This is a genomic window from Dyadobacter sp., from assembly GCF_039919315.1.
Lineage (GTDB): Bacteria > Bacteroidota > Bacteroidia > Cytophagales > Spirosomataceae > Dyadobacter.
In genome coordinates this window covers 346,030-396,115 of the sequence record NZ_JBDSFX010000102.1, presented here as the reverse complement: position 1 = coordinate 396,115, position 50,086 = coordinate 346,030, and the positions used below count along the sequence as shown (strand labels likewise).

General features: G+C 44.7%; 44 protein-coding genes (1 of these 44 cut by a window edge). 20 read left to right on the top strand and 24 right to left on the bottom strand.

The window, feature by feature from the left end; translation table 11 throughout:
• Positions 1 to 2,721: DNA ligase D (ligD, locus tag ABIO93_RS31215; protein WP_348073961.1), on the top strand; the 2,721-nt coding region annotated here is incomplete at its 5' end.
• A 77-nt stretch (positions 2,722 to 2,798) separates the two neighbouring features.
• Entirely contained in the window at positions 2,799 to 4,214 is a 1,416-nt protein-coding gene (locus ABIO93_RS31210; RefSeq protein ID WP_348073960.1) for a glycoside hydrolase family 30 beta sandwich domain-containing protein, read from the top strand.
• Between the two features lie 36 nt (positions 4,215 to 4,250).
• On the opposite strand, the gene ABIO93_RS31205 is transcribed toward ABIO93_RS31210, so the two are convergent.
• From ABIO93_RS31205 to ABIO93_RS31180, 6 genes are all read right to left on the bottom strand, one after another.
• Entirely contained in the window at positions 4,251 to 7,790 is a 3,540-nt protein-coding gene (locus ABIO93_RS31205; protein ID WP_348073959.1) for a VCBS repeat-containing protein, read from the bottom strand.
• Entirely contained in the window at positions 7,787 to 8,206 is a 420-nt protein-coding gene (locus tag ABIO93_RS31200) for a hypothetical protein (protein WP_348073958.1), read from the bottom strand. Before ABIO93_RS31200 ends, ABIO93_RS31205 begins: the two co-directional genes overlap by 4 nt.
• A 10-nt stretch (positions 8,207 to 8,216) precedes the next feature.
• Complete coding sequence (locus tag ABIO93_RS31195) at positions 8,217 to 9,659, bottom strand: RagB/SusD family nutrient uptake outer membrane protein (RefSeq protein WP_348073957.1); 1,443 nt, start codon at positions 9,657 to 9,659, stop codon at positions 8,217 to 8,219.
• A gap of 36 nt (positions 9,660 to 9,695) precedes the next feature.
• Entirely contained in the window at positions 9,696 to 13,124 is a 3,429-nt protein-coding gene (locus tag ABIO93_RS31190) for a TonB-dependent receptor (RefSeq protein WP_348073956.1), read from the bottom strand.
• Between the two features lie 132 nt (positions 13,125 to 13,256).
• Positions 13,257 to 14,252 carry a FecR domain-containing protein gene (locus ABIO93_RS31185; protein WP_348073955.1) on the bottom strand — a complete coding sequence of 332 codons (996 nt, stop codon included), beginning with the start codon at positions 14,250 to 14,252 and terminating at the stop codon, positions 13,257 to 13,259.
• A gap of 15 nt (positions 14,253 to 14,267) precedes the next feature.
• Positions 14,268 to 14,822 carry a sigma-70 family RNA polymerase sigma factor gene (locus ABIO93_RS31180; RefSeq protein WP_348073954.1) on the bottom strand — a complete coding sequence of 185 codons (555 nt, stop codon included), beginning with the start codon at positions 14,820 to 14,822 and terminating at the stop codon, positions 14,268 to 14,270.
• A gap of 391 nt (positions 14,823 to 15,213) precedes the next feature.
• Between ABIO93_RS31180 and ABIO93_RS31175 the strand changes: the two genes are divergently transcribed.
• Positions 15,214 to 16,875: a hypothetical protein gene (locus ABIO93_RS31175; RefSeq protein WP_348073953.1), complete on the top strand. Its 1,662-nt coding sequence runs from the start codon at positions 15,214 to 15,216 to the stop codon at positions 16,873 to 16,875.
• Here the strand turns inward: ABIO93_RS31175 and ABIO93_RS31170 are convergent.
• Complete coding sequence (locus ABIO93_RS31170) at positions 16,872 to 17,156, bottom strand: hypothetical protein (protein WP_348073952.1); 285 nt, start codon at positions 17,154 to 17,156, stop codon at positions 16,872 to 16,874. The two genes, ABIO93_RS31175 and ABIO93_RS31170, sit on opposite strands and share 4 nt — an antisense overlap.
• Before the next feature lie 294 nt (positions 17,157 to 17,450).
• On the opposite strand from ABIO93_RS31170, the gene ABIO93_RS31165 reads away from it, so the two are divergent.
• A complete protein-coding gene (locus ABIO93_RS31165) occupies positions 17,451 to 17,843 on the top strand; it encodes a hypothetical protein (RefSeq protein ID WP_348073951.1) in 393 nt (130 codons plus the stop codon).
• A 7-nt stretch (positions 17,844 to 17,850) separates the two neighbouring features.
• The gene (locus tag ABIO93_RS31160; protein ID WP_348073950.1) at positions 17,851 to 19,473 is read left to right on the top strand and encodes an alpha-amylase family glycosyl hydrolase; all 1,623 of its coding nucleotides are present in this window, start codon (positions 17,851 to 17,853) and stop codon (positions 19,471 to 19,473) included.
• Between the two features lie 82 nt (positions 19,474 to 19,555).
• Here the strand turns inward: ABIO93_RS31160 and ABIO93_RS31155 are convergent, their stop codons facing one another.
• From ABIO93_RS31155 to ABIO93_RS31130, 6 genes are all read right to left on the bottom strand, one after another.
• On the bottom strand, positions 19,556 to 20,020 hold the full coding sequence (locus tag ABIO93_RS31155; RefSeq protein WP_348073949.1) for a PA2169 family four-helix-bundle protein: 465 nt from the start codon (positions 20,018 to 20,020) through the stop codon (positions 19,556 to 19,558).
• 143 nt (positions 20,021 to 20,163) lie between these two features.
• Positions 20,164 to 20,742, bottom strand: a complete 579-nt coding sequence (locus ABIO93_RS31150; RefSeq protein ID WP_348073948.1) for a Crp/Fnr family transcriptional regulator — start codon at positions 20,740 to 20,742, stop codon at positions 20,164 to 20,166.
• A gap of 21 nt (positions 20,743 to 20,763) precedes the next feature.
• On the bottom strand, positions 20,764 to 21,066 hold the full coding sequence (locus ABIO93_RS31145; protein ID WP_348073947.1) for a response regulator receiver protein: 303 nt from the start codon (positions 21,064 to 21,066) through the stop codon (positions 20,764 to 20,766).
• A 35-nt stretch (positions 21,067 to 21,101) separates the two neighbouring features.
• On the bottom strand, positions 21,102 to 21,818 hold the full coding sequence (locus tag ABIO93_RS31140; RefSeq protein ID WP_348073946.1) for a pirin family protein: 717 nt from the start codon (positions 21,816 to 21,818) through the stop codon (positions 21,102 to 21,104).
• Positions 21,815 to 22,444 (bottom strand): dienelactone hydrolase family protein, encoded by a 630-nt coding sequence (locus ABIO93_RS31135; RefSeq protein ID WP_348073945.1) that lies wholly within the window; start codon positions 22,442 to 22,444, stop codon positions 21,815 to 21,817. Before ABIO93_RS31135 ends, ABIO93_RS31140 begins: the two co-directional genes overlap by 4 nt.
• 93 nt (positions 22,445 to 22,537) lie before the next feature.
• On the bottom strand, positions 22,538 to 23,476 hold the full coding sequence (locus ABIO93_RS31130; protein WP_348073944.1) for a ring-cleaving dioxygenase: 939 nt from the start codon (positions 23,474 to 23,476) through the stop codon (positions 22,538 to 22,540).
• 193 nt (positions 23,477 to 23,669) lie between these two features.
• Here ABIO93_RS31130 and ABIO93_RS31125 point away from each other — a divergent pair, with 193 nt between their 5' ends.
• Positions 23,670 to 24,305 (top strand): SatD family protein, encoded by a 636-nt coding sequence (locus ABIO93_RS31125; RefSeq protein ID WP_348073943.1) that lies wholly within the window; start codon positions 23,670 to 23,672, stop codon positions 24,303 to 24,305.
• A gap of 2 nt (positions 24,306 to 24,307) precedes the next feature.
• Positions 24,308 to 24,676, top strand: a complete 369-nt coding sequence (locus ABIO93_RS31120) for a hypothetical protein (RefSeq protein WP_348073942.1) — start codon at positions 24,308 to 24,310, stop codon at positions 24,674 to 24,676.
• 21 nt (positions 24,677 to 24,697) lie between these two features.
• Here the strand turns inward: ABIO93_RS31120 and ABIO93_RS31115 are convergent, their stop codons facing one another.
• On the bottom strand, positions 24,698 to 25,072 hold the full coding sequence (locus tag ABIO93_RS31115) for a DUF2958 domain-containing protein (RefSeq protein WP_348073941.1): 375 nt from the start codon (positions 25,070 to 25,072) through the stop codon (positions 24,698 to 24,700).
• Positions 25,073 to 25,129: 57 nt separating this feature from the next.
• Positions 25,130 to 25,993: an AraC family transcriptional regulator gene (locus ABIO93_RS31110; RefSeq protein ID WP_348073940.1), complete on the bottom strand. Its 864-nt coding sequence runs from the start codon at positions 25,991 to 25,993 to the stop codon at positions 25,130 to 25,132.
• A 92-nt stretch (positions 25,994 to 26,085) separates the two neighbouring features.
• Here ABIO93_RS31110 and ABIO93_RS31105 point away from each other — a divergent pair, with 92 nt between their 5' ends.
• A complete protein-coding gene (locus tag ABIO93_RS31105) occupies positions 26,086 to 27,039 on the top strand; it encodes an NADP-dependent oxidoreductase (RefSeq protein WP_348073939.1) in 954 nt (317 codons plus the stop codon).
• Between the two features lie 50 nt (positions 27,040 to 27,089).
• Here the strand turns inward: ABIO93_RS31105 and ABIO93_RS31100 are convergent, their stop codons facing one another.
• On the bottom strand, positions 27,090 to 27,656 hold the full coding sequence (locus ABIO93_RS31100) for a cupin domain-containing protein (RefSeq protein ID WP_348073938.1): 567 nt from the start codon (positions 27,654 to 27,656) through the stop codon (positions 27,090 to 27,092).
• Positions 27,657 to 27,915: 259 nt separating this feature from the next.
• Between ABIO93_RS31100 and ABIO93_RS31095 the strand changes: the two genes are divergently transcribed.
• Positions 27,916 to 28,842, top strand: coding sequence for a trypsin-like peptidase domain-containing protein (locus tag ABIO93_RS31095; RefSeq protein WP_348073937.1), 927 nt, complete (start codon positions 27,916 to 27,918; stop codon positions 28,840 to 28,842).
• Here ABIO93_RS31095 and ABIO93_RS31090 read toward each other — a convergent pair whose 3' ends face one another.
• From ABIO93_RS31090 to ABIO93_RS31080, 3 genes are all read right to left on the bottom strand, one after another.
• Complete coding sequence (locus tag ABIO93_RS31090) at positions 28,843 to 29,160, bottom strand: helix-turn-helix transcriptional regulator (protein ID WP_348073936.1); 318 nt, start codon at positions 29,158 to 29,160, stop codon at positions 28,843 to 28,845.
• Positions 29,161 to 29,162: 2 nt separating this feature from the next.
• A complete protein-coding gene (locus ABIO93_RS31085; RefSeq protein ID WP_348073935.1) occupies positions 29,163 to 29,720 on the bottom strand; it encodes a hypothetical protein in 558 nt (185 codons plus the stop codon).
• A 144-nt stretch (positions 29,721 to 29,864) separates the two neighbouring features.
• Positions 29,865 to 31,055: a histidinol-phosphate transaminase gene (locus tag ABIO93_RS31080; RefSeq protein WP_348073934.1), complete on the bottom strand. Its 1,191-nt coding sequence runs from the start codon at positions 31,053 to 31,055 to the stop codon at positions 29,865 to 29,867.
• A gap of 379 nt (positions 31,056 to 31,434) precedes the next feature.
• Between ABIO93_RS31080 and ytxJ the strand changes: the two genes are divergently transcribed.
• Together ytxJ and ABIO93_RS31070 are read left to right on the top strand one after the other, a co-directional pair.
• Complete coding sequence (gene ytxJ / locus ABIO93_RS31075; protein WP_348073933.1) at positions 31,435 to 31,767, top strand: bacillithiol system redox-active protein YtxJ; 333 nt, start codon at positions 31,435 to 31,437, stop codon at positions 31,765 to 31,767.
• Positions 31,768 to 31,882: 115 nt separating this feature from the next.
• Entirely contained in the window at positions 31,883 to 32,029 is a 147-nt protein-coding gene (locus tag ABIO93_RS31070; protein ID WP_348073932.1) for a hypothetical protein, read from the top strand.
• A 54-nt stretch (positions 32,030 to 32,083) separates the two neighbouring features.
• On the opposite strand, the gene ABIO93_RS31065 is transcribed toward ABIO93_RS31070, so the two are convergent.
• A complete protein-coding gene (locus ABIO93_RS31065; RefSeq protein ID WP_348073931.1) occupies positions 32,084 to 33,697 on the bottom strand; it encodes an aminotransferase class V-fold PLP-dependent enzyme in 1,614 nt (537 codons plus the stop codon).
• Positions 33,698 to 33,828: 131 nt separating this feature from the next.
• On the bottom strand, positions 33,829 to 38,004 hold the full coding sequence (locus ABIO93_RS31060; RefSeq protein ID WP_348073930.1) for a two-component regulator propeller domain-containing protein: 4,176 nt from the start codon (positions 38,002 to 38,004) through the stop codon (positions 33,829 to 33,831).
• Positions 38,005 to 38,542: 538 nt separating this feature from the next.
• Here ABIO93_RS31060 and ABIO93_RS31055 point away from each other — a divergent pair.
• Together ABIO93_RS31055 and ABIO93_RS31050 are read left to right on the top strand one after the other, a co-directional pair.
• A complete protein-coding gene (locus tag ABIO93_RS31055) occupies positions 38,543 to 38,821 on the top strand; it encodes a hypothetical protein (RefSeq protein WP_348073929.1) in 279 nt (92 codons plus the stop codon).
• Between the two features lie 80 nt (positions 38,822 to 38,901).
• Complete coding sequence (locus ABIO93_RS31050; RefSeq protein ID WP_348073928.1) at positions 38,902 to 40,260, top strand: HAMP domain-containing sensor histidine kinase; 1,359 nt, start codon at positions 38,902 to 38,904, stop codon at positions 40,258 to 40,260.
• 12 nt (positions 40,261 to 40,272) lie between these two features.
• On the opposite strand, the gene ABIO93_RS31045 is transcribed toward ABIO93_RS31050, so the two are convergent.
• The gene (locus tag ABIO93_RS31045) at positions 40,273 to 40,638 is read right to left on the bottom strand and encodes a DUF4406 domain-containing protein (protein WP_348073927.1); all 366 of its coding nucleotides are present in this window, start codon (positions 40,636 to 40,638) and stop codon (positions 40,273 to 40,275) included.
• A 126-nt stretch (positions 40,639 to 40,764) separates the two neighbouring features.
• Between ABIO93_RS31045 and ABIO93_RS31040 the strand changes: the two genes are divergently transcribed.
• The 6 genes from ABIO93_RS31040 to ABIO93_RS31015 all read left to right on the top strand — a co-directional run bounded on the left by ABIO93_RS31040 (position 40,765) and on the right by ABIO93_RS31015 (position 46,184).
• Positions 40,765 to 41,526, top strand: a complete 762-nt coding sequence (locus ABIO93_RS31040; protein WP_348073926.1) for a DeoR/GlpR family DNA-binding transcription regulator — start codon at positions 40,765 to 40,767, stop codon at positions 41,524 to 41,526.
• 121 nt (positions 41,527 to 41,647) lie between these two features.
• Positions 41,648 to 42,163: a sigma-70 family RNA polymerase sigma factor gene (locus ABIO93_RS31035; RefSeq protein ID WP_348073925.1), complete on the top strand. Its 516-nt coding sequence runs from the start codon at positions 41,648 to 41,650 to the stop codon at positions 42,161 to 42,163.
• Between the two features lies 1 nt (position 42,164).
• Positions 42,165 to 42,734, top strand: a complete 570-nt coding sequence (locus tag ABIO93_RS31030; RefSeq protein ID WP_348073924.1) for a hypothetical protein — start codon at positions 42,165 to 42,167, stop codon at positions 42,732 to 42,734.
• 10 nt (positions 42,735 to 42,744) lie between these two features.
• Entirely contained in the window at positions 42,745 to 43,647 is a 903-nt protein-coding gene (locus ABIO93_RS31025; RefSeq protein ID WP_348073923.1) for a hypothetical protein, read from the top strand.
• Between the two features lie 22 nt (positions 43,648 to 43,669).
• Entirely contained in the window at positions 43,670 to 44,890 is a 1,221-nt protein-coding gene (locus tag ABIO93_RS31020) for a hypothetical protein (protein WP_348073922.1), read from the top strand.
• Positions 44,891 to 44,894: 4 nt separating this feature from the next.
• Positions 44,895 to 46,184, top strand: a complete 1,290-nt coding sequence (locus ABIO93_RS31015) for a hypothetical protein (RefSeq protein WP_348073921.1) — start codon at positions 44,895 to 44,897, stop codon at positions 46,182 to 46,184.
• A gap of 18 nt (positions 46,185 to 46,202) precedes the next feature.
• On the opposite strand, the gene ABIO93_RS31010 is transcribed toward ABIO93_RS31015, so the two are convergent.
• Positions 46,203 to 47,207, bottom strand: a complete 1,005-nt coding sequence (locus ABIO93_RS31010; RefSeq protein ID WP_348073920.1) for a DUF6268 family outer membrane beta-barrel protein — start codon at positions 47,205 to 47,207, stop codon at positions 46,203 to 46,205.
• Between the two features lie 234 nt (positions 47,208 to 47,441).
• Complete coding sequence (locus ABIO93_RS31005; RefSeq protein ID WP_348073919.1) at positions 47,442 to 48,290, bottom strand: neutral zinc metallopeptidase; 849 nt, start codon at positions 48,288 to 48,290, stop codon at positions 47,442 to 47,444.
• 133 nt (positions 48,291 to 48,423) lie between these two features.
• Between ABIO93_RS31005 and ABIO93_RS31000 the strand changes: the two genes are divergently transcribed.
• Positions 48,424 to 50,086, top strand: the 5' portion of a protein-coding gene (locus ABIO93_RS31000; RefSeq protein ID WP_348073962.1) for a DUF1553 domain-containing protein. 1,559 nt of this gene lie beyond the right edge of the window; the window shows 1,663 of its 3,222 coding nt (coding positions 1-1,663); its start codon is at positions 48,424 to 48,426; its stop codon lies beyond the right edge, outside the window.

The window sequence follows — 50,086 nt, the reverse complement described above, 5'->3', positions numbered from 1 at the left end:
AGGAATTTTAGTCAAACTCCTGAGCCGGAAGGCAGATCAAAATCATCCAAGTCAAAACTGGCATTTGTAATTCAGCGTCATAAAGCTTCTCATCTTCATTATGATTTTAGATTAGAAATGGATGGTGTTTTAAAAAGTTGGGCAGTGCCCAAAGGCCCGTCTTTAAATCCCAAAGACAAAAGACTGGCAATGAAGGTAGAGGATCATCCTTATGATTATAAAGATTTTGAAGGCATTATTCCCGAAGGAAATTATGGGGCAGGGACGGTGATGGTTTGGGACTTTGGCACTTACGAACCGCTGGAAAAGGCCGATTCCAAGGCAGATCAGGAAAAAACATTATTGAAAGAACTCAAATCGGGCTCAATAAAAATCAGGCTGCATGGTAAAAAGCTGAAAGGTGAATTTGCATTGGTGAAAACCGGAATGGCCGAAAATTCATGGCTGCTCATTAAGCACCGTGATCAATATGCCGATGAAGCGGACATTACTGAGAAGGACAGATCCGTGGTTTCTCGCAAAACATTGAAAGGAATCGAGGAGCATCCCGATAACATTTACGGCGAAGAAACCATTGAACCCGGCACAACCAAAAAGGATCATATTGAAAAGGTTAAGAAAGATACAAAAGGCAAAAAAAGTACTGCCGAGGCTAACGATGCATTAGAAGAAGCCAGCGAAAAAGATAAACCGGCTGAGGCTAAAAAAAAAACGAAAGCCCTCCTAAAAAACGCACCAAAAAGTAAGTTTCCGGAAGAACTGGCCCCCATGCTCGCAACGCTTGTGGATGCGCCATTTGACGATCCGGGGTGGGAATATGAGGTAAAATGGGACGGTTACCGGGCGGTATCTTTTCTCAATAAAGGCTCCGTGGAGATTAAGTCGAGAAACAACAAATCATTTAATGATAAGTTCTATCCCATTTACCAGGGGCTTTCTGAATGGAAGATCAACGCTGTACTCGATGGTGAGGTGGTAGTGATCAATGACAAAGGTCTCTCTGATTTTGGTGCTTTGCAGAACTGGCGCAGCGAGGCAGACGGTGATCTGGTCTATTACGTTTTTGACATTCTCTGGCTCGACGGTTTGGACATTACTAACCTGCCTTTGACGGAGCGAAAAGTTATTTTACAGAGCACTGTAACAGATGATAGTCCTGTAAAACTGGGTTACAGCATCGCGGCTGAGGGTAATGCATTTTTTGAGGCTGCACGCGATATGGGGCTCGAAGGTATTATTGCTAAAAAATCTAACAGTGTTTATTTTCCGGGTTCAAGAAGCAAAGATTGGCTAAAAATCAAGGTTAACAAGCGCCAGGAGGTCATTGTGGTGGGATATACTCAAAACGCAGGTTCGTCCAAACTTTTCAGTGCGTTGCTTCTCGGGGCTTACAGCAATGGCAGTTTGCAATATGTAGGCAAGGTAGGAACAGGATTTAAAGACAAACAGCAGAAGGAGATGCTGGCGACATTTAAGCCTTTAATCACCAAAGAAAGTCCTTTCGACGAAACGCCTGATTACAACAAACCGTCCCGTTTCCGTCCCAATCCGCCGAAAGCCAATGCGACCTGGCTAAAACCTGAATTGGTATGCGAAGTGAGTTTTACTGAAATTACCTCCGACGGCGTTTTCAGGCATCCGTCTTTTGAAGGCATGCGTGAAGACAAGGCTGCGAAAGACGTGGTGCGGGAATATGAAGAGCCGACCGAAGAAGTGCTAGCTGACGACGAAAAAGCAGTTAAAAAGAACGATGTCATCAAAAAACCTGCGAAAGCGGAGAGAAAAACTTTACTTAACCCAAAGGAAGATACGCAGGTCAAAAAGGTCAGCGGTAATGAGATCAAATTTTCAAACCTGAGTAAGATTTATTGGCCCAAAGACAAAATCACCAAACGTGAGCTGATCAATTACTACTACCAGGTTGCGCCTTACATGATGCCCTATCTCGAAGACCGGCCGATGTCTTTGAACAGGTTTCCAAACGGAATTGACGGCAAAAGTTTTTATCAAAAAGATGTTACCGGTAAAGTTCCGTCCTGGATTGACACATTCCCGTACACTGCCAATGATGAGGATCAGCAAAAGAATTTTATGCTCTGCAACGACGAATCGAGCTTGCTATATATGGCCAACCTGGGTTGCATTGATATGAATCCCTGGAATAGCCGCACGAAAACACCCGACAACCCCGACTGGTGCCTGCTGGATCTGGATCCTGACACCACTAACACTTTTGAGCAGGTGATCCTGACGGCGCAGACGATCAAAGAATTGCTGGATTCCATTCAGGTCGACAGCTACTGCAAAACTTCCGGATCCACTGGATTACACATTTATATTCCGCTTGAAGCACAATACAGCTATGATCAATGTCAGCTTTTTGCGCAATGGGTAGCCAGTCAGGTTCAACATGAACTGGCTGACTTCACCAGTATTGAACGGATGACAAAAAACAGAAAGGGAAAACTCTACATCGATTACCTACAAAATCGGCCCAAAGCAACATTGGCAGCCGCCTACTCGGTGAGGCCTAAGCCGGGCGCAACGGTTTCCATGCCACTGCATTGGGAAGAAGTCAAGAAAGGCTTACAGCTCAAAGACTTTACGATCTACAACGCATTGGAGCGGGTGCGCAGTGAAGGCGATCTGTTCAAGCCGGTACTTGGAAAGGGAATTGATCTGGAAAAGGTCATCAGCAGGATTGATCTCGTTGAACATTGAAAGGATGATTGCTTATTTGTAAATTCCGGGGAATTAGTTCGACTTGATCGATTTGCATTTGTCCTTAACCTATGACTATGAACCTTCCTGATTCTAAATCTAAAATCATTTTATTAGTCTGCCTACTGCTAACGCATTGGCTTTCCTATGGGCAAAGCGGGAAGGGCGGCATATCGTATTGGCTGACCAACAGCGATAAATCTGTATTATTTGAAAAACAAAAACCACTACCCCTTTCTCAGTCAAAGCCCGCGACCGGTACAATCATTGAAATCAATGAAAAGGAAACTTACCAAACCATGGACGGTTTTGGCTTCACCTTAACCGGGGGCAGCGCTTCGCATCTCATCCAAATGAGCAAGGCGTCTCGTGCTGCGTTGCTGAAAGAAATGTTTTCGACCGCTGGTACCAACATTGGAATGAGCTATTTAAGGGTAAGCATCGGCGCTTCCGATCTGAATGCGACGATATTTTCTTATGATGATCTGCCGCAAGGACAAACCGACCCCGAGCTGCAAAAATTCGACCTGGGTGCGGACCGAAAAGATGTGATTCCGATATTGAAAGAAATACTGGCCATTAACCCGAAGGTGAAAATACTGGGTTCGCCCTGGTCTCCACCTGTTTGGATGAAAGACAATAATGACACGCGCGGTGGCAGCCTGAAACCTGAATTTTATGATGCTTATGCCAAATATTTCGTCCGCTACATTCAGGAAATGAAGAAAGAAGGCATTCGGATCGATGCCATAACTGTTCAAAATGAGCCGCTGCATCCTGGCAACAACCCTAGTCTGCTGATGCTGGCCAAAGACCAAGCAATTTTCGTAAAAAATCATCTGGGCCCGGCCTTTAAATCAGCCAAACTGGATACCAAAATCATTATTTACGATCACAATGCCGACAAGCCTGAATATCCGATCTCGGTACTGAATGATCCGGATGCAAAAAAGTACATCGACGGGTCTGCATTTCATTTATATGGCGGCAAAATCGAAGCGCTATCAGAAGTACACAACGCCCATCCTGACAAAAACCTGTATTTCACAGAGCAATGGATGGGTGCGCCAGGTAAGTTCGAAGAGGATTTCCCTAATCATATCAGGGACCTGACCATTGGTGCTACGCGAAATTGGAGCAAAACGGTGCTGGAATGGAACCTGTCGAGTAACCCGGAAAACAAGCCCTTTACAGATCGCGGCGGCTGCGACAGATGCCTGGGTGGCGTTACGATCGATAAGGACAAAGTCACGCGCAATGCTGCGTATTATGTGGTGGCGCATGCGTCCAGCTTCGTCCGCGCCGGTTCTGTGCGGATCGCCTCGAATGTCGTTGACAAATTGCCGAATGTGGCATTTAAAACACCGGATGGAAAAAAGGTTTTAATTGTGTTGAATGATTCGGACGCCGCGCAGACATTTGCGATCCGGGATGGGAAGAACAATGCGTTAGCGACATTGAAGGCGGGTTCGGTGGCAACATTTGTTTGGTAATCCCGTAGGAATGCAACAAAAATCATACAACACGTTCTAAAACGCCACGTTCCTACTTTTACCTTGAAAATCGGTTGCGATCACTTTCACCAAACCTTTTGCGAGTAGCGACGCTTTTCGGCTGGATTGCGATAAGTAGCCCGATCCATAATGCAGTTCGAATTTCAATTTCCTACCATTTGAATAGGTAGCCTCCATCATTACATCATTCAACTTCGGTGCAATGACCTTAACATCCTTTGAAACCGGTAATGAGAATGTTTTCAACACCGAATTGTTTTGCGCTGCTAGCACTATAAAGCTGCCGTCGCCCAATCTCAAATCTGCCAAACCTTTACCATCACCCTCCACTAAGAAGCCACTTTTCGAAGCACTAACCGGCGCAAAATCGCCCTTGCCATTTCCCGTCAGCAACAGCCCATTGAATGCATCCAACCGGCCGCTGATCGATTCGGTAGCGTAGGAATTGCCTGTCAAAAGCAGATCCAGATGTCCGTCGCCGTTGTAGTCACCACTACATAGGCCGTATACCGGCCCCAGTTGTGCGCTGGCTGGCAGTGGTTTTGAAACAAATTGACCATTACCTTTATTTTCCAGCATAACCGAATGCATTGTTTCACAAACCAGCTTTTCAGCTCCTTCCAGCTCTTCCGGCTTGAATACATCGCTGATTTTGGCTTTGGAATAATCAGCATAATAGATGAACCGTTTTTTGAGAAAATTCATCTGACTGGTCATTTCGTCACGGGGATGCACGGGGTACAGGTCATTGCCTACGTACCTGGCAAGCACAGGATCCATCGTTCCGCTTTTGTCAAAATCCTTGGCCAGCAATGTCAGTGGTTTATCTTTGGACGGCTTGTCTTCTGTGTTCAGGCCTACATTTCCAACCATATAGTCAGTGTCCCCGTCCTCATCAAAATCACCCGATACAATGCTATTCCACCACCCATTCATATTTTTCAAACCCGTTGACGCAGTAACATCCGTCAGTTTTCCTTTTTTGTTTTTATAAAATAATACCTGCATCCATTCTCCGGTCACGATCAGATCCTGCCAGCCATCCTGATCAAAATCGGTCCATAGTGCAGATGTTACCATACCGGCATTTTTCAGATTGGGGCAAACTGCGATTGTGACGTCGGAGAATTTACCGCCATCATTTCTCAAAATGTAGCTTTCCCCGGTCATAGGGTACATTCCGGGTGAAAGACGCCCTCCTACAAACAAGTCCAGGTCGCCATCATGGTCAAAATCCGCAGCATTAACCGTTGATCCACTGCCCGTTGTTCGCGGCAACGCATTCAAATCTTGTTTGAAATTCCCTTTCCCGTCATTTTTATAAAGCCTGTCCTGGTAATACTGAGACCCGGATTCGAATTCATTACTGCCGCTCACCACATACAAATCCAGATCACCGTCGCCGTCCGCATCAAACAACAACGATCCCATATCCTCCTCATACTTACGATCCGAGGTCAGCGGTTTGGATGAAAATTTCTGTTGCTGATTTTGAATAAAAAAAGCGCCGGACTGGTTGAACGCACCGCCAACGTAAAAATCCTCCTTACCATCTCCATTGACATCCCCTACCGCAATCCCCGGGCCGTATTGTGACATTAAATGCGGCAAAAGCGGTTGGATCTTGAAATCAATGTACAGCTCGTCGCGATGTAAATAATTTGTTCCAAAATCTGTTACTTCCCTAAAAATAGACGGCAGTGCAATGCTTTTCACAGGCACATTGTTATTTGCTTTAGAATAATCGATTTGAAGAAGCTGATCTGCCTTAATATTTTTCAAAACCTGCGATTTCTGATCTGGCCAGCTGATTTTAATGGAGTCGATTGATGTGTTTTTCCCCAAACCAAAATGCAGCAAATTGGGCATCGTGGATTGGTAACCGCGGTAAGGCGACATTTCCGAGTACTGTATGGCCTTGCCATTATAAACCCAAACCTTTGCGCCCAGACCGGCGCGGTTTTCTTTGGTACCATTCAGTTTGACATTCAAAAAATGCCTGTCTGGTAATGTTTCAGAGTGGTTTTTGTAAATAAATGCTTCCTGATCAATATTGTTCATCACCAGATCAAGGTCGCCGTCATTGTCCAGATCGGCATAGGCCGATCCATTTGAAAAAGACGGAATGTCAAAGCCCCAATCGGCAGACTTGTTGGTAAATGTCAGGTCTTTATTGTTGCTAAAAAGATAATTTGGAATGTGCGCACCTTCTACCTGTTTCAATGCTTCGGTTAGCCGCCGACTGCCTTGGTTTCCAGTTTGCATTTGCTGCTCGTGCTCTGCCATTCTGTAAATGACAAAATCGCGGTTGGTAATGTCTTTGGGATAACCGTTGGTGATCATCAGGTCACGGAAACCATCATTATCATAGTCGGCCAGCAACGCTCCCCAGCTCCAATCCGTCGCCTGAACGCCAGAGTACCTGCCCGTTTCGCTGAAAAATGGCTTGTCGGTGCCTGGCCGGACGCCGTTGTTGTGCTGCAAGGTATTGCGCATAAACTGCGGCTCATAACCCATTTTCAGCTCTGACAAATGTCGGTCGTAATTCATGAGGCCGAACATATTTTTCCGGCGCACATTGCCTTCCGGAAGCATATCCACGGTGATAAAATCCACCAGACCATCGTTATCAATGTCGGCCGCGTCATTACCCATCGCCGAGTAGCTTTGGTGGCGGAAATAATCAGCTATTTCGTTTTTGAATGTACCGTCCTGCTGGTTAATGTACAGCAGATCATTGGAAACATAGTCATTGGAAATATACACATCCCGCCATCCGTCCTGATTCACATCCACTACCGAAATTCCCAACCCGTAGCCCTCATCCAGAATATTGGCATCTTTGGACACGTCAGAAAAAGTAGCATTGCCATTGTTCCTGTACAATTTGTCAGCATTCGCCGATGATCCGTCCGTTACTTTTTTTCTGATGTTGTTGGGTCCCTTCATGTTCATGACATTGGTAACCAGGTACACATCCAGGTCACCGTCATTGTCATAATCGAAAAAAGCAGCTTGTGTGGTATTACCGCTGTAATCCAGGCCGTAAGCCTTGGCTTGTTCGCTGAAAGTATTATTTTTCTGATTGATAAAAAGCAGATTAGAAAGTGCGCCAACATGACTTGGACCAGAACGGCACACATAAATATCCAAAAAGCCGTCTGCATTAATGTCCACCATGGCAATACCCCGCACCCAGCCTTCCGGAATTTCGATGCCGGACTTGGTGGTAATGTCTTCAAATTCAATGGACTTATCTTTACCCTGCGTCTTATTGAGATACAATCGGCTCGTGGTCATGTTACCACCGAAGAAAAGATCAGTTAGCCCATCATTGTTAATATCGCCTGCACCTACACCGCCGCCATTGTAGAAATATTCGTAGGTCAGGATATTGAGGTTATCGTCCTCATGGAGTGTATTGGCAAAATGAACGCCGGTTTCATCCGCGGGGAGCAATTCAAACAGTTTTTTTGGATCTTTTTTCCCGCAGCCTGCCAATGTAGTGAGGCTTAAAAAGAAGAGTATTTGGTACCAGTGGGAGATACTTTTCACTTGCTGTTCATTTTAGAAAAGAAGCGTACTTCAAACAATTCCTGGTTTTTACCCGGCAGATATGGTTTCTGGGCTTTTTTCAAAATCAATTGGTCACTTGTAAGTTTCAGGATTTGGAAACCGCTTAGCTTCTTGCCCAAAGAGTCTGCGTAAACGAGGGAGTCAGATGTAGGTAATGTGTAGCGGTATGTTTTGGCTTTGTCTTTTTTCCTTTCTATTAAAAATCCATCTTCGGTGTACTCAAATGTAGACCAATGTTCATCAAAAGTATTATTGGTAAAACTAAAACCATTCACAAAGTTATTGATCGAGTCGGTGCGCCAGACCCCTTCGAGATTCCGTTCCTTCATGTTGGTAGGAACGTTGCACCGGCACAGGCCTGCGATCAATAACAATGTGAATAGGTTTTTTTTCAATTGATAAGACTTAGTAATTAGAATTCTGTTTCAATATGCCATTGCTCAAATCCACTTCGCGTTGCGGCAATGGGAAGTAGTAATGTTTAGGTTTCACAAAGTTACGACTTGGCTTATATGGCCCTCTTGCAATTTTGTAATGCGCAGCAATGTCCAGCAAGCCCGCCTTGTCCCAGCGCAGCAAATCCTGGTGACGTTCGTTCTCTCCTGCGAGCTCCACGCGGCGCTCATGCATGATATCCGCCATTTTGGCGCCAGTTTTTGCAGGAAGTCCTGCACGTTTCCGAACTACATTCAACTCCGTATCGCCACTTGCACCGGAGCGGATTTTTGCCTCAGCTGCCAGGAGGTACACGTCCGACGAACGCAGAAAAGGAGCATTCAAACTTTGGCTCATGTCACCCGATTCCGTAAAATCCGTGTATTTTCTGAAAGCATAACCGGTCACACGCGTCATATCGGCCGTGAATGTGGTAGTACCCTGCGAGCCGCGCACGACCTTATCGCCCGGACTATAAATAGAATAGGAACGCCTAGGATCACCCTTTTCGAATTCTTTCACCAAATCATCAATAGGCTCGTGAAATCCCCAACCACCAAACGCCTGCGGAGTGTGATAGAATGTCGGAGAGTTATCAGTCGTCCAGCCAGTTTCGTATTGAAGCGAAAACAGGATCTCGGGATTGTTCTCGGTCGTCAACGCGAAATTCTCATTATAACTGTCGGCCAGCTTGTAAGCCGCATTACCGATCACTTTGGTGCTCGCTTCAATGGCTTTCGCCCAGTTTTCTTCGTAGACATACAATTTAGTCAGAAATCCGTAAGCCGATCCCTGCGTCACGCGTCCCGATTCCGCTGCATCGTAAGTTACCGGAAGTAATGTTGCCGCTTTCTGAAAATCGGCCTCAGCTTGTGCGCGAACCTCGGCCACGGTGGCTTTGGGTTTGTTATATGTTTGCGCTAATGCATCCGCATCCGTCAAAATGGGTACCTCGCCATAAATCAGTGAGAGGCGCCAGTAGATAAAACCCCTCAGAAAATACGCCTCTCCCATGCTGCGATTGCGCAATGTCTCGTCCATATTTACTTTCGGCGCATTGATCAACACTGCATTAGCCCGCGATATTACCTCATATTTGGTAGACCACGTTGCCAGAATGTGAGAGTTCGAAGCGTCAAAGGTGAACATTTCCAATGCCGTTTCGTCCGAGTGATCGCCTGCGCGGTTCATGTCGTCCGAGCAGTTGTCAAATGTGTACTCTGTGTGGGCGAAACCGTCCTCATTGAGCAATGGGGCATAAATAGCATTGGCTGCCGCGATCACATCGTCACCATTACGCCAATACTGCTGCGAGGTGACCTGGCCGTAAGGCGTGCTTTCCAGCAGGTCGTCGTTACAACTGGTAACAGTTACCAGAAAAATCCATCCTGCAAGTATATGTATCTTTTTCATGTTGTTATTTTGTATTTAAGAGGTCTGAACGTGGGTTTAGAAAGACAATGTGGCTCCTATTGTCCAGGTACGGGCCAATGGGTACTGTGCATAATCGACGTTCAACTGCTTCGGTTGGTTCTGATCTCCTACAAATCCAAGCTCAGGGTTCAAGCCCGTGTATTTGGTAAAAGTGAAGACATTCTGCCCGGTAATGTAAACTCTCGCATTGGTCAGTTTCACCTTCTCGATCACCGATTTCGGAACCGAATAGCCTAATGTGAAGTTTTTCAAGCGAAGAAAGTCGCCTTTTTCCACAAACAAATCAGACGGCCGGAAGTTACGATTAGGATTGTCAATGCTTAGCCTGGGAACGGTGTTGCTGGTTCCAGCTCCATGCCAGCGACCCTGCTCCTCAGCATATAGGTTGAAAGAATAGCTTGCATCCAGCCCCTGCATACGGTCCGCATTGAAGATTTTATTCCCACCCACACCGATGAAGAAGACGCTGAAATCAAATCCTTTGTAGTTCAGTCCTGCGTTGAAACCGTAGTTGATCTTCGGCTGCGGGCTACCAATGATCGTCCGGTCCTGATCGTTCACAATACCATCCTTGTTTAGGTCCAAAAACCGCACATCTCCTGGGTGTATCAGCCCGTCTGCCTTTCTCGAATCATTGCTAATGTTCGGATCGGAGTCAATTTCTCCCTGTGTCTGGTACAAACCATCTGCTTTGTAACCATAGAAAGTTCCATAAGACTGACCTTCATAGGTACGGACAATCTCCTGCTGGCCACGGCCATACAATTGAGTAGCCAAAAATCCGCCCGGAGTCGCCAATTTGGTGATTTTGTTCTGAATGAATGTCGCATTTCCACTTACATTAAAAGTAAGCGCGCCAAATGAATGACGGTAACTCGCCTCTATTTCCAATCCCTTATTACGAAGCTGGCCAATGTTCTGATCAGGTATGGTAGATGTTCCAATCGTTCCTACCGCAGGAGGTGCCAAAAGCATCTTTTTTGTATCCTTGATAAAGTAGTTGACCGAAAAATACAATGCGTTTTTCCAAAGTCCTGCTTCCAGTCCAAAGTTGCTCATTTCCGCAGTTTCCCACCCTATTTGCGTATTCGCCAGTCGGCTTTGTGCGGATCCTGAAACCTGGTTCTGAGTTCCCCCGCTTCCAAATGCGTACCGGTAAGAAGGATTGATCAGGGCAAGATATTGTAGTGAATTTATATTTTGGTTACCCAATTGGCCCCAGCCGCCAGTCAGCTTAAAATTGCTAAACACTGGTAATGCATCTTTGAAAAACGCTTCTTCCGAAATTCTCCAACCCAATGAGAATGCAGGAAAATAGCCCCAGCGATTGCCGGGAGCGAATTTTGAAGAACCATCAGACCGGAAAGTAGCTGTTAGCAAGTAGCGGTCCAGCAACGAGTAATTAGCCCGTCCAAACCAGGAAGCGAGTGCATCGTAACTCCGGTTGCCGTTTTCTCCCGCCACCGATACAATGGTACCTGCGTATTGCAAGTAACGGAGGGAAGGATCTTCGCTTGGAAATTCGCGCCCGCGTTGTTTCGATATAATGCTGTTGAATGTCTGCGAAGTATAACCTCCTACCAGACTCAGATTACTGGCACCGAATTTTTTGTCGTAGGAAAGAAAATACTCCTGCAAAAACGACCACGCCTTGCCATGAATCAGATTCAGTTCATTGTAAGAATTGGTACGAAACTGATCCGTCACTTTGACATCGAAAGTGTTGCTCTCAGAGAATGTAGCATCAGTCGCCAGGTTCGCGCGCAGTTTCAGGCCTTTCATGATCTCGAATTCTCCGGTCAAACTTCCCAGAAAACGGTTTCGGATATTGCTCTGATCTTGCGTATCAACCGTAAAAATTGGATTGTTAATGTCGCCGAATGCTCCGATCCCTTGCGTTGAGCTGTACGAGCCGTCATCATTGCGGATCGGGAGTCCCGGATGAAAACGTATCGCGCTCCAAAGCAAGCCTGTTTGAGAAGATGTGGTATTAGGTGAAGTATTATGAGTATTGGTAAATTGTAAATTCTGGCCGATTTTAAGTCGCGAACCTATCTTGTGATCCGAATTGACACGAAATGTTAAACGCTTGTAATAAGACTGCCCAATAATCCCTTTTTCATTATAGTAACCTCCTGAAATCGAAAAAGACGAATATTTTCCTCCGCCGCGAATGGCTGCGTCATAATTTTGGGTTACGCCTTGTTTCAAAAGTGCCTCCTGCCAGTTTGTTTTCTGCGTCTGGTATTGCTTGTCAAGCCAGATCGGCGGGATAGGCAAGCCATCATTGTTGTAAGCTTCTTGTTTCAATGATGAAAGCGAAGGAGCATCCAGTACGTCAAGGATTTTAATGCGATTTGTCACACCGACGTAACCGTTGACAGTGAGCCCGATCGGATTGTCGAATGAGCCGCGCTTTGTGGTAATGATGATCACACCGTTCGCAGCACGTGTTCCGTAAATCGCAGACGCAGAGGCGTCTTTCAAAATTTCAATAGACTCAATGTCGTTGGGATTCACGTCATTCATGGAACCGGCTGGCACACCGTCAATCACAACCAAAGGGTCAGCATTGTTAACTGTTCCAAACCCGCGGATTTGAATGGTACCTGCGTCACCAGGCGCGCCACCATTGCGTATGATATTAACGCCCGCTGCCCGGCCCTGCAATGCCTGCTGCGCCCCGCCCGACGGAAGATTCTGAAAATCAGCGCCTTTCACAGATGAAACTGCACCGGTCACATCCTTTTTTTCCTGCGTTCCGTAACCTACTACCACTACTTCCTTCAATGCGTTCACATCCGGCGCGAGACTGATGTTGATGACCGAACCAGTCCCAACTGCCGCATCCTGGCTCACAAAACCAATAAACGAGAAACGAAGGACTGCATTTCCGTCGGGTACATTCAGCTGGTACTGACCGTTTTGATCAGTGGATGTGCCTTGCTGGCTACCAACGATCAAAATATTCACCCCCGGCAGACCATCGCCTTTATCATCAATGACTTTTCCGGTGATCGTCCGGTCCATGTCAATGTGCATACCTGATGCGCCTACGGGAAAAAGACTTTGCGGCTCGCTCTTTTTTCGCAGCAATATCCGGGTATTACCTACCACTTCGTAGGACACATTCAACGGCGAGAGCAATTGATCGAGAACTTTGTCCAGCGAACCTTGCAACTGCTTCACCGAAACGGTGCTTTTCCCCTGAATACTATTGGTACTGTAAACAAACTTTACATCAGCCTGTTTTTCTATTTGTCTTAAAACCTGTTTGATTTCGAGGGACTCTACTTTCAGTGAAATTTCTTTACTAAGTAACTCCTGGCTATAAACGCCGTGGGCCAGGGACATCCCGCAGCATATCAAGGAAATAAAAAGTTGTTTAGCCGTAGCGCTCATGACTTTGTAAACAACCCTTTTGAAGGGTATTTTTTTATGCATAATTTTAAAAGGTTTTTGTGAACTGAACAACTCAAAAACAAACGGTATCCTGCCTTTCGGAAGGGTATTTAGCGGTGCCGGACATGTTACAGCATGGCCGGCACTTTGCATTGGTAAGCTTCTTTACATTACTTAGGGGCAACCCTCTCCGTAAACAAACAAGGAGGTCCCCCTGCGTTCGTACTCCATATTAACAGATTTACAAATCAGGTCGAGCTGCTCAAACATAGGCAGATCATTGAGGTCACCGGTAAAAAGACAGTTTTTTAAAACATCTCCTTCAATCACAATATCAATTCCATAAATGCCTTCCAGCATTGTTAGTGCCTCTGAAACAGGCATTTCCGAAAATTCAAAACGTTGGCGGGATTCAACCGGCTTTACCATCGTTGGATTTTTGACAATCCCAAGTTCCATTTTCCGCGATTCCTTATCAAACACAATTTTTTGGTTGGGCGTCAGGATAAAACCATTCCGACTGGCCTGCCTGCGCTCCGAAACTTCGTATACTGACACCCTACCGCTGGCAACCTGCACTTCAATCGACCCCGCCCCGTCGTAAGATTTCACATGAAAGCTGGTTCCTAATACCTGGGTAGCCAGATTTTCAGTAGATACGATGAATGGTTTTGCCGGGTCCCGTTTAACATTGAAAAATGCCTCTCCATGTAGGTATACCATTCTTTTGCGGTCGCCAAAGTGTTCGGGATAACTAATGCGGCTGTTGGGCTGTAAAATAACCACACTTCCGTCTTCCAATGTCAGTCGCTGCGGTTTTCTCGAAGTATTCTTCACTTCAAAACCTTCCTCCTTGTCGCTCAGCACCGAAGCAATGGCCGCAAAGTAACCCCTCTCTTTTGGAAAAAAGCTCCAAACCAGTCCCAAAACAAGCAGAACAGAGGCGGCAGCGGCTGGAAGCCACAGCCAAACCCTACCGGAATGCTTGCCGATCGTACTTTTGAAAAGCTTGCTTTTGATACGTTGACCTATCATTGCTTTCTCTGAAAGCATTACTTCACTTTCCTGCATTGGATTTTCTTGCAGGTATTTCCCCAAAAGCTCTTCCTCATCCGGGGTTACATTTCCCGACAAGTACTTTTCAATTAATATATCGTAGTTAGGTGTCATGTTCAATGGCTAATGCTAATTGTTGGAATGATACATCCAGAGGCTCTCTTTGAGGGCTTTAAGTGATTTGGTAATGTGGTATTCCACTGCTTTCTCCGACATGTGAAGCTCATCTGCAATTTCCTTGACAGATTGGTTCTCAAAACGGCTCAGCTGAAAGATCCTGCTGGTTTTTTCCGGCAGCTTGCCCATTACTTCATCCACAGCTCTGGACAGATCCGAGAATTGTACGATTTCATCCGTTGAGTAAGTTTCATGTATCTTGTTCAGAATCAGATATTCCTGATATTTCCGCCAGGTAATCTGAGACTTGATAAAATTGGTAATGCGGTATTTCATCGCAATCACCAGATAAGTACTGAGGTTCCTGATGATGGTTTCCTGACGTTTGTTCCAGAGACTTTCGAAAATATCATGAACCAGCTCCTCGGATTCTTCCCTGGAACCGACCTGATGGTAGGATATGCAAAATAACTTATACCAATAGCGGTCATAAATCTCCTCGAAAGCACGCTTGTTGCTTTCCTGAAGCTGAATAACCAGTTGCTCATCGGTTAAAAATTTATTCATCTGACACTCCTGTATCGGGTTACACTGTATAGTCAATCAACTCCCGAAAATCCCTAAACAATTTATAAGATTTTTTAATAAAACCGGTCGCTAACTGGATCCGACCTCTCACACAACAACTTTGGTAAGCAATTATTTTCCTTGTTTGTTTGTGACGGCTTAATAAAAAACGGGTCAGCACACACTATACTTTAAACTATACACACACTTTTTTTATTATTTGTTTTTGCGAGGCAGGTATTCGCTGCCATGTCTTCGTACTAATGCCTCCCAGAGGTAAATTTCTCAAATCGGTTAAATCACAAATTTACTTTCTATATTTGAAACAGACACCTCCTGGCCTAACATGGGCAGGAGGTGTTTTTATCAGCGTTAAGATTACAATTTTTGAATGGCGACCTCCCATAAGTTGTTTGTTAGCATTCTCTGGACCACATTATTTGCCATTATTGCTATATTCTGGCTTTCGGTTTATCATTTCTCTTACGACTTCCCTTTTTACGACGACTTCGAGAATATCGTTCAGTTCGTCTTTAATTACATTCAGGCAGATGGTTTTCAGAAAAAGCTAAGCCTTCTATTTGAACAGAACTTCGAACACAGGGTTATTTTTGCTAAACTATTAACTCTTTCTCAATACCTGCTCATAGGTAGTCTCAATATCAAGTGGCTGATTATGCTGGGAAATCTGAGCTTGCTGGGGGTGCTGTTTCTGTTGTATCAATACCTTTCAAAAAAACAACTTTCACTTCTTGCCTTTTTTGCATCAGGCTGTTTGCTTTTTCAGGTTCAGCACTATGAAGATACTATTTCCTGGGCCACCTGCAGTTTACAGCACGCGCCCTGTCTGTTTTTCTCTTTGTGGAGTTTTCACCTGGCGCTAAACCGTAAGAATTTATACGCCAGCGGGTCTTTGGCCCTACTCGCTTTGTTCACCAGCGCCAATGGGCTTTCGGCTATCGTTATCTGGCTGATCATTATATATGTTACCTCCCCCAAGCGCAAGGAAATCATTCTCCCGTCCCTCATTTTGGTTACCGTCACAGCTGTTCATCTGCTGACCATGACGATCCACTCAGGCTCCTTACGGGAACACATTACCAGTAACATCGGAACCAAGCTGATCCTGCTGCTTTCATTCGCTGGCCAGTTACTGGACTCCAATGTGACTGGACATATACTGCCCAGCGTGGTTTTAGGAGCCATTTTTCTTTTACCTATTGGCCTTGTGCTCATGAAATTGGCCACAAGGCGGTTTTCAGATATTAGTCAGCTGCAATGGTTTTGCGTAGCAGGTATCAGCACATTACTTTTTGTGGCTTTTCTGATCGTATTCGCAAGAGGCATAGATCCTGATTTTCACGGTTATAAAATGGATCGCTACAAGATATACGCAGCATTTTTTGCAATCCTGGCGATAGGCTTTTATGATGGATACTGGGCCGCGTTCCGGCTTGGTTGGATTGTCCGTACGGGTGTTACGGTGGTGGCCTTTTTGTTCTGTATCAGTACTTATTACATTTATTACGGCCCGATAGTGCAGTACAAAAGAGCCATTGAAGCGAATCAGTTGAATTTCTTGTGGAGCAAAACCATTTATTACCCACTTATTTACAATGACAGGAAAACGGCTGAATATCTGGCTTTCGCTCAAAACAATAACTTAGTTAATCTAACATCAAACGAGTTTCCAGTTAGCCAGGCGGCTTGGGAACTAAAAAAAGACAGTCTGCCCGTGCAAAAGTTGGAGGATAAGTCTACTATTTCACTTTTCAATAGTGAATGGATGCCAGAAGCGGGCTCCTATGATGCGCTATATGCAGTGGCGATTGATTCGCCATCCAGGCAACCGAGATACCTGATCACGATCGAAAACACCTATCAGCGCGCCTTTAAACGATTTTATACGAAATTTGAACGCCCGGTATCTCCCGGTTTTCACTGCACGATCTATAAGCCAAAAATGAAGAAAGGATCTTACGACATCCATCTCGTTTTGTCAAAAAATGGACGGATCGTAAAATCCTACGAACTTAGTAAAGTGGCGATTTAAGCCAGCGTTTCAGTCATTTGTAAAAATATCACCCTCTTGTAATACTCGGGATCATATTTAACAAGTACCTGACTGCCTTGCCTGATCGAATCGTATTTGGAATAAGACAGTATCTCTGTCATTTCCGCTATAAAATCCTCCCCTGCTTTGGGTTTGATCTGTACTTTCACCTGAAATTCAGGCAGATTGTTGAGATATTCTCCGGTGGGTTTGATATTCAACACGGTAGCCTTTGCCTCTACACCTTCTTTGAGTATTTTCTTCTTGCGCTCATCCCTCACCTTTTTACGAAGAGCGGAGGCGATTCAGAACCCAACCATGCAGAGTAGTATGATGGTAGCGAAAGTTTCTCTATTATTAATTTCCATGGACTTACATTTTTTAGGGTAGTAAATCAAAGTAAGCGTTTACTGCTTATATATAGGCTATGCGATTTATCAAACGGTAAGCCACTTAGTTTATGGCACATTGAGGCTTTTAAAAGGCCAAAAACCTAATCTATCCCTGGCACAAACTTTGTTTGTTATCGTTATCTTGTGGTACAATTCCGATCATTCATCCCAAAAACTATGTCAATGGATATCAAGTCAAACCAATCTACCGAGAACCGGCCTGAGGGTGACAGGATTCTCAATGCACCGTATGTTTTTACCGATATACCCATGTACTTAGAACAGCTGAGATCTGAAAAGTCATGGGTGAAAAATGACCGGAACGCAATTACTGTCTACAAGTCAGAAAAAATCACGATCGTGATTGCAGTTCTTAAATCCGGCGCAGTAGTGAACGATCATTCGATTGCGGGATGTCTTACTTTTCAGGTACTGGCCGGAGAACTAAAAGTAGAGACGGAAGGAAGGATTTTTTACGCGACGCCTGGCCAAATGATGACATTTCATGCCGGCATATCACATTCGATCAGGGCATTGGCCGATTCGGATATTGTCATTACCACTTACAAAGGTTAGCCATACGATGGGGCAGATCAGAACGCAATTGCAAACAGAACATCTGTGGTGGCAGCAAGGAGTGATATATCAAATTTATCCGCGTTCATTTCAGGATTCTGACGGCGACGGTATTGGAGATCTGACAGGCATCATCAGCCGCCTCGACTACTTGCACTGGCTTGGAATAGATTGTATCTGGCTATCTCCTATTTTCCCTTCTCCTATGGCGGATTTCGGATACGATATTTCCGATTACGAGGGTATCCATCCACTGTTTGGCAAAATGGAGGATTTTGATGAATTGCTCCGCGAGGTGCACAGCCGCGGTATGAAATTGCTCCTTGACCTTGTTCCCAACCATACCTCCGATCAACATCCCTGGTTTTTGGAAAGCCGCTCGTCCCGGGATAACGCTAAACGCGATTGGTATATATGGCACAACCGACGCCCCGATGGCTCTTTGCCCAACAACTGGCTCAGCGTTTTTGGCGGGCATGCATGGGAATGGGATGAAACAACACAACAATACTATTACCATGCTTTCCTGAAAGAGCAGCCAGATCTGAATTGGCGTAATCCAGAAGTGCAACAGGCCATGCTGGATGCCATGCGATTTTGGCTGGAAAAAGGAATTGATGGTTTCAGGGTCGATGTGATGTGGCATATGATTAAGGACGGACAATTTCGGGACAATCCGCCTTTTCCAGGCTCAACGTTCGATGCCGACGATCTGATTTATGATCATTATATACCTGTTTACTCCACGGACCAGCCGGAGGTGCACGATATCGTGCGAATGATGCGCAAATTAACGGATGAATATGATGAACGTGTTCTGATTGGTGAAATTTATCTGCCTGTCGATAAATTGGTTACTTACTACGGCCTGGATGGTAAGGAAGCGCATTTGCCATTTAACTTTCAGCTCCTGATGCTTCCCTGGGATCCTACGCAAATTGCGATGGCGATTGACGAATATGAGGGTGCATTACCAGATCAGGGCTGGCCTAACTGGGTATTGAGCAACCATGACAGGCCTCGCATTTCCAGCCGGATAGGAAGTTCTCAGGCCAAAATCGCAGCCATGCTCCTGCTCACTTTGAGGGGAACACCCACCATTTATTATGGTGACGAGATCGGTATGTGTGATGTACCGATCCCGATGGATGAAATCGTTGACCCGCAAGGTCTGCATGCGCCCGATCTCAACGTCAGCCGTGACCCAGCACGCACTCCCATGCAATGGGACGAGAAATTCAATGCGGGCTTTTCAACCCACAAACCCTGGCTGAGGCTGCCATATAATTCGGGTAGGGTCAATGTTAAAATGCAAAAAAAGGATCCATACTCAGCATTATCGTTTTATAGGACGCTAATAGCCCTTCGAAAAGAACATCCTGCCCTTCATGTCGGTAGCTATTCACTTGTGTATTCTGATAGCCAGCTAATTTCCTACATCAGGAAACATGAAGACATGCGCTTTCTGGTCATTTTGAATTTAAGTCACAGACCTGGTTATTTCAAGCCGAAAACAGAAGTTTATAAAGGTGTCGTGATATTCGGCACAGAGAACGAACGGGCCGGCATGCAAGTCGAAGGAATTATCACATTAGGTGGCGATGAAGGTCTTTTGATAAGATTGGAATAGTTACCAGCCTCACTACATCCTGGTGCAAAAAAAGAAGACCGGGTGGTCCGGCCTTCTTTTTCATTTAGTTTATTGATGAAATCTAGTGTAATACTTTTTCAGAGTCACGAAGACTTTTGATCGTATCGTGTCCTCTTCTCAATGTTGCTTTTTGCTGTGTGATCAGCGAACGAAGTTCGGGTGTCAAATCTTCCGATTCCAGCGCTGACTCATATGCTTTTTGTGCTGCATCCTCTCCAAACTCTGAGTTTTCCAAAGATGTTTTTCTGCCATCACTGCTGAATGCAGATTTAACATCCATCCAAACTCTATATAATTTCCCTGATACCATTGTTCCGGTTGCAGGCTCACCTCCTAATGTACTTACTTCGCTGGTCAATTCAGATACGTGTTGTCTGCTATGGTTTGCCAGATTATTGTAAAGCGACCGTAGATCTGTGTCCGACGTATCGGTTTCATCATAAGCCTTTTCATATCCTACTACACGATCGTTATTGATAAGGATCAAATCATTCAGTACTTCTATCATTTCTGAATTTTGTGACATGACTATTGTTGATTAGTGATGCTACCAATTCCAAAATTATTGTTCCAGCGCGGGAAACGGGTTTAACAAATCATGTACATGCGTATTTGTAGATCTTTTTGCCCCGTATATGGCAAATTCAATATATAATTGAAGTGCTAGCCCTACTTGGCGCTAAGCTTTTTTCGTACTTTACTCAGGAATTCGGGAGAAAAACCCAGATAAGAGGCGATATAATGCTGGGCAACACGTTGTGGAATCGCGGGGTAACGGTTAAGAAAGTCCAGGTACTTCTCCACAGCCGTACTGGAAATAGTGCGAAATAGCCTTTCCTGCGTCTGCGCCAGGTTTCGTTGCACCATCAGGCGGAACATGCGTTCAAACCCGGGTACCCGTGCGAGCAATTTTTCTTTATTTTCGGGGGATAAAAGCAGCAGCTCGCATTCTTCCAGCGTTTCGATGTACATATGACTGGGTGTTTGGTTCTGAAAGCTGGTAATGTCACTCACCCACCAGTCCTCAATGGCAAACTGCAATGTTACTTCCGCACCGGCACTATCTATATAATAAGTGCGGATACACCCCTTCAGGATAAATGCCTCGAATTGGCAAATTTCGCCTTCCAGCAGCAGGAAGGTCTTCTTGGCAACTGATTTATGTTGAAGCAATGAATCAAAGTATTCGAGGTCCTGCGCCTCGAATTTCATGCAGCGCAATGCGTAGTCGTTGATCTTTTCAAACATAAAGCAATTCAATTTAGCAATTTACAGTCCGAGCGCGTGGCAGATCTCTGAATGCAGAAGGCCACTTCCGCCGCCGTAGTGACGCATGCAAACAATGCGCTGATCAATGGATTTGCATAGTTCGAAAACCTGCTGTTCCACTGCATCATTCACGCCGACCCCTAAAAGTACTAAATCAAATTTATCCAGCTTAAATGCCGCAGCCGCATTTTCGTAAGAATTAACGCCAACTCCATTCCAGGATTCGTTTTTATTAATCAGTCTGATGATCGTTTCCAGAATTTCTGCATGATCTGCCAGTACCAGAATGTTTGTTTTTTCCATAATTTTTAGGCTATCGCCATTCGGCTTTTCCTCTCCTACCATTTTTCCGGAACTTCCATTACTAACACAAAAGCATCTTCAATGCTTTTAAAAGTGACCTCCGAATCCGGCCAGATGCCATATCCGTCCCTGGCTTGCATCAGCTGGCCATTGACCTCTATTTTCCCGCTGATCAGAAAGGTGTAAATTCCATTTTCCTGATCTTTTATAGAATAGGTTGTTTCAAAGTCCTTTTCCAGTTCAGCCAGATGAAACCAGGCATTTTGATGGATGGTCACACCTTCGTCGTCTGCATTCGGTGACAATATTTGTTGAAACTTATTGCGCCTGTCACCGCTGCTATAATCGATCTGATCGTATTGTGGTTTGACATTCAACTCATTAGGATACAGCCAGATCTGTAAAAACGATACGGCTTCCGCTTTGTCTTTGTTGTATTCTGTATGATAAATGCCAGTACCCGCACTCATCGCCTGAATTTCTCCCGGACTGATGACTGCCACATTGCCCATACTATCCTGATGTTCCAATGTGCCTTGCAGCGGAATGGATATAATTTCCATGTTATCATGTGGGTGCCGGCCGAAGCCCTGTCCACCGTGGACGATATCATCATTCAATACTCTTAACGCTCCGAACTGGATTCTTTTCGGATCGTAGTTGCCATGAAAGCTGAAAGTTTGCGCACTTTTCAGCCAGCCATGATCAGCAAAAAAACGGGAATCCGCGGGATGAAAGACTGAATTTTTCATAATGCAGGCAAGATAGTGTTATTGACCAGTTTTATTTCTTCTCCTGAAATCGTATGTGGCCGTCCGGGATAGATCGCATAAGTCACAGATGCATTCATTCGTTCCAGAATGGCAATGCTTTCCTTCACACGTGATACAGGAACGTGCGGATCAGGATCGCCCGTAGAGATAAAAACCGGAGTACCGGCAAAATCTCTGCTGTAATTTTCTTCGGCTAGTTCCTGCCCTACCAGACCGCCCGTTAATGCTATAATTCCTCCGTACCTTTTCGCATGCCGCGATGTATATTCCAGTGTAAGGCACGCTCCCTGAGAAAATCCTGCAAAGTAGATATTTTCAGAGGTAATCCCGCTGGCTTCTATTTCTTTAACAACCTCATTTACAAGCTGCAATGCAGAGTCGAGTGCGGGCTGATTCTGCGCGGCCGGTGCCATGAAACTGTAAGGGTACCAGCTATGGTTTGTTGCCTGCGGTGCATAAATAGCCATTTTATCGATATTCAAAACCTTTTTTAAGGAGATAATGTCCTCAGCGGACGCGCCCCTTCCGTGGAGCATGACAATGGCCTTTTTTGCTTCGTTGACCGGTTTTCCGCTGTGTATAATTTGCTTACTGTGCGTATACATGATAATAATTTTTAAATGAAAGACCGGGTCGCTGGTACGATGAAAGTTTCATTGCTCCGGCAACCCAGTCACCAATGAATTCTTAATCTGGTTTTAAACCAGTTTAGGAAGCACTTTTACGATTTGTTCCCGACGGGGTTCATATTGTGCAGGCAACATTAAACCTGAGCCTAATTGCTCCACTGTCTCGTCAGTTGCGAAACCGGGATTATCGCTCGCAATCTCAAACAATACGCCTCCTGGTTCACGGAAATACAAAGAATAAAAGTAATTCCTGTCAATTTTATCCGTGATCTGATGTCCTGCGTCCAATACTTTTTTCCGGAATTCCATCAAAATGTCATCATTTGCCACCCTGAATGCCACGTGGTGAACCGAGCCCCCAGCCACATGACCAGCTCTTTCGCCAGGTACTTCCACCAGGTCAACGATCGCTGCATTTTCAACCGCGTCGGTAATGAAGCGGAAACGGTTAACTTGTTGTTCGAGCAACCGGTATCCAAAAATATCAGTCAGGATTTTGGCGGTTTCTTCAATTTTATTGCTGGTAATGGTAATGTTGTGAAAGCCACGGGTTGCGTTTGCAGCGGTAACCTCGCTGGTTTCCCAAGGTTTACGATTATCAGCATTTTTAGGAACGGTGAGCTCAAATTTCAAACCGTCAGGATCGAGGAAAGTAAGATACTGTTCGCCGAATTTTTCGGACACTTTGTTGTAAGTCACATGGTTATCATCCAGCCTTTTCAACCAGAAATCCAGGCTGCCTTCCGGTACTGAATAACCTATCTCGGTTGCCTGCCTTGTACCCCTTCTGCCGGCTGGTATCTGACTGCCCCACGGGAAGAATGTCAGAATTGTTCCCGGTGTTCCGTTTTCGTCGCCGTAATAAAAGTGATATGTATTGGGATCGTCAAAATTGACGGTTTTTTTCACCATTCTTAAACCTAATATGCGGGTATAGAAATCGTAATTTCTTTTGGCGTCACCAGCTATGGCTGTAATGTGATGTATCCCGTTGATTGTATTTTCCATTTTCTTTTTCGTTAAGTGTTCTTGTTTTTAATGATACAAATGTACCACCTGCCAGAGGTCCCGGGCATTGAACTAGGACAAGAAAAAATGAAATTGGAAAAATACTTTGTTTCAATATTTATGACATAAATTAATTTGTTTCAGTATTTTTGACATAAATAACTTTATTTCACTTTTTCTGAAACAAAATCAGATGGAAAAGAAGTATCAGTATATCTTAATGGCGGACATTATCAGTAGCAGAAAAAGCGATCAGAAGATGCTTATGGAGCATTTTGCGCGATTAGTGAGCACTAGTAACAGTCGAAATAAACCTGCATTGGCATCTCCTTTGACAATAACGCTAGGTGACGAATTCCAAAGTATTGCCAAAAATTTAAAATCGGCTCTTCAAGTGATTATTAGCATAGAAGAGCTCATTATTCAAGAACAATATGGATTCAAATTGAGATATGTACTGCTGGAAGGTGAGATAGACACTCCGATCAATGAACAAATCGCGTATGGAATGTTGGGTGAAGGCCTTACCAGGGCTAGAAAGGCTTTAACAGAAGCGAAGGGTAATAAAGCGAGGTTTTCAGTGGATGTCAAAAATAAGAAGCTAACTAACGCGCTGAACAATAGTCTCGTGATATATCAAAGCCTGATTGATGGATGGAAAATAGCTAAAGACTACGCGCTTATTACTGAGTTTCTGATGTTTGGTGACTATAAGAAGGTTGCCAACGAAACGGGTAAGACGCGTTCGCAAATTTGGAAGCGTGAGAAAAGTCTAAAAATTAATGAATATATTGCCATTAAGGAAGTCATACACTATCTAATCTTATAAAAATGTCATCAACTCTCTTCATCATGGGCTCAGTGCTCACCAGCGAGATTGTACTGGGATTTCTCTTCTCCGCCATTGCTCAGATCTTTTACCAAAAAACAAAAATTGATTTTAAATCCGTTGCAAAGGGTTTTATAGAAAGAATGTTCCTCGTGCTGTTTCTTTTTAATGATCTCGCTCCTGCTCTGACCTTTTTTAGTGCTCTAAAACTTGCCACAAGGCTTAAACACGATGAAAGTAGCGGCAGCGATTCCAACAAATTCAATGACTACTACTTGGTAGGGAATTTATTGTCAGTCTCAGTGGCGTTGTTCTATGTTTACATACTGAACCATACTCACAAGATTGAAACTATACTCAGTCTTTTGTAAACTGATCAATCTTTAAATAGACTACACCTTTAAAAGCACCGCGTCATCTTCAACAACACGACCAGCGGCCTTGGCGGCTTTCAGGTAGATACTCATAGGATATTTCCCGTCGAAACCAGGATCAGCTTCTACCATTGGGACTTTTAGGCGGGCATGTTTGATACTTGCCAAGTCTGTAAGGGACACATAACTTAATTCGGGTTTGCCCTGGCCGAGGTCGCAAAGGCCAAATGCGATATTGTTAACAGGATCCAGCTCCGACAATAACCAGATCGCCCTACCATATTTCGAATGCAACTTTACAACAGGCGAGTGATCTTTACCCAGGTCATTTTGTACCTCCTGAGCATTATGGATCATTATTTCAATCAGATTTTGCGGGATCATTTGTGACATACCGCAAAGGTAGCCGTAAATAAGTTTTTGCAGAAAGCATTTTTACGCAAATACCATTCACGAGGCCAGCGCGAGCGCACCACGCCTGAATTCCGCCGGGCTTACTCCTTTATATTTTCTGAAAGTTTTGGTCAAATGACTGTCGTCAGTGAAACCGAGTTCATTGGCAATCTCATTGATTCTCATGTCACTATGCTTCAACCGGATCTCCACCAGCGAAAGTTTGTAGTTGATAATGTACTGTTGAAGGTTTTCCTTGGTGTGCTTTTTAAAATACTCACTGATGTAGTTCAGTGAAATATTGAAATACGAAGCTATGCTTTCCGCTTTTAATTTGTCCGGGTTGTAAATATTCTGGTGTATGTAGTGAATCATATCCAGCAAAATGTTCTGGCTGCTATTGGTTTTATCGGCAATGTGCAGCGAAATATTTCTGGCAACTACGGTGATCAATGTGTTGATCAGTTGCTGAACCAGTTCTTTATGCAGGCTCTGCTGGTTAACATATTCCTGAACAATAGCGTCCATGACAGCTCTCACAAGGGGTTTATCGTGCGCATTTCGCAGAATGCAACCCTGTAAATGGTTATTATTTTGAAATATGTATTCCAGTTTGTGTATCCATTCGCCCAGATTACTGTACTGGTCGCTTGACTTCTGGGCATTCAGATAAATGTTATTGAAACGAATAAACATAAAAGAAGTCGTTTCAAGCACCTTGGTGTAATGAGAGTCCATAGGCATTGCCAAAAACAGGTTTTCAGCATTGTAGTTGAACTGGTTCTGGTTGATATGGTAAGTTCCCTTGCCGCTGATGATATAGATCAATTCGATAAATGTGTTCTTATGCTCCCCCATCGGGCATTCATTGACCTTCACGAATCGAATCTCAAAAGGTTGGGATAAGTTTTGTAGCTGCATACCAGCAAATTTACGGAATTAACCCAAATTTATACAAGAAATGGATCCTGTCGATGTGTCAACTTTGTGTCGTTAAATTAAACTTTAAAAAAATGAAGGCGATAACAATTAGTGAGAATGGCGGGATAGAAAATCTGATTTTTTCGGAACTACCTACGCCTACCATTGGACCAAAGGAAGTATTAGTAGCTGTTAAAGCGATCGGAATCAATCCGGTAGATGCATTTGTGCGACTGTATCCCGACGCGCTGAGAAACTACGTAAAACCTGTTGAGGGCAAGCCGGTGATCCTTGGCTGGGACATTTCGGGAAATGTAGTTGCGGTAGGCAACGATGCTTCCCAGTTTAATATTGGAGATCAGGTCTTTGGAATGGTCAATTTTCCAGGACAAGGCAGCGCGTATGCAGAGTACGTAGCAGCCCCTGCCGCGCATTTGGCATTGAAACCGGCCAACATTAGCCACAAGGAGGCAGCCGCCGCATCGTTGGCAGCTATTACGGCCTGGCAAGCACTGGTAACATACGCCAAACTCCAAAAAGACGAAAAGATCCTCATTCACGCGGCGGCGGGCGGTGTGGGGCATTATGCCGTGCAGCTCGCGAAGCATTTGGGTGCATATGTCATAGGAACCGGCTCTGCCGGAAAGAAGGATTTTATTCTTGGACTAGGTGTAGATGAATTTATTGACTATCAGGCAGAAAAATTCGAGGATAAAGTTCAGGATGCCGATGTTGTTCTCGACTCATTGTTCGGTGACCACGTTTTTCGTTCGGTAGACGCTGCCAGGATTGGCGGACGGGTGATCTCGCTGCTTACGTATTTTACCGATGAAAAACTGATTCAAAAAGTAAAGGATAAAAACCTCTATGTCCACCGGGTTAGCGTTACTTCTGCTGGTGAAGATGTGGCTGAGCTGGCGAAGTTGCTGGCGGACGGAAGTATTCGCTCGCACATTTCTCAAACTTTCAGCTTTGCAGATCTTCCTAAAGCCCATGCCGAAATCGCGAAAGGGAGCACAGTTGGAAAAATAGTAGTAGCCGTTTAATCTAAGAAACGACTTCCGGTCTTTCAGGGCCGGAAGTCGTTTCTTAGATATTAAAATTTCTTCCAGTAATCCAGCGGGGGCCCTACTCTTTCGAAACCGTGCAGCTTACGAAAATCGTCTTGTTCCTTGTCACTTTTACCTTTCATTGCTCCATTGGATATAGCTGTAAAAAATTCTTCCATTTTGCCAGCTGGCTGAAAAGTAATGATCACCCTTGCGACGCCCTCACTTACTTTTGAAAACGTGTGCGGAACGCCTCTTGGCCCAAACACACTGTCGCCTGGCTTTGCATTAAAAATCTCCTCTCCCACTTTCACATTGAATTCTCCTTCTAACACATACCACCATTCGTCTTGACTTTCATGTGTATGCAGTGTAGGACCTCCTTTTTTCGATCTGGTAGATTCAAAAACATACAGGTCTCCGTTGGTGTCTTTGGACGAAATTTTCGTAAAAAAAGTATCGCCCTCCAGCAATGAGATACTTTTGTCGAACCTGTCCTTGCCGGTATCCACCTTTACACCTTTTTTCAGCCTGTCCGAAGGCCTGGCCTTTGATTTGAATGCAACGGATGGAATAGTGGCCATAGAAAGCATTAAAAATTTGCTTCGTTTCATAGGAGTATGCTTTTTGAGAATGAGATAAGTACTGCGAACCGATACTTTTCATGATCTATGAGGAGGCATAAGGAAATATAATGTTTACAGCTATCACATCAAAATAAACTGATTCTACGATATCATCCTTACTATGAATTGATTAGTGTTAAAATATGCCCTTTTGGCGCGCTTACTGAGATGAATCAAGACAGTTTGGCACATCCAATGCATTGGACAACTTTTTGATGGAATCTCGAAAAGAAAAAACAGCAGCTAAATGGATACCTTTTCGACCATGATTATCGGGGCAGTTGATCAGATCAAAAATGCCGTCGTCAAAATTGATATATATAAAACTACTAATGGTAAGCTCCGGCCAGCAGGTTCCGGCTCGGGCTTCATATTTTCCTCCGACGGATTTGTCTTCACAAATAGCCATGTAGTCGACGGCGCGGAGAAAATAATGGTCAGCCTGTTGAATGAAAACGAAATTGAAGCCACGCTGATCGGCAAAGATCCGGATACCGATCTGGCGATACTGAAAATTTACGCACAGGGATATTCAGTTGCTAAACTAGGCGATACCAGCGCATTGCAGATCGGGCAGTTTGTGATCGCGATCGGCAATCCTTACGGGTACCAGCACACGGTGACCACAGGTGTGGTGAGCGCATTGGGCAGAACGCTGCAAACTCAGTCGGGACGGATGGTCGATAATGTCATTCAATCTGATGCTGCATTAAACCCAGGAAATTCCGGCGGTCCGATGATCAATACCGACGGTGAGGTAGTGGGCGTCAATACGGCGGTCATTCAGGGGGCTCAAGGGCTTAGCTTTTCAGTGGATATTAATACCGCGAAGGAAATTGCCCGGCAAATAATCCGCGACGGCAAAGTTTTCAAGGCCTATCTGGGGTTACAGTTGCAGGATGTACCTGTCAATGAAAAGATCCGCCAACATTACAAGCTGCCAAATCACAGTGGCATCTTCGTCACCCACATTGAAGCCGATTCACCTGCGTCCAGATCGCAGTTATTAGAAGGCGATATCATCGTTTCATTCAACAACAAGCCCGTCGCTAACTCCAAAGAACTTTTCAAGGCACTAACCAACAAAAGCGTGCTGACTGTGACCGACATTTCAGTCATACGTCATACGGAGTTGCTGAATTTTATTGTTGTGCCTGTGGAGAAGAAGGGTTAGTCAGGAAGCTGGTTCGAGCGTAGTTGTCATGATTAACTTAATTTGAAGCGCCTGTTCTAATTTACAAATCGTTTCAAGTGTCAGATTTTCCGAGCCTTTCACAATTTTGTTAACATACTGCGGCGAGCAATTCAATGCTTGAGCAAGCTGCCTTTGAGTCATTTTTTGTTCCCGCAACGCCCGCAGCACATTCAGACCTATCATAAATGATATATTCAGCCAGGTTTCATTTTCTTGCCTGAATATCCCTTTGTCCAGCCAATTCATATCCAGAACCGCTTCCTTATTCAGTCTATTTTTTACTTTTTCAGTATCCATTTTTAAAATCCCGATAGTTCGTAAGTCTCAAAGTTGTTATCTTCATTCTTAATGAGGTAATCTCGTAGCAGATCGAGCTTTTTCAGCTCTTTGATTAGCACATGATCTTCATTCATGGTTCGAGTTAGCTTGATTCCCCCACCTGAAATCACAAAAAGATTTACATCAATTCTTATTGCATACATCCTAAGCCAGCTACGCGACTCCGATCCTTTTGCTTTATTTTTTTCATAATTATCGACGTAGGTAACATGATTATGAAGTGGTTTAAAAAGTCCGGAGAGGTTCTCATTTGAAACATTCAAGCCCCTTTTCGCTATCCTAATGATTTTGCTTTCAAGTCTATTTGCCGATGTACGGGTACGAATCACTGCGTCTTCCGTACTAATGCCATTCCAATAATTTATCAATTTTGGTCTATTGGTTTCGAAAAAATCCTCCAAGTACTCGGTATCATTCCACAGGTCGAATAATCTTATAAACTCATGATCAGTTTCGTTTTCAAACTTAACTGAATACAAACTGGCAGGAATCAGCTCAAATATAGCTCTAATTTTCATAAAATCAACTTATAGGTTAACTTTTTTTAACATTTCTTTCTTTGGACGTAGATTTGTAAAAAAGTAACTACACTCGCTAACATACAAAACGGACAGGCCTGAGGCTTGTCCGTTTTTACATTTCAATAAAATTCCCGAAGCTCCTTAACTGATCTCCTGCAACGCACTTACAAAGAGTTTCATTTCATCTTTGGTACCGATACTGACGCGGCACCAGGGCTTTTCCTGAATATCCATTGCTTTGATAATAATACCTTTATCAACCATTTTTTTCAGAAATTCTTTGCCGGGCATATTGATCGGAAAAATCACGAAATTGGTGTAAGATGGTACATACTTATAACCCATTGTTTTGAGGTTTTCATACAAATATGTTTTGGCTTCTGTATTCAGCTTTCTGGTCGAATTCTGGAATTCAACATCATCCATAGCCGCCGAGGCTGCATAAACCGACGTGCAGGCAATCCCTGAACCGCCGCCTTTTGCCTCTTTTTTGATCATATCAATTGTCGCCGGCTTAGCAGCAATGTAGCCAACGCGCAACCCAGCCATTCCCATGATCTTTGAAAAAGTCCGGGCAATGATCACGTTCTTATTGTCTTTCAAAAGCGATACCATACTCTTGTTGTCTGCCCCTTCTACCAGTTCAATGTAGGCCTCATCGATGAAAATGGGCACTTTTTCAGACACCCGACTGCAAAAATCAGTCAAAGCCTTCGTGGATGTGACTGCACCCACCGGGTTGTTAGGATTACAGATATAGACCAGTTTCGTGTCTTTATCAATCGCTTTTTCCATGGCGTCCAGGTCGTGTGACCAGTCCGATTTGCAGGGAACCGCCTTCCAGGTTGCACCGATGGATTCTGCAACGCGAATGAGGGACATATAGGTAGGGTCAGCCGAAACGATATTACCGCCATTCTTGAACATGGCCAGGGCCGTTTTTTCAAGCAGATCGCCGGATCCGTTACCCATCATAATATACTCGCCCGTTACCCCTTCCTTCATTGCTATTTTATCAGTCAGCGATTTCAATTCCGTGCGCGCGTAGCGGTTACCTTTTTCAATGGAATCGGAGATGGCTTTGCGTGCCATCGGTGGCGGGCCATATGGATTTTCGTTGGAGCCTATGCGGGCTACCATTTTGGTCAGGTCCGGTTCGCTATCCAGAAAATGTCCCCTTACCATCGGACTGTAAAAGATGCGATTGGATTTGTCCAGCCTTAATGGCGTACTGGCAAATGCGCCTTCGGCAATGAATGGCGCAACGGCCAATGCACCCAAAGATGCAAAACCCGATTTCAACAAGCTGCGACGGTTGACTTTCTGTACCATAGAAATGATAATTTAGTGGTTGGAATATTGTAAATGTGGTTACAGGATTTGATTACAGCTTGGAATAGTGATTTTCAAGCTGTGCAAAAGTCGGGCAGTGCGGCTACCGGGAAAATTTCTACTTGCGGCGTATTACACAAATCTTCATCTGAATTTTTGCGATATTTAAATATAATCATTTGCAAAACAGCGAAAAACAATATTTTAACTTAAAACCGATTGACTCACAAATCAATTGAAATAGTTCTATTTATCAGTCAAATTTTTCTATTAGTAACCTTAACTATACTTTTTTGCTCCTCCCGGGAATGAAAGATGCCTTACTTATTGTTATTCAGATAAGTCAGTACAACAGATTGCGATTTTTTGAAACAACAATATGAATTGGATAACCATTAATAGTGAAGAGGAAGTAAAAAGTATTTACAATTCCGACGAATACTCCATCATTTACAAACATAGCCCCAGGTGCATGACCAGCCTGATGGCATATCGCCAGCTCAAATCGGATGTAAACTCGGTACCTGATGTACAAGTGCCTGTTTATATCGTAGACGTGATTGCAAATCGCAAAGAATCGATGTCGATTGCCAGTACTTTTCAGGTTGAGCACCAATCTCCCCAACTACTGATTGTAAAAAACGGTGCATGCCTTTACGATTCCTCCCACGAAGATATTTCTCTTCATCAGACGTTAGAATACATTCGTTAAGCGCCGATGAGCACATTTTGAGGTGTTCAAATATTTTCACAAAATATTTATGGATTATTTCCAAATTAAAGGAATTATTCCATAAATTTGAGACACACTTCAACTCGACAAAATCATGAAAGACTTGCATTACACGATCGTCTCAGAGGATATGGTATGGATTTGGTATTACGACGAATGGAAGGGTAAGCATTTGAAAGAACTACTGGCCAAGGAAGCAAAGGAATTTATCGCACAGCAAGCTATTAACACTTCATCATAAATTAAATGCAAAAGAGCAGCCCAGGCTGCTCTTTTTGTTTTGTTATGTATCAAACTAGGTCGCCAGTGGCGGCCCGGAGGGAATGAAGATTTTCTCTCTCTTGTATTTGAACTTGTATTTCTTGGCCGTGAACTTCGCGGTCATGTATTCGCCCATATAAATGGAGCCCGTCATGACATCGTCTTTCACCGTTCCTGAAAACAGGAATGTGATCGCATCGCCAGGCTGGCGGTCAGTACTGCGCATTTTGAACTCATTTCCTTCGACGGTACCCAGCAATTCGCGTACACTAAATTCTCCTTTGTGAGAACCTTGCAACCAGTTGCCATCCTGTTCGATCATAAGCGTATGCGTACTTTTGCTAGAGAAAAATTCAATGGTCGCTTCCCAATGTCCTTTCAATGATACAGCAGCTGCGACCATTTCTGATTTCTGCGGCGTTCGTTTTTGAGATAACACCTCCACCAAACGATCCGCAACTACCTTATCGTCGCCCGGCTGCATCTGCCCCGTTGTGATCGAAATAAAGGTTTCACCGGCACGGCTTCCACCGCCCAATGCGATACGCGGTTTGGTACGACCAAACAATTCGGCAATATCCTCGCCTGTGATGTTCAATTTTGCGGGATCCCATGAGATACGAAGCTGTGGCGTCCTGTTGGACAGTTGCTCTTTGGGCTCCACAACAGTCGTTTTCACGGATTCAATTCCGGAAACTCGTTTAGAAATGTTATCCAGCCACGACAGCCATCTTTTCCATTCACCTGCATGATCTCTTTTCGTCCAGGCTTCCACTGCGGCCACCATTCCCATCGTTTCCTCGCGACCCACCTTATTGTCGCGTCCCGGCCCGTGGTGAGGTGCGCTCGCCTGCCACGCAGACATTACCAGGTCTTTTCTACCGAGTACCAGTCCTGCACATTGCGGCCCGCATAATGCTTTCCCGCCACTATAGATCACCACATCAGCCCCCATTTTCAAATGCACATTCGGGATAGTCAGATCCTCGGCTGCGGCGTCGATCATCACAGGAATGTTCTTCTTTTTTGCAATTTTCGAGATCGCTTCCAGCGACATAGGCCCGCTCATCGATTCGTCCCCGGCCATCAGGTAAATCATGGCTGTACGTGAACTGATCGCATTAGTAAGCTCTTCGATGGAATCGACCGTAATTAGGGTCACACCTACATTGCGCAGCGCATGATCGTACACATTGCGTGAGTAAGCAGGGATGATCACTTCTGTTTTTTCGAATCCCGAAAGATCAGGGATACGCACCAGTTTTTCGGGATTTCCTCCAGTTACGCAAGCTGCGGTAACATGCTTCATTCCCGCTGCGCAACCCGCTGATACCATCCCCCATTCGGCCCCTGTAAGCTCAGCAAGGCGTTTTCCTGCGCCAAATGCCAGCTCATCATACTGAACAAACACCTGGGCTGCTGCATCCATAGCAGCCCGCACTTCCGGCCTTTCAATGGACCCGCCGATGATGGTACAGGTACCTCTGCAGTTAATAATGGGCTCTACGCCAATAGCTTGGTAGATCTCTTTGCTGGCGGCCACATCGGTCTTTGCTGATGGTTTTTCGCCTGCCGGTTTTTTTGAAATCATCACACTCCCTGCAAGCGGAAGCAATGACAAATCTTTTATAACATCTCTACGTTTCATTTACTTTAATAAGGGTTAAGGAAATTTTGGTTGTAGGTATAAGTATAATATTTTGGATAAAACAACGATACCCGTGTTTTGTACCGCCGTTTGATCAAATAACGATTCGAGTTTAATACTAAAACGATTGTTTACCAAATTTGGGTATTATTACGCGCACCCGTTTCCACAGGGGCATCTAACTTCGCCCACCAATTTTCAAGGAGTATCATCAGCTCTTCCAAATTGACTGGTTTGCTTATATAATCGTCCATACCTGCCTCAAAACACTTATCCTTATCCTGTTGCAGGGCATTGGCGGTAAGCGCAATAATGTAAGGATGAACAGGATGGTGCTTTTTGATCAGTCGGGTCGCTTCAAGCCCGTCCATAACCGGCATCTGCATATCCATAAAAACGACATCATAAGAATTTTTGGTTACCCGATCCAGAGCCTCCAAACCATTCATGACCATTTCTGCGCGGTAACCGAGCTTACTAAGGGTGTTCATGATCACGATCTGGTTAACCTTGTTATCTTCCGCGACCAGGATAGCAAGCGGGTAATTGGATGCAAAATCCGATTGCAATTTCCTTTTAGGCAGGTCCGGTTCGACATCGATTTTAAGCGAGCCATTTTGGTTCCTCCCAAGTTCTGAGACGATTTGTTTGAGCAGAAGCTGCTGTTTAGGCGGTTTTGTTAAGACGGTGCGGCTGAACCCGGAACTGCTAACGATGCTGGCTCCCGGGGCGGTTAAAAGCACCACGGGCATGTGGGGATAAAAATCATGAATATGGTCGGCCAGCTGCATTCCGCTCATCCCAGGCATGTCCAGGTCGGTCATCACCAGGCTAATATTGCTGGTCTGCGCAAGTATCTCGCGTGCCTGCTTGCCGCTGTTCGCAGTAACTGTTTCAAATTTCCAGATTTCAAGCTGGTTTTTCATCAGGAGCAGACTTTTTTCATGGTCATCCACGATGAGTATCCGGGCCTTTTCAGGGACAATCCCCCCAAAATCATATCCCGCCGCCTGTACCTCGTCACTTTTTTTGACCATGATCGAAAAGCGGAAGCAACTGCCCTTTTCCGACTCGCTTTCGACACGGATCGAACCTCCCATTAATCCCACCAGTTTTTCACAAATGACCAATCCAAGCCCGGTTCCACCATATCGCCGTGTCGTGGAGGAATCTACCTGCGAGAATGGCTTGAATAATCTATCCAGCTTATCCGGTGCGATCCCTATCCCCGTATCTGTAATCTCAAATCCCAGTTGCAGCATTGTTTCGTCAGTATTTCCCAGATTTTTGATTTCAAGAAAAATCTCACCCTGTTGTGTGAACTTAACTGCATTGCCGATCAGATTATTAAGTATCTGTCCGAGTCGCAGCCTGTCGCCAATGATGATGGCCGGAATGGTTTCATCAATCTGGTAAAGCAACGCCACCGGGGCTTCCCCTACCCGCCCGGCAAAAAGGTCCATCACATCCTCAATGCAATTTCGAAGGCTAAATGCATTGGCTTCCAGCTCCATGTTACCTGATTCTATTTTGGAGAAATCCAGGATATCATTAATCACCCTCAGCAAGTCCTCTCCTGACGTCCGTATCGACTCCGTGAAATTGCGCTGCTCCTCGGTGAGTTCCGTCTCTGATAATAGCGACGCCAGACCAATCACCCCATTCATTGGTGTCCTGATCTCATGGCTGACCGTTGCCAGGAACGAGCTCTTGGCGCTATTGGCAAATTCAGCTTTCTGAACCGCTTTTTTCTCTTCCAAAATAGAATGTTCCAGCTGCGTAGTGCGTTCGTGGATCTGCCTTTCCAATTCTCTTTTTTGCTTCCTGATCGTGTAAGTACGTACATTATAAAACCCGGCAGTGAGGCCAATCACAGCTAGCGCTGATCCCAGCTTGAACCACCAACTCATCCAGAAAGGAGGCCTGATGATCAGGGTTACCGCTGTACCTTTATTATTCCAAAGCCCGTCGTTGTTAGATGCTCTTACAAGAAAAACATAAGTTGCCGGGTCGAGATTGGTGTAGGTAGCTGTACGTTTATTGCCAGAATAATTCCAGTCTTTATCGAAACCTTCCAGCTTATACGCATATTGGTTTTTCTCGGGAACGGTATAGCTCAATGCTGCAAACTCGAACGTGACAACCGACTGCGTGTAGTCCAGCGTAATTGTTTTAGCCTCACTGATCTGTTTTGGCAAGGGCGGCTTTCCACTGGTGATGGGTACCTGCCTGTTGAATATCAAAAGATCGGTGAGATACACCGGCGGCACAAAATCGTTGTATTTAATACTGTCAGGATAAAAGGTAATAAACCCATTGACCCCTCCAAAAAACAACTGTCCATCACTGGCTTGGAACCGCGAATTATCTCTGAACTCATTTCCCGGCAGGCCGTCGGCAATACCAAAGTTGCGAAAGGATTTGGTGGCTGGATTGAACCTTGAAATTCCTTTATTCGTACTAAGCCAGAGATGATTGTTTTTATCCATCTGAATTGCAAAAACGACATTACTGGCCAGTCCGTTTTTTTCAGTGTAGGAAGTAAATGTCTGCCTCGATTTATCAAAATAGCACAGTCCCCCGCCGACCGTCCCGATCCACAAATTACCGTTTTCTCCTTCTATAATCGACTGTACATTGTCATTTGCGAGACTCTTAGGATTGTCCGGGTCACGCTGGTAGTGCTTAAAACCGGTCCTCGCAGGATTCAGCAGGTTGAGCCCATTGAAAGTGCCGACCCATATATCCCCCTTTTTATCCTGAAAAACCGTCGTCACAATGTCCCCGCTTAGACTGCTTTTATCCGCAGCATTAGTACGGTAATGGCGGTAAATATCGTTTTTTACATCATAAAAATTCAATCCACCCTTCCAGGTGCCAATCCAGAGATTGCCGTCCCTATCGGTAAACAAATTATTGATATCCGATATCGACAAACTGTTCGGATCATTTTGCTTGGGCATATGATGGGTGCTTTTCCCTGTTTTAACATTAAACAGATCGAACCCACCATTGTGAAAACCTAGTGCTAACACATCTTTGGAGACTCGCACCACCGATAGCACGTAGTCGTTGCTGATCGAGGCCGGGTCGTTAGCATCATGTCTGAAAAAAGAAAAAGTCAGAGTTTTGCGATTAAACAGATTAAGCCCCCCACCGTCGGTACCTATCCAAATGTGATCGCCAGTGCTGTCACCGCAAATCGTCAAAACAGTATTGTTGCTCAAACTACTCGCACCGTTGACCTTTTGTGTGTATGACTGAAATTTCGGCCCGAACTTAGGAAGCATGTTAACGCCGCCTGAATAAGTACCAATCCAGATATTTCGGGCATTGTCCTGATAAAGGCTGTAAATAGAATTATTGCTCAGTGATGTGGCATCGTCTGCGTCATTTCGGTAGGTGGTAAATTTACCGGAGACTGCATCATAAACCGAGATCCCGCCATTTTCTGTCCCGATCCAAATACTTCCTGCCTTCTCTTCCATAATCGAAAGAACGTCGTTGTGCGCAATACTGGAAGGATCCTTCGGGTCATGCAGGAACGTATGGAAATCATTTTTGGAGAAATTGAACCGTGAAAGCCCGCCGTTGTGTGTCCCGATCCACAAATTTCCTTTACGGTCAACATGCAATGCTTTGATCCATTCTGAATTAATTGTGTCCTGCCCACCCGGCAAGCCGTTGTAACCGCTAAATTTCCCGCTCGACGGATCCAGCACAAACAGGCCGCCTTCTGTACCTACCCATAAAATACCCTTTTGATCCTCAGCAATACTAGTGATGAAATCGTATCTGCCAGCACTCTTTCTATATTGCTGCTGGTAAAGTTTAAAGGATGAATTTGCTGAATTAAATAGTAGTAACCCACGATTCGTGCCAAGCCAGAGCCTGTCTTTCGTATCAATGAAAAGCGTATTGACAGCAATCTTGACGCCACCGTAGCTGTAATGTACGAATTGGTCTTTTTCCCTGTCAAATCGATCCAGTCCTCTTTCAGTGCCTACCCAAAGGTTTCCTTTTTTATCTTCCACAACATCCAGCACAAAGCTGTCATTGATTGTGCTTTTACTTTCCGGATCGTGTTTGTAATGCGTGAATTTGTAGCCGTCATACTTGTTGAGACCGTCCTCACTGGCAAACCATAAAAAGCCCTTATGATCTTTCAGGATAGCTCCAATGTGGCTTTGTGAAAGTCCCTGATCTGTGGTCAGGCGCTTGAATTGAGGATTTTGCTGCTGGGCAAAACATGCGGTAAGCCTTATCACAAAAATGCAGACAACTATTCCGCAGACAACTGGTTTCATTCGTTTCCCTGTTCACTCAGGTATCTAAGACATGTTAAAAATAGAAAATTTTCTATCCATGCAACATTAAAACTAAATCTCGGTCATTGCGCGATACCGCCAATTAGCCATTTATGGAATATACGCTGCTTTCACTCCTTTTGAGCACATTATTCTGTTGTTGTTTCGTACAAAATTTCAATATCAGCGGGCTCGTTAAAAATCAGCAGAATGACTCTGTGCCGTTCGCGGCAGTGTCTGTCCATCTGGCAAAAGATTCCTCGCTTGTAAAACCCACCTGGCTGACGAAGGTGCCAATTTCAAATTCACCAGAATCTTACCGGAAAGTACTTCCTGGAAATCTCAGTAGTAGGGAGCAAGCCTTTCCCGTCTCACGAATTTGACATAATAGATAAAGACGGCAGCTTCCCGGTATTTACCCTGCTGGCCGACACCAAACAACTCAATGAGGCCAAAGTAACGACAGCAGAGCCTTTGATTGAGGTCCAAAGATGCTGCCGGTGATCTGGGTATTGTCAATATCCTTCTCTAAAAGAATGTGAAACTGGGGACCAATGGGAATGTCAGTCTCGGCGGTATCTTTGGGATTACCCCGAAGTACAATGCTTCCCTGAACCTATGGCAAAACACCGCTTATAACGACCAGGTGCTCAACGATGTAGCTTACAACAAGATCTGGCACGGGATATGGCCTGACACCACCCATAGTGCCCAGATTGGGGCCGACTATCTCATTAATTCAAAAAACACGGTAGGATTCAGTACCAATGCCCGTGTGAGCAATCGCAGATCAGTCTCAGAAGATGAACTGGATTAAGGAGGATAAAACGACCAGAATTATATTAATTCCATTACTGGTAATCGTTATCGACAGGCTTATATTTGCAATAACGAAAATTGATATACGAATTGCCTTCCAAGCCTGGACTCTTAAAATTTTGGATTAAACTTTCGGGTGACCCTTCGGAATTCCCTTTGAATGCCCGGATATTTCACTCGGTTTGTCTAATCTCGATTTTTGCGCTTAGTTATAATGTACCCTTCAATTACCTGATCGGGCTGCCGGATATTGCTTTGGCCAGCCTCGTCGTCCTGCTGATCACCGGGGCGCTATACTATGCGTCCAGAATCAAAAAACGCGTTTCAGAGAGCATACTGGTCATTAACGTCGTCGGCCTGTTACTTTTTATAGTTAATTATATGCTCAATTCAGGGCTGCGCGGCCCTACCGACCTGTTTTTTCTGTTGTTCCTGTTACTTAGCATTGGGATCAGCCCGGTCAACCAATATAAAATATGGATCCCTTGCAATATTGGGATTATGCTGACCCTTAACCTGGTCGAATACCTGTACCCGGAGGTAGCGCCGGTCACCTATGATAACCGTTTCAGCCAATTCGTCGATCATATGTCGGCTTACGCGGTCGTGGCAGCGATCACTTACTTTTGCACTGATTACATCCGGCGTAGTTATGAGGCGGAAAGGGTATCGGTAGCCGAAAAATCTAAGGCTATCGAATTGCAGAATGACCGGATCACTGTACAAAATCAGGAACTGGAAAGGCTCAGCGCAGAAAAGAGCAAATTGATGTCCATTGTAGCCCACGACCTGCGCTCCCCGCTTGCCAGCATTCAGAATTTTTTAGAATTGCTGACCCAGCACGAACTGGAAGAAAAGCAAAAGCTGGAAATTGAGAGTGACCTGCTCAATTCGACCAAAAATACGCTGTCAATGCTATCGAAATTGCTTGACTGGTCCAAATCACAGCTTTACGGAGTAAATCCGCAACCTGAATATCTCAACCTGAGCGAAGCATTTGAAACAACCCTGGAAATAGAAAAAAGTATTGCCTCCGTAAAAGGTATTACCCTGGACTACTACTTCGATCCGGCCATCACTATTTTCGCAGACAGTGAAATGATGCAACTGATCCTGCGTAACCTGATCGGAAATGCAATCAAATTCACAGCTGATAATGGCCAGATTACAGTCCGCGCCGAAACTGCACTTCCAAACTGTCTGATCAGCATTCTCGATAATGGTATCGGAATTTCCCTCGACAGGCAAGCAGGCATTTTTTCATTGAATGCCGACTCCACCTATGGTACCAAAAATGAAAAGGGTGTGGGACTAGGCCTATTGCTTTGCATGGAATTTATCAAAGCCCAGGGTGGCGATATATGGTTCCAAAGCCAACCCGAAAGCGGAACCTGCTTTTACATTTCAATCCCGATGAAAGATAGCAACTACATCTGACGGGCGCATTACCTAGTTACAACCCGGCACTTCGGATAATTTGTGAAATATCTGTAAACCTCTTTCCCTGCCAATGCGTACGTCTTCGTCGGCTCCTTTGGAAGCACCTTCGAGCCTGAGTATCGCATCACATTTGCGTAAAAGACGCTCGGCCACCGGATAGAGTATTTCTTCATAAGGCGCATCACCAGGCACTTTCGACCCAGCCAAACGCAACAGGGGCAATGCGAGCCATTCTCCGATCACGGGTAAATGTCCCGCCCTGAAAAGATCCAATGTGACTGCTTCGAGTCGTGACAGATTTTCATGCATTAATACCGGATCATCATTGGTACCTGAGCGGTACGGGCCTGCTACGAGGATTGTTAAACCATTCATAAGTGAAAATTGATTGAATTAGGATAATTTGCCGCCCACTTCTGCTTTTTACAGTCAGTTTGAGACTCAGACAATTATCATTTTTGATTTATTTTGATTATTTTTGATCAAATTTAGTTACTTCAAATGAATTTCCAAGAACGAAAGAAAAAAATTCTGGCAGCCGTTGTGGAAGCGGGGAGCCTGTCGGTTTTTGAATTATCTGAAAAACTATCCATGTCCCCAGCTACCATACGCCGGGATCTGCATGACATTTCGGAAGAAGGACTGCTGCTCAGAACGCATGGCGGTGCTATGAAAATAGATAATCCGGTACTTACAGGATTTTCAGACAAAGCAGGCGTACACAATCAAAACAAGGAAAAAATTGGAAAAGAGGCGGCCGGACTGGTTTGCGACGGTGATACCATTTTTCTTGATTGCGGAAGTACGGTTTTTCGGATGTGCAGGTATCTCAAAAAGAAAAACAATATCCGGGTCATTACCAACTCATTGCCTATTATGGCCGAGCTGATCGACATTCCATCCATCAGCATCAACCTCATTGGCGGAGAGCTCAACAAATCCAGAAAAGCGGTTCATGGTGATAAGGCAGTACAGCACATTGACAGCTACCATGCTCATAAAGCATTCATTGGAGTGGATGGAATTTCAGCTGAAAATGGCCTCACGGCTCATAGTGAGCATGAATCCACCATTACTGCTGCGTTTATCCGGAATGCCGAGGAGACATTTTTACTATGCGACTCCTCCAAAGTTGGAAAGGATAGTTACATCAAATTCAGCAGCCTTACCGACATCACCTGCCTTGTCACCGACCAGGAACTGGGTAGTGTCATTCAGGGTCAGCTAATGCAAAAAGGGTTGAATGTGATACTGGCCGATTAAGACGATCCAAAAGATAGTTTCGTAGGGGCTCGCGACAAGGTCCGACTAAATTTATTTTCAAAGCATACAACCATTTCCTTCCTTGCTGACCTCTTTAATCCGAAGACACTAAAAATCATTTATGACATCTGAGACGGAGCTGATATCGGGTTGCCTTTTACACAACCGGATCGCGCAACGGCAACTTTACGACCGGTATAAAAAAGCGATGTACACGCTCGCTTACCGCATTACCGGTGACTTCGACGATGCCAATGATGTCCTGCAGGACGCTTTTCTGGAAATATTCCGTCACCTCGATCAGTTCCGCGGAGAGGCAACCCTCGGTGCCTGGATCAAACAGATCGTAGTGCGCAAATCGACGAAAAAGAAAAAATTGGTGATCTGGCAGAATGTGGAGGATTACATGGATGAAAGCATTGACTGGGGGAATAGCGATATCAATGTGGCTCATCTCGAAACTGCGATATTATCCCTTGCCGATGGATTCAGAACAATATTCGTATTGGCAGAAGTGGAAGGTTATACGCACAGGGAAATCGCCGTAATGCTTAACATTTCTGAGGGAACCTCTAAATCTCAACTTTTTCACGCCAAAAGGAAACTTCGCAGCATGCTTTCCTCAAATGGATATTGATATGGAAAAGAATCACGATAATCTGAAAAAGGTAATCAGCAAATTGCCGGTTTATGAACCGGACGATCAGGTTTGGATGACTTTAAATGAAAAACTGAACGAGCTGCCGCTAAAAAAAGCGTTAAATACATTACCCGATTATGAGCCGGACGGTAAGCTCTGGAACCTGATCGCTGCGAATGCTTTTGTAAAAAAACCCACATTTCATTGGTGGCATTATGCCGCTGCGTCAGTGGCTGTCGGACTATCTCTCGGAATGCTGTTCTATGGAAAAAGTCAGCAGGTCTCCTACTCAGTTGAAAAAGTGGATTCCCGCCTGCAAAACGATGAAATAAAAATAATTGACGCTCAGTATCAACGATTAAAAGCATATTGTGAAACTGAAACGCTGGTTTGCAACAGCAAAGATTACAGACAGTTGCAGGAAGAATACGAAAAACTGAATGATGCATCGGTGCAATTGCAGCAGGCGATCGGCGAGTATAATACAGAAGCTGAACTCATTCGTCAGTTTACGATCTTGGAAGAACAAAAGGCCGATATTTTAAATGAAATGGCCAAATTGATTTAAAATAAAAAACATGAAACTGCTCAAAACTTTTCACAGATACATCTTGTCAACGCTTCCGGCCATTGCATTGATCGCAACGATCGGACCGGTACGTGCGCAGGGAGTTTTACAGGTTGCCACCAAGACGATCGAAAAAACCATCGGCAGTCCGACAATACGCACACTTTACATCACGGCTGAAAAGGCAGATATCGAAATGACGACCTGGAATAAGACTGAAATCACCATTGTACTGGAACTATCCGCGAGGCATCCCGATAAAAACACCGCCGCAGCAGATCTTTCCAAAGTACAGTATATAGCAGACCGTAACGGAAAAGATTACTTTCTAAGAAACTACATTGTGTTGAAAGATGGTGAAAACAAACCAGTTTCAAATGTAAAAGCACGTTATTTAATCCATTTGCCTGCTTCCTGTGCAGTCGACCTCAAAAATTCATTCGGTACCATTACCCTCAAAGGCCTCACGAACAGTATTCAGCTCAAAGCCGATTTCTGCACGACTAACCTGGTGGACCTGCGCGGAAAAGGTCAGGTCAATACATCGTTCGGAGAACTTAAAAGCACGGATCTGTCGGGTGTTTTCACTTTCACAAGCGATCACACCAGGCTGCATTTGAACCAGATTGCCGGGGTCATCAGGCTGGATGCAGACTATGGCAATGTGGACATTTACCCGACCACCGGTCTGACTAGTCTTGCTATAAAGTCAAAAAAGGCCGAAATCACGCTACTGACGAAGAACTGGCAGATTTTCGACTACACCATTCAGAGCGCATATGCGACGATGAAGCTGCCCAATGGCTTCAAATGGACACGCAATACGGCCGATTTTAAAGAAGCATTTTTTGAGAAAAATCAGCTAGCCACCGTGGATATCAATGCGGAGTTTGGTAATGTAACGATCAAATAAGGGGCATTTTAATCTTCCTTTTATGAAAAAATTTCTGCTGATGCTTTTCATTCAAAGCATTATCCAATCATCCTATGCCCAGGATAGTGTTAAAGTAGCATTCTCCCAGGAGGAGGATACGCTTATAAAACAGTACTTTATCGACCGTTACGAGAATGTTTTTATGACCAAAGTACCGACGCGGCAGATGCTGAAAATTGGATACTCAGGTTATACAGGATCAGGGTTTCGCTTGGGTTATGAGTTCAAAATTCAACCCCATCTTTCAGTTGAGGCGGCCGTCTATACCAAACTTGACCAGTATGATTTCAACACCGTCGCTTTCGGATCGGACCGGAGACTTTGGGCTTCATTGAAGACCCGCTGGTACTATAACATGGGACAGAGAGTTGATAAAGCATTGAGTGCCAATAATTTCAGTGGAAACTATTTCGGACTATCTTATGAGCAGTCGATCCAGGAGCATGGTGGATTGGCATTGAATGCCCGAGAAACAGGAAGATTTGGTTTATTCTACGGTTTTCAGAGCCGGTTCTTCAACCACGGATATGTTGATTTATCGGTTGGCCTTTTCAACAAAAGTGATTGGAAAAACAAGTTTCTTTTTGAGGCTGATAACAGCGGGTTTTTCAGTCCAAAAGATTTTGTGTTGACCACACAGTCTGCCTTTGGGATTGCATTGGGCGACTGGAAAAAATCAAAGCGCGCACCTGCGTGCGAGGTATTGTTTTGCGACGAACAGATCAACAGGCAATGGAAGGTGCAGCTTCCCGATATTACGGTTGGTTTACGGCTTCAAGCAGGAAACGCAAGCATTGCCTATGAGCGACGAATTGGCCGAAGCCCTTTTTCAGTTGAGGCAAATGTAAATGCCTGGCTAGCCCGACGTGTAAGGTCTGAATTGTCTCACGCCACCTATTATTTTACCGGCGGGCTTCAACTGAGATACTATTATCTGCAAAAAATGAAGATCCGAAAAGGCACCGGGGGCAATAATTTTTCGGGACTTTATGCAGCCATCGGTGCTAACACCCTGCTTTCAGGGTACAATGTGGGTGGAGAAAGGGGTACCGCCTGGTACGAAACGGCCACCGTTTCAATGGGCTATCAGCAAAGACTTTTCAAGTCCCTGTATATCGACGGGTCTCTTTACTACACCGATCTGTTTGGGAAATATCGAGGGGGTACTTATATCCCATTTAATAAACTGTACTTCAAAATTGGCTTCGGCTTTACCTTTTAACTAAATGAATATAGCATCCTTTGTAAATCGCTTCTTCGAAAGCTCCTTTGTCAAATCACTATCGGTAGTCCTATTTACAGTCGGAACTACCCTGGCTCAGGACAGCATCAAAGTTTCCTATTCTCAGGAAGCAGATACGCTTGTCAAGCAGCGGTTCATTGACAGGTATGAGAATGTGTTTATGACGAGGATCCCGACACGGCAGATGTTTAAGGTGTCAGCGGTCAATTCTGAAATGCATGGTACAGGGATCAATTGGGGCTACGAGTACAAATTGCTTCCGGCCCTTTCTCTGGAAGCCTCCCTTTACTCACAACTGGCCAGGTACAATGGGGGTTTGGCGGATCAGCTGTTACATTTTAATTTAAAACAGGTGAGTTTATGGGTCAATGCAAAAGCCCGCTGGTACTATAATATGGACAAAAGAATCCGGGAAGGATTGAATGCAAACAATTTTAGTGGACCCTATGTTGGGTTTTCGTACGAGCAATCTCTGGGACTTTCTCAAACCGGTGCGAGTGGCAGTACCAAAGTTGCCAGGCTGGGATTGCTCTACGGCTTCCAAAGCCGGTTCTTCAATGCCGGACATATTGATTTCGCTGTCGGTTTATTCCAAAAATCAGCAGGTCCGCTTTACATATACGAGCATTCTAGCTTCCTCGAACCCAAGGATTTTGTCATCGGAACGCAGGCACACATTGGATTGGCTTTTGGTGACTGGGAAAAAACCGCTTCGGCGCCCCTCTGCGATGTGCTTTTGTGTGATGAAAGGGTCATAGGGCAATGGAAAGTAGAAATCCCCAGCATTGCGGTAGGTTTGAAAAATCAGGATGTGCAAGTGGCGATCGGCTATGAAAGAAAATTAGGTGAAAGCCCAATTTCAGTCGGGGCCAATCTCAAAGGGATTATCTATAACCTGGAATTATCTTTCGAAAAGTCCAGAAACAAGGTCCTGACTGGTGAAATTGATTTACGATACTATTTTCTCCGGAATTTCCAGCTTCGTCGTGGAAAAGGCGCGAGCAATTTTTCAGGTCCCTATGCAGGTTTAAGAGCTGGATATACCTTTGGAGTCGGTAAACTGCAGTCTGTATTCTACGGGCAGAACGGAGTGTTTTCAACGATCAAATATGAAACTGCTACCTCGGCGGTCGCATTGGGCTACCAGCAAAGGCTGTTCAAAAGAATCTATTTTGACGGATCGCTTTTTTATCAAAAAAGATATAAAGCCAATGTACCCGGAGGAAACAAACCTTTTCTTTCATCTAAAATGGCCATTGGGTTTACATTCTAGAAAAATTGAAGAAGCCTGCTACTTCTTTCTGTTGAAGCGAGGAGGCTGAATATAAAACTCAACAGTAGCAGCCAGTCCCGATGCTTTAATCGGCATGGCGCCTGCGATCAGCTTACTGGATATGTTTTTGCGATAACCTCCAAATACCTCAAATCCGGCATAATGGCCTAGTTTACGGTTGTAAGAAATACCCATGTCAATATCCACTCTGCGGCAAACCTCTGGTGAGGCATCGACAAGCTTGTTAATATAATAGGTTCTTGTGACCGACTCAGCCTTCAAGTATAAAATGTCTGACGATGACAGGTTGTGTCTCCAGGCCACCTTTTTAGGAAGCATGATTTCTACCCCCTCGTTTTCTGAGAAATTATAATTGAATACAAAAACGGGCAGTACCGTTAATTTATAGCTTTTGTTTACGATCAATCCGGCCCCTATTTCCTTATTGGCAGACTTTCTCTTTAAAAAAGACGCTGAAAAAGTGTAATTCAGAGGAATTTGAGAAGACGATAAATCTGCAAAGTTTCCGCTTTTATTGATGTGAGAAGTAACGACCAGCCAGGAAGCGGTATCCAGTTTGATAATAGAATTAAGGTCGAGTGCGAATGTACGCAGGTTCCAGCCCTGCATGCTACTCACCGGATTTTCTCCAACACTCTTTAATTCAAGCTGTTCGGTTCGGTAGCTGGGTCCCAGCAAAATAGTAACTTTATCCTTGTGCAGCAGTGGCACCCATGCCCTTACATACATTTCTTCGTTGGTGTACGTCTTGGTTCCTGCGCCTGCAAACCGGTACACTTTCCCTGGCGCATGCGTGGTGCGAAATGTCAACCATTTGGATGGAGCCATTCCCGTCAGCCCCGGTTTCAGGGATTGGCAAACCGCAGTCATACTTAAAAGAGATAAAAACACAACGAATACCTCAGGCCTGCGAAAATGCATAAACTTGTCAAGGATGGGTTGAAAACTCTCTGATCGCAATAAATTGTTCGTAATGAGACGGTAACGCATTCTTATTTCCATAAAGTTCCCGATTAAAAGTCAGTCGGGCCGGTTTAATTTTTCGAGGTGGTTTTTTATCATATAATCAAACGAATTCTAATTCAAAAACTTGCATTCAAACCAACAGGCCTTAAATTTAAAGTAACACCAGACATCGAAATTCGAGAATATCATTTTTTCAGGAATGACACGATAGACTATATACGCTAAAAACTACGAATACGATCGCTGCCTGGTGCACAGAGCCTAACTGCCCTACTCTATATCCTCATACTTTCCCTGGCTCAGATCGCCTGTTTCAAAGCCCTTTTTAAACCAATACATACGTTGTTTGGAACTACCATGCGTGAATGCATCGGGCACAATGTAGCCCTGGGATTCCTTTTGCAGCTTATCATCACCAATGGCATTAGCAGCATTCAAGGCAGCTTCCAGATCACCCGGTTCCAGAATATTGCTCATTTGCTGCGCATGATTAGCCCACACTCCCGCTAGAAAATCCGCCTGCAATTCCAGCTTTACCGAAAGTTTATTGTACTCGGCATCACTAATCCGGCCGCGTTGCTGTTGTAATTGTTCCGAAATACCCATCAGATTTTGCACGTGATGGCCAACTTCGTGGGCAACTACATAGGCTACCGCAAAGTCCCCAGGTGCCTTAAATCTGTCGCGAAGCTCATCACAAAAGGAGAGGTCAATGTACACTTTCTGATCGGCAGGGCAGTAAAATGGGCCCATTGCTGACGATGCACCGCCGCAGCCGCTTTGCGTTGCGTTTTCAAAGATCTGCAATTTTGGCTTTTGATAAGCCGCATCATTCTGCGTGTAAATATCTGCCCACACATCCTCGGTGCTACCCAGTACAGCCGACACAAAGTCAGCCGTTTTATCATCGGGACGCGGACCGGGAGGACGGGATTCTACCGCTTCATTGGTTTGTGTCCCCTGCAAATTTGCCAGGATTTCACTGGGATCCTGGCCAGTAAGTAATCCGATCGCCAATACTATAATGACGCCGATACCACCGACTGCCACTTTGCCACCACCGGACATTCCCCGACGGTCTTCGACATTGCCACTTCTTCGTAAATCCTGCCAACGCATAGATGTATAGATTTTAGGTTAAAAACATGCTACAATACGTATGCTAATAGTATGCCACAAGCTCCACGGTTTAAATTAAAATAACAAGAAAATATTTAAATTATAATTCCTCATTCCCGGTCTTTAATCAATGATGATACAAGTTAAAGCAATTTTGTTTTGGATTTTTACGGCCTGCTTATTCGGTGCCTGTTCCCAAGAGCTTCCTGAGGATGTAGCTGTTGCGATGCAGGAGCTACCCGACAAGCTGGACTATAACCGGCACGTAAAGCCAGTACTGTCTGACAGGTGTTTTGCCTGCCACGGTCCCGACAAGGCAAAGCAAAAAGGAGGTCTGCGGCTTGATTTGCCCGATTCTGCCCTTAAAATGCATTCCAAGAGCTCAGGAAGGCCAGCGATTGATCCGGGAGACCTTTCCGGCAGTGAGTTTTTTCATCGCATCGTTTCGGTCGATCCGGAATATAGGATGCCTACTCCCGAGTCCCACCTTTCTCTTACTGCCCGAGAAAAAGCCATTTTGATCAAATGGATTGAAGATGGCGCTGAATATAAGCCTCATTGGGCATTTGTAAAACCTGAAAAAGCAGACATTCCGGAAGTACACAGCAACCTGGCCGTCAACCCTATCGATCATTTTATTTTTCAAAAACTCGAAGAAGAAAAATTGCAGCCTTCTGCCCAGGCCGAAAAATCGATACTGCTCCGAAGGGTATCACTTGATTTGACCGGCCTGCCCCCTACCTTGGAGGAATCGGACGCTTTTTTGAAAGATACCTCTCCCAATGCCTACGAAAAACAGGTAGACCGCTTGTTGACCTCACCACATTACGGGGAAAAAATGGCCGTCGATTGGCTGGACCTTGCCCGCTTTGCTGACTCACACGGCTATACGGTCGATAGGCTACGGGATATGTCGCCCTATCGCGACTGGGTGATCGGCGCTTTTAACAAGAACATGCATTATGATCAATTTATACACTGGCAGCTTGCCGGCGACCTAATGCCCCGCCCGACCCGCGAGATGCAGATTGCCACTGCATTTAACCGAAACCATCAACAAAATATGGAAGGCGGCGTAATTGAAGAAGAATTTCAGACAGAATATGTGGTAGACCGTACCAACACTTTCGGTGACGCTTTCATGGGACTTTCCGTGGGCTGTGCCAAATGCCATGACCACAAATACGATCCTATCACTCAAAAAAACTACTATGAGCTTTTCAGTTTTTTCAATAATGTAAAAGAAGCAGGACAGATCTCCTGGAATGATGCGCTACCCACCCCGACCTTGATGCTACCCACTGCCGACCAGGAAAAAATGCTCCGTTTTATTGATTCCAATATCAAAACCAAGGAGAAAAAACTGGTGGAAAGCGAGCAAAACGCGACTGCTGGCTTTCATGAATGGCTAAAAAAAGGAGATCACAAGCTTCTCGCCAAACAAATGATCCCGCAGTCCGGTTTGCAGGCGCAATACACATTCGAGAATGGTTCGCTGCAAAACAAAATCAATACCAAACAAACCGGCTTGATGAAACGTGAATCAGGGCAAGCCGGTGGCGATCCTGAATTTACAAAAACATCAAATGGCGAGGCACTTTCGCTGAATGGCGATGTATTCCTGGACCTGAACCAGGTAGGCGTTTTTCGTAAATCTGAACCTTTCAGCATTGGGATTTGGGTGAATGTACCCAAAGGTTTAAAAGAGGGCGTGATTTTGCATAAAAGCCAGGCAGAGCGGTTGTACAATTTCAGAGGTTATCATTTGTATTTAAAAAACGACCGGCTAGAACTGA

What these genes read in the sequence shown, in the direction of transcription:
- ABIO93_RS31210 (WP_348073960.1), top strand. Translation starts at nt 2,799, where the DNA reads ATGAACCTTCCTGATTCTAAATCTAAAATCATTTTATTAGTCTGCCTA.
- ABIO93_RS31195 (WP_348073957.1), bottom strand. Translation starts at nt 9,659, where the DNA reads ATGAAAAAGATACATATACTTGCAGGATGGATTTTTCTGGTAACTGTT.
- ABIO93_RS31190 (WP_348073956.1), bottom strand. Translation starts at nt 13,124, where the DNA reads ATGCATAAAAAAATACCCTTCAAAAGGGTTGTTTACAAAGTCATGAGC.
- ABIO93_RS31185 (WP_348073955.1), bottom strand. Translation starts at nt 14,252, where the DNA reads ATGACACCTAACTACGATATATTAATTGAAAAGTACTTGTCGGGAAAT.
- ABIO93_RS31180 (WP_348073954.1), bottom strand. Translation starts at nt 14,822, where the DNA reads ATGAATAAATTTTTAACCGATGAGCAACTGGTTATTCAGCTTCAGGAA.
- ABIO93_RS31175 (WP_348073953.1), top strand. Translation starts at nt 15,214, where the DNA reads ATGGCGACCTCCCATAAGTTGTTTGTTAGCATTCTCTGGACCACATTA.
- ABIO93_RS31165 (WP_348073951.1), top strand. Translation starts at nt 17,451, where the DNA reads ATGGATATCAAGTCAAACCAATCTACCGAGAACCGGCCTGAGGGTGAC.
- ABIO93_RS31160 (WP_348073950.1), top strand. Translation starts at nt 17,851, where the DNA reads ATGGGGCAGATCAGAACGCAATTGCAAACAGAACATCTGTGGTGGCAG.
- ABIO93_RS31155 (WP_348073949.1), bottom strand. Translation starts at nt 20,020, where the DNA reads ATGTCACAAAATTCAGAAATGATAGAAGTACTGAATGATTTGATCCTT.
- ABIO93_RS31150 (WP_348073948.1), bottom strand. Translation starts at nt 20,742, where the DNA reads ATGTTTGAAAAGATCAACGACTACGCATTGCGCTGCATGAAATTCGAG.
- ABIO93_RS31145 (WP_348073947.1), bottom strand. Translation starts at nt 21,066, where the DNA reads ATGGAAAAAACAAACATTCTGGTACTGGCAGATCATGCAGAAATTCTG.
- ABIO93_RS31140 (WP_348073946.1), bottom strand. Translation starts at nt 21,818, where the DNA reads ATGAAAAATTCAGTCTTTCATCCCGCGGATTCCCGTTTTTTTGCTGAT.
- ABIO93_RS31135 (WP_348073945.1), bottom strand. Translation starts at nt 22,444, where the DNA reads ATGTATACGCACAGTAAGCAAATTATACACAGCGGAAAACCGGTCAAC.
- ABIO93_RS31130 (WP_348073944.1), bottom strand. Translation starts at nt 23,476, where the DNA reads ATGGAAAATACAATCAACGGGATACATCACATTACAGCCATAGCTGGT.
- ABIO93_RS31125 (WP_348073943.1), top strand. Translation starts at nt 23,670, where the DNA reads ATGGAAAAGAAGTATCAGTATATCTTAATGGCGGACATTATCAGTAGC.
- ABIO93_RS31120 (WP_348073942.1), top strand. Translation starts at nt 24,308, where the DNA reads ATGTCATCAACTCTCTTCATCATGGGCTCAGTGCTCACCAGCGAGATT.
- ABIO93_RS31115 (WP_348073941.1), bottom strand. Translation starts at nt 25,072, where the DNA reads ATGTCACAAATGATCCCGCAAAATCTGATTGAAATAATGATCCATAAT.
- ABIO93_RS31110 (WP_348073940.1), bottom strand. Translation starts at nt 25,993, where the DNA reads ATGCAGCTACAAAACTTATCCCAACCTTTTGAGATTCGATTCGTGAAG.
- ABIO93_RS31105 (WP_348073939.1), top strand. Translation starts at nt 26,086, where the DNA reads ATGAAGGCGATAACAATTAGTGAGAATGGCGGGATAGAAAATCTGATT.
- ABIO93_RS31100 (WP_348073938.1), bottom strand. Translation starts at nt 27,656, where the DNA reads ATGAAACGAAGCAAATTTTTAATGCTTTCTATGGCCACTATTCCATCC.
- ABIO93_RS31095 (WP_348073937.1), top strand. Translation starts at nt 27,916, where the DNA reads ATGGATACCTTTTCGACCATGATTATCGGGGCAGTTGATCAGATCAAA.
- ABIO93_RS31090 (WP_348073936.1), bottom strand. Translation starts at nt 29,160, where the DNA reads ATGGATACTGAAAAAGTAAAAAATAGACTGAATAAGGAAGCGGTTCTG.
- ABIO93_RS31085 (WP_348073935.1), bottom strand. Translation starts at nt 29,720, where the DNA reads ATGAAAATTAGAGCTATATTTGAGCTGATTCCTGCCAGTTTGTATTCA.
- ABIO93_RS31080 (WP_348073934.1), bottom strand. Translation starts at nt 31,055, where the DNA reads ATGGTACAGAAAGTCAACCGTCGCAGCTTGTTGAAATCGGGTTTTGCA.
- ytxJ (WP_348073933.1), top strand. Translation starts at nt 31,435, where the DNA reads ATGAATTGGATAACCATTAATAGTGAAGAGGAAGTAAAAAGTATTTAC.
- ABIO93_RS31070 (WP_348073932.1), top strand. Translation starts at nt 31,883, where the DNA reads ATGAAAGACTTGCATTACACGATCGTCTCAGAGGATATGGTATGGATT.
- ABIO93_RS31065 (WP_348073931.1), bottom strand. Translation starts at nt 33,697, where the DNA reads ATGAAACGTAGAGATGTTATAAAAGATTTGTCATTGCTTCCGCTTGCA.
- ABIO93_RS31060 (WP_348073930.1), bottom strand. Translation starts at nt 38,004, where the DNA reads ATGAAACCAGTTGTCTGCGGAATAGTTGTCTGCATTTTTGTGATAAGG.
- ABIO93_RS31045 (WP_348073927.1), bottom strand. Translation starts at nt 40,638, where the DNA reads ATGAATGGTTTAACAATCCTCGTAGCAGGCCCGTACCGCTCAGGTACC.
- ABIO93_RS31040 (WP_348073926.1), top strand. Translation starts at nt 40,765, where the DNA reads ATGAATTTCCAAGAACGAAAGAAAAAAATTCTGGCAGCCGTTGTGGAA.
- ABIO93_RS31035 (WP_348073925.1), top strand. Translation starts at nt 41,648, where the DNA reads ATGACATCTGAGACGGAGCTGATATCGGGTTGCCTTTTACACAACCGG.
- ABIO93_RS31030 (WP_348073924.1), top strand. Translation starts at nt 42,165, where the DNA reads ATGGAAAAGAATCACGATAATCTGAAAAAGGTAATCAGCAAATTGCCG.
- ABIO93_RS31025 (WP_348073923.1), top strand. Translation starts at nt 42,745, where the DNA reads ATGAAACTGCTCAAAACTTTTCACAGATACATCTTGTCAACGCTTCCG.
- ABIO93_RS31020 (WP_348073922.1), top strand. Translation starts at nt 43,670, where the DNA reads ATGAAAAAATTTCTGCTGATGCTTTTCATTCAAAGCATTATCCAATCA.
- ABIO93_RS31015 (WP_348073921.1), top strand. Translation starts at nt 44,895, where the DNA reads ATGAATATAGCATCCTTTGTAAATCGCTTCTTCGAAAGCTCCTTTGTC.
- ABIO93_RS31010 (WP_348073920.1), bottom strand. Translation starts at nt 47,207, where the DNA reads ATGGAAATAAGAATGCGTTACCGTCTCATTACGAACAATTTATTGCGA.
- ABIO93_RS31005 (WP_348073919.1), bottom strand. Translation starts at nt 48,290, where the DNA reads ATGCGTTGGCAGGATTTACGAAGAAGTGGCAATGTCGAAGACCGTCGG.